The organism is Bradyrhizobium centrolobii (genome assembly GCF_001641635.1).
Taxonomy (GTDB): Bacteria; Pseudomonadota; Alphaproteobacteria; order Rhizobiales; family Xanthobacteraceae; genus Bradyrhizobium; species Bradyrhizobium centrolobii.
Map to the genome: position 1 here is coordinate 1 of NZ_LUUB01000099.1, position 57531 is coordinate 57531.

A 57531-nucleotide genomic window follows, 5' to 3' on the forward strand; every position below is an offset into this window, starting at 1 on the left:
AGATGCGAGCAAATCCGTGGGACCCATCGGCCGAACGAGGTCGCGTGGTTGATTGGAACTCGCGTCGCGGAAACCATCTTGGCCAGCGGCCCAACACGCCGCACCAACAGGCCGGACACATGGACGCAAGCGATCCGATCAAACCTCACAAAGCTCTTGTGCCACGGGGGCCGTCCACATATGGGTCCCGGATCTGCGCTCCGCTACGGGACAGCGCTACGCGCTGCCCGACGCTTCGCTTGTCCGGGACGACGAGCTGAGTGTGTGGTGCGCTCGAAACCTACTCCATCACCGCATGTTCCGGCCCCGCCGTCTGTTTGCGCAGGGTGGCCTTGGTCGAGCCGATCATCAGGGCGAGCGGGATGGTGCAGAGGATGAAGATCATCACGATCTGGTAGTCGTGTGCGAACGCGATGATCTGCGCCTGGATGCTGACGATACGGTCGGCCATGGCGCGGCCGGCGTCGCTTGAGAGATCGATCATGCGGCTGACGTCCGGCATCTGGAGCGCATGGTTGAACGGGTTGATGTGCTCGGACAGGATCGCATAGGTCCGCCGCGTGCCTTGCGTCAGCTCGGCGATCACGATCGAGATGCCCACGGAGCTCGCGACGTTGCGGAGCAGTGTCAGCATCGAGGTGCCGTCGGTGCGCAGATTGTTCGGCAGCGACAGGAACGACACGGTCGAGAGCGGCACGAAGACGAGGCCGAAGCCAAAACCCTGGATGATGCTGACGGCGACGATCTCCGGCGCCTGGGTCTGGTCGGTCCAGCCGGTCATCCAGAACAACGAGCCGGCGGTCAGCGTCAGGCCCGAGATGATCAGCGTGCGCGCTTCGAAGAAACGCATCAGGCGGCCGACCAGCATCATCGCGAAGAACGTGCCGAAGCCACGGCTCGCGAGCAGGCCGCCGGCGGTGATGATGGGATAGCCGATGACGTTCTGCAGGTAGGGCGAGGCCAGCGCCATGGTCGAGTACAGCACGAGCCCCATCACCGTCATGAAGATGCAGCCGGTGAGGAAGTTGCGGTCCTTGAACAGCGCGAACTGGATGAACGGCCGCGAGGTCGTGAAGGAATGGGCGAAGAAATAGTAGAAGGCGATGGCCGAGATGGTGAACTCGGTCACGATCTCGACCGACTCGAACCAGTCGAGCTGCTCGCCGCGGTCGAGCGCGAGCTGGAGCGCGCCAATCGCGATCGCCAGCGCGCCGAAACCGAACCAGTCGAATTTGAGGCTGAGGTCCTTCTTGGTCTCGTCCATGAAGATGATCAGCCCGAGCACGGTGATCGCACCGAACGGCAGGTTGACGAAGAACACCCAGTGCCAGGAATAGGTCTCGGTCAGCCACGCACCGAGCGAGGGGCCCATGATCGGGCCCATCATCACGCCCATGCCCCAGATCGACATCGCCTTGGCACGTTCCTGAAGCGTGTAATAGTCGAGCATCACGGCTTGCGACAGCGGCACCAGTGCCGCGCCGAACACGCCCTGCAGCAGGCGGAACAGCACCATCTGGTTGATGTCCTGCGCGAGGCCGCACAGCACCGAGGCGAAGGTGAAGCCGGCCGAGCAGATGATGAAGATGCGCTTGCGGCCGTACCGGTTGGCGATCCAGCCGACCGGCGCCGTCATGATCGCGGCGGCGACGATGTAGGAGGTCAGCACCCAGTTGATCTGGTCTTGCGAGGCCGACAGCGTGCCCTGCATGTAGGGCAGGGCGACGTTGGCGATGGTGGTATCCAGCGCCTGCATGATGGTCGCGGTCATGGCGCAGATCGTCACCATGTTCCGGCGCAGGCCAGGGACCATCAGATTGGTCGCGGGACCGGACATCGGATCAGTCCTTGTCCTGGTTCGCGTTGGCCGACAATCCAAGCAGACCGGCAAGCGAGCGCTGGTGGCCGGTGTCGACGGTGGCATAGACACTCATGCCGGCCTTCAGCTTCTTTACGTATTTGTCGTCCTCGTCGAAATAGATCCTGATCGGCACGCGCTGCACGACCTTGACGAAGTTGCCGGTGGCATTCTGCGGCGGCAGGATCGCGAACTGCGCGCCGGTGCCCGGCGAGAGCGAGCCGATCTTGCCCTTGAAGACGTGGTTCGGGAACGCGTCGACCTCGAGCGTGACGGGCTGGCCGACCGCGACGTAGGTGAGGTCGCTTTCCTTTGGATTGGCATCGACCCAGGGATGGGCCACGTCGATGATCGAGAACACCGGCGTGCCGGCGGCAACGAAGCGACCGAGCTGGATCTGCTCGACCTGGGTCGCGACGCCGCCCATCGGCGCGCGCACCACGGCGTGGTCGAGATTGCGCTCGGCGTTGTCGAGCTTCGCCTTGGCCTGCGCGTAAGGCGGGAACTTTTCCAGCGGCAGGTCGGGATCGCCGAGCAGCTGCGTCTTGGCCGTCGAGATCTGCTGCCTGACATATTGCGCGATGGAACCCGACGTGACCAGCGCGTTCGCCGCGTTGTCGAGGTCGAGCTGCGAGCCGTAGCTGTTCTTCACCAGAGCCTGCTTGCGCTCGACGTCGCGCTGCTTCAGGTCGACGCCCTGCTGGGCGAGATTGAGCATGTCGCCGTAGATCTTGATGTTGGCGCGGAGATTGTCATAGGTCGTCTGCGCCTGCGCGAGCTGCGCCTTGGCCTCGTCCACCGCGAGGCGGAACGGCACGGGATCGATCTCGAACAACTCGTCACCCTGCTTGACGAGCTGCCCTTCCTTGACGACGACCTTCTCGATCTTGCCGGAGATGTCGGGCGTCACCAGCACCTTCTGGGCGCCGACATAGGCATCATCGGTACCGACATAGCGGCCGCCATTGAGATAGAAGGCAATGCCGCCGATGGCGGCGACGATCGGCAGCACGACCATGAGCAGGAAGCGGCGGTAGCGCCGCAGTCCTGCGATGAGGCGGCGGCGCGGCGCGGTGCCGGCTTTCTTGGTGGGCTTGCCGCTGTCGATTTTCTGCTCGGGCTGGAATTTCAGGACCTGATCAGCCATAGCGCTGCTCCTTACGCGCCTGTTCCGCACCGCTGTTCTGGGTCGCGTTACGCACGTTTTCTTTGATTGTTTGGAGTTGGGTGAGAAAACGGTGGGCGTCCGCCGGATTGATGCCGTCGAGTGCGTTGGCGGTGATTTCGGACCGCAGGCCGCTCATCCGGCCGAGCAATTGTCGCCCGGCCTTCTTGAGGTACAGGCGCTTGACGCGGCGGTCCGAGGCATCGCTGCGGCGCTCGATCCAGTCGTTGTCACAGAGCTTGTCGATCAGGCGCGTCAGCGTGATCGGCTGCATCTCGAGAAGCTCGGCGAGCTCCGACTGCTTCATGCCCTCGCTGCGCTCGACCTTGGCCAGCACCGCCCATTGCGCGCGGGTGATGCCGAAGCGCGACGCCTCCTTGTCGGCATAGACGCGCAGCAGGCGGTAGAGCTCACCAAGCGTAAACAGGAAGTTCTGGTCCACGGACCCGCGGCTCATAAGCTTGTCTCCAATAAGCTTGGATATAATAAGCAAGCTTATGATTACTTCATGGCGGTTTAATGGAAGGGCTGTCCCGCCGGAAAAGCATGGCTGGCAGCCATTTAAGCGGTCGCGCTTTGGGTTCCCCGGCCGAAATGCTAAAATGTTAGCGGTATGACCCTCGCGAAGCCGGCCTTTCCCGCGCCTGATCACGATCACGGCCGCTGCACAGCGGACGCGCTGGCGCATGCCGAGGAGGTCTGCGAGCAGCGCGCGCAGAAATTCACGCCGATTCGCCGCCAGGTGCTGGGGGCGTTGCTCTCCAGCCATCGTCCGCTCGGCGCCTACGAGGTGATCGACGAGCTCGCCAAGTCGATGCCGCGGCCGGCGCCGATCACCGTATACCGCGCTCTCGATTTCTTGATGGCCAACGGCCTCGTGCACCGCATCGAAAGCCGCAACGCCTATCTCGCCTGCGCCGCCCATGACCATGATGCGACCTCCGCGGTCGCGTTCCTGATCTGCGAGCGCTGCGGCCTCGTCGGCGAGATCCCGTCGGCGTCCTTCGCCCAAGACCTCAACGCCGCCGCGCGCGCCTCAGGCTTTGCACCGAAACTGTCCGTGGTCGAGATCACGGGCACCTGCACCCATTGTCAGAAAGCTTCTTAAAAAGATGCGATCGGCTCGAGCCAAAGCAGCGGTGCCTACCTCTCCCGAGGGGAGAGGTGAAGGGCCCACAGTCTGATCAATCAAGCAACAACGGCGCTAAGCCGGCCTTCGGGAAGACATGTCCTCACCACAAGCCATACCGTCCGCCGGCCGCCCTCTCGGTGCCGGCGCCATCGCCCTGATGCTCATGCTGTGCCTGACCTGGGGATTCAACCAGATCGCGGTGAAGCTGGTGCTCCCAGATGTGCCGCCGATGCTCCAGGCGATGTTCCGCTCGATCGGCGCACTGCCGGTGCTGTTCATCATCGGTACCCTTCGCGGCGTCAAATTCTTCGAGCGCGACGGCACGTGGAAGCCCGGCCTGATCGCCGGGCTGATGTTCGGCCTCGAGTTCGTACTGATCTTCCAGGGCCTGCGATTTACATCGGCGTCCCGCGCGGTGGTGTTCCTCTACACAGCGCCGTTCTTCGTCGCGCTCGGCTCCTACCAGATGCTCGGCGAGCGGCTTGGCGGATCGCAATGGCTGGGGCTTGCCGTGAGCTTTGCCGGGGTCGCGCTGGCGATCGGCGTGCCGCAGCCGGATGTCGATGCCAAGGTGCTGCTGGGCGACCTCATGATCGTTGGCGGTGCATCGCTGTGGGCGGCCACCACGCTGGTCGCCAAGGGCACGCGGCTACGCCTCGCCGCGCCAGAGAAGGCGCTGGGCTATCAGGTCGCGACCTCGATCCCGATCCTGGGCGGGGCCGCTTGGCTGTTCGGCGAATCCATCACCCACACGCCCGCGCCGCTCTCCCTGGCCTTATTGGCCTTCCAGGCGATCTGGGTGGTAGGAACCACGTTCACGCTTTGGTTCGCGTTGGTGAAGGCCTATTCGGCCAGCAAATTGTCGGCTTTTACCTTCATCACCCCTTTGTTTGGCGTGGTGGGTAGCTATTTCATCATGCACGACAGCCTGAGCCTGGCTTTCGGGGCGGCCGCCCTCCTTGTAATTGCTGGGCTTTTTCTGGTTAACCGTCCCAGCCAAACGGCTGCGGCGCCGCGTGATGCATTGCTGAACGTCACCAAAACCTGATATTTGGACCCCATGAACAAGCTCGAAAACACCATCGATTCCGACATCGCGGGCCCCGCGCCCCGGCACCAGACCACCCAGGTCAAGGTCGGCAACGTCGCCGTCGGCGGCGGCGCGCCGATCGTCGTGCAGTCGATGACCAACACCGACACCGCCGACATCGACGGCACCATCGCCCAGGTCGCAGCGCTCGCGCGCGCCGGCTCCGAAATGGTCCGCATCACGGTGGACCGCGAAGAGGCGGCCGCCGCCGTTCCGCATATCCGCGACGGCCTGCGCAAGCGTGGCGTCACCACGCCTTTGATCGGCGACTTCCACTATATCGGCCACAAGCTGCTCGCCGAGCATCCGGCCTGCGCCGAGGCGCTCGACAAGTACCGCATCAATCCCGGCAATGTCGGCTTCAAGGACAAGCGCGACACGCAGTTCGCCGACATCATCGAGATCGCCAACAAGAACAACAAGCCGGTGCGCATCGGCGCCAATTGGGGCTCGCTCGACCAGGAACTCCTCACCAAACTGATGGACGAGAACGCGGCGTCCGCCAATCCGCGCGACGTGCGCGCGGTGACGCGCGAGGCCATGGTGCAGTCCGCGCTGCTTTCGGCCGCGCGCGCCGAAGAGTTCGGCATGTCCAAGGACCGCATTATCCTCTCGGCCAAGGTCTCGCAGGTCCAGGACCTGATCGCGGTCTATCAGGATCTCGCATCGCGTTCCGACTACGCCATCCATCTCGGTCTCACCGAGGCCGGCATGGGCTCGAAGGGCATCGTCGCCTCGTCCGCCGCGCTCGGCATCCTCTTGCAGCAGGGCATTGGCGACACCATCCGCATCTCGCTGACGCCGGAGCCCGGCGGCGACCGCACCCGCGAGGTGCAGGTCGGCCAGGAATTGCTGCAGACCATGGGCTTCCGTACCTTCGTGCCGCTGGTTGCGGCCTGCCCGGGCTGCGGCCGCACCACCTCCACCACGTTCCAGGAGCTGGCGCGCTCGATCCAGGATTTCATCCGCGACGAGATGCCGACCTGGAAGACGAAATATCCGGGCGTGGAAGAGCTCAACGTTGCGGTGATGGGCTGCATCGTCAACGGCCCCGGCGAGTCCAAGCACGCCAATATCGGCATCTCGCTGCCCGGCACCGGCGAAGCGCCGGCGGCGCCGGTCTTCGTTGATGGCAAGAAGTTCCGCACGCTGCGCGGGCCCACGATCGCGGCCGACTTCAAGGCGCTGGTGATCGACTACATCGACCAGCGCTACGGCCAGAGCGCGCAGGTGCCGGTGACTGCGGCGGAGTGATCTTGCTCCGCTCGTGCCCCACGGGCCGCCGTCGTCCCGGCGAAGGCCGGGACCCATAATCACAGGACATGGTTATGGTGCGAGACTGCGGTTGCCAGTCTTCGCCAAACCCAATCGTGTGGTTGGGTCCTGGATCGGCGCTCCGCTTCGCTGCGCTTGTCCGGGACGACGCCTGAGTTTGCGGTGCGCATGTAGGCCGGATGGAGCGCAGCGTAATCCGGGGCCTCTCGTACGCCGACAAACCGTTCCCGGATTGCGCTTCGCTCCATCCGGGCTACGATAATCCCCAATCAAAACGATCGGGAGACACGCCATGAGCTCACTCGCCGGCAAGCAGGGTCCGCGCTATCGCCACATGGCCGAAGATGGCGCGCCATACGAAACCATCGCGGTCGAAAAGCTCACCCCGATCATCGGCGCGGAAATCACCGGTGTCGACATCGGCAAGCTCGTCTCGGACGATGCGCGCTCCAACCGCCAGATGGACGAGATCCATCGTGCGCTCGCCGAGAACCTCGTCATCTTCTTTCGCGATCAGCACATCGCACCGAAAGAGCATCTCGCCTTTGGCCGCAAGTTCGGAGAGCTGCATTTCCATCCCGCCGCGCCCCACGAGGACGAAGATCCTGCGCTGATGAAGATCTACGCCGACAAGAACTCGCCGCGCGCCAACGGCGAGGGCTGGCATTCCGACGTGTCCTGCGATCTCGAGCCGCCGATGGGCTCGATCCTCTACATCAAGCAATGCCCGCCGCGCGGCGGCGACACGCTGTTCGCCAACATGTATGCGGCCTATGAGGCGCTGTCGGACCGCATGAAGACTTATCTCGACGGTCTCACCGCGCTGCACGACGGCGAGCCGATCTACCGCGGGCTCTACGCCAATTACGGCGTCGCCGACCGTCCCTCCTATCCGCATGCCGAACACCCCGTGGTGCGCACGCATCCGGTGACCGGGAAGAAAGCTCTCTACGTCAACCGCGGCTTCACCCGCCACATCAACGGCATCCCCCGCGACGAGAGCGACGCGATGCTCGCCTATCTCTACCAGCACGCCGAAAACCCGCTGTTCCAGTGCCGCTTCCGCTGGACCGAGAACGCCATCGCCTTCTGGGACAACCGCTGCACCCAGCACCGCGCGATGTGGGATTACTGGCCGCACACGCGGTCAGGGACGCGCGTGACCGTGAAGGGGGAGCGGCCGGTTTAGAGGTGCATAGCGCGGATTAGCGAAGCGTAATCCGCCATGGGACCGCGGCGAGAAAAGCGGCTACGTTTTGCTAACCCGCCCTACGAAGCCGTTCGCGCGTTGACGTCCTTCCGTTCCCGCGCCAATCTTCCCAAAAACAACGTCGGGAGGATCCGCCATGCTCCGCGCCGAGGACAACAAATTCCTGACCGAGTCCGGTCCTGGAACGGGCATGGGCGAGCTGTTGCGCCGGTTCTGGATCCCCGTCCTGCTGTCCGAAGAGCTCCCCGAGCCCGACGGGGAGCCGAAGAAGATCATCGTGCTCGGCGAGGAACTGCTCGCCTTCCGCGATACGCGCGGCGTCGTCGGCGTCATCGGCCAGTATTGCCCGCATCGCGGCGCCAATCTCTGGCTCGGACGCAACGAGGAATGCGGCATCCGCTGCGTCTATCACGGCTGGAAGTTCGACACGGATGGCCGCTGCGTCGACATGCCGACGTCCTATCCCGATCTCAACGCCAAAAATCTCATCCGCATCAAATCCTATCCGGTGCGGGAATGGGGCGAGATGATCTGGGCCTATATGGGTCCGGCCGATGTGATGCCGGAGCTGCCCGATCTCGAAATGGCGCTGCTGCCGGCCTCGCATCGCTACGTCAGCAAGAAGTGGCAGGACTGCAACTGGGTGCAGGCGCTGGAGGGCTCGATCGACACCGCGCATTTCACCTTCGCGCATCTCTCCTTCGACAAGGAGGAGAACGAGATCCTCGACAGCAAGAAACACTTTGTGAATCCGCTTGTGCGCATGAATACCGATCACATGCGCTGGATCGCGGAGGATCCGCGCCCCGTGATCAAGATCAATCCGCACGACGCGGGCCTGACGATCGCCGGCGGCCGGCTCACCGGCGGCGACAACATCTACTGGCGCATCGCGCAGTTCCTGATGCCATTCCACGCCTATGCCCCGAGCGCGATGCCGGGCGAAAACATCTTTGGCCAGACCTTCCTGCCGGTGACCGATACCAACTGCTGGATCTACACCTATGCCTGGAATCCGGAGCGGCCGCTGACGCAAGGAGAGCGCGATGCCTACGATCGCGGCAACGGCGTGATCGCGGAGGTCGACGACAACTACGTGCCGCTGCGTCACAAGGGCAACGACTACCTGATCGACCGCAAGCTGCAGAAGACCAAAAGCTACACCGGCATCAAGGGTGTCTCCGAGCAGGACGCCGCTGTGCAGGACAGCCAGGGCCCGATCGCCGACCGCACCCGTGAGCATCTCGGCCCGACCGATCTCGGCATCATGCATTTCCGCAAGACCGTGATGGATCTGGCGCGTGCGCTCCAGCAGGGCGAGCCCCCACCGCAGGCCGCGCGTCAGGATCGCTACGCGGTGCGCTCCGGCGCCTGTGTCACCAGCAAGACCAAGGACCTGCCCGCGGTGATGCTGGAACGTTTTGGCGACGCTACGGGCTTCGTCGGTCGGCCCCGGATCGCGGCAGCGGAGTAGGGCTTGTCGTCGCGGGGTATCCTCACAGCCATCGTCGTCTCGCTGGTCGTGCTTATGGTCCCGCAGATCGATCGCGGCCACGCCGCGCCGGCCCGGAAAGTTGCGAAAGTCAGGCAAAAGATGCCTGTGGCGGTCGAATGCGAGCCGCGCAGATTCCGGATCATCCTTGATGTCGGGCATACGCCGGAGGCGTTCGGCGCGATGAGCGCGCGCAACGATCCGGAATTCGGCTTCAATTTGCACCTGGCAAAGCTGATCGGCGAGCGATTGAAGTCGGAAGGCTTCGCCGCGACCCGGGTCCTTGTCACGGACGGCAAGGCAAGGCCGAGCCTGTTCAAGCGCGCCGCCGCAGCCAATGATGCGCATGCCGATCTCGTCCTGTCGATCCACCACGACTCGGTGCCGGACAAGCTGCTCGAGGAGTGGGAGTTCGAAGGCGCCAGGGGCTGGTTCAGCGACCGCTTCAGCGGCTACTCGCTGTTCGTGTCGAAGCGCAATCCGAGGTTCGGCGCGAGCCTGGCGTTCGCCCGGCTCCTGGGCAAGGAGCTGAGGGGCCGCGGCCTGCAATACGCCAGCCAATACACCCTGCCGCTGATGGGGCGCTACCGCCGCCAGTTGCTCGATAAGGATGTCGGTGTCTATCGCTATGACGCCCTCATCGTGCTCGCCCAGACCCGAAGTGCCGCGGTGCTGCTCGAAGCCGGCTCCATCATCAACCGCGACGAGGAGATGGCGATGAACTCTCCGGAGCGGCAGGAGTTGATAGTGACGGCCGTGGCGGCGGCGATTGGGGAGTTTTGCGGGAAGCGGTAGTTTGCTCCGACGTTTCAACAATCGTCATTGCGAGCGCAGCGAAGCAATCCAGAATTTTTCCGCGGCGGAAGTCTGGATTGCTTCGCTGCGCTCGCAATGACGAGGCAACAGTGTCGTCTATTTTATCGCTGTCGTCCTGGCAAAAGCCAGGACCCATTACCCCGGGCTCGAGTCGTGGCGCGAAGTTGACAACTACGAGTCTTCGCCAAACCAAATTCTGGGGTTGTAGGTCCCGGATCTGCGCTCCGCTTCGCTGCGCTTGTCCGGGACGACGAAGAGAGGTTGTGGCGCGACAGCGGCCCAACATATTTGGTGTCGTCCCGGCGAAGGCCGGGACCCATAACTTCAGGAAGCAGTTGTGGCGCGAGTTGGTAGCCACGAGACTCTACCAAACCTAACCCTGCAACGCTCTGGTGTACCTATAGCGGCGCCCCCCGATACTCCCTGTTCGCCAGGCTGGCCTCTTCCAGATCGAGGTCGCGCTCGATCCGGCGCCGCGTCTCGTCGGTGATCTGGCCGTCGCGCAAGAGGTCGTGAATGAACTTGCGCTCGGCAACGATCAGCTCGCGCGTCAGTGCGGTGCCGGCGGCGGAGACGTCATGATGGGTGGGGTCGAGCGAGTCCGGAAGCTGGTTGACGCGGATATCGTGGCGCGCGCGCAGGAGACGCACCACCTCCTCGGATACGTCCTTCTCCTCGGTCAGCGCGTCCAGCGATCGCAAGGCGGCATCGAGCGCCTGACGCCGCGCGGCAATCTCGGCTTCGTGCTCGGCGAAGTGCTCGCTGCGGCCGGCATCGGCGATGCCGAGCCATCGCACCACCGGCGGCAGGCCGAGGCCGATTCCGACCAGCGTGATGAAGATGACGCCGAAGGCGACGAACAGGATCAGGTCGCGGAACGGAAAGGCCTCGCCGCCCGGCAGCGTGAACGGCAGCGCCAGCGCAGCCGCGAGCGACACCGCGCCGCGCACGCCGGTGAAGGCGAGCGTGAACGCCCATTGCCAGGGCGGCGACGGATCGCGCTCGCGCAGCGACTTGCTGAGTATCCGCGGCAGATAGATCGCGGGATAGAGCCAGGCAAAGCGCGCGATGACGATGATCACCACGACCACGGCGGTCGCGATCATGATGTCGTCGAGCGGGAACGCCTTCGACTTCTCGTAGAGCGCGCGCATCTGGAAGCCGGTGAGCAGGAACAGCAAGCCCTCGATCATGTAGATCACGAGGTCCCAGAAGAAGATGCCTTGCAGGCGCGTCGCGGACGAGATCAGCAGCGGCCCGTTCCAGCTCACATAGAGGCCGCAGGCGACGGTGGCGATCACGCCGGAGCCGCCGACATGCTCGGGCAGCCAGTAGGAGACATAGGGCGTGATCAGCGACAGCGTGAGCTCGACCTGCGGATCCCTGGACCATTTGCGGAAGCGCAAGGAGAGCCAGCCGACGCCGATGCCGAAGGCGATCTCGCCGGCGACGATGAGGGAGAACTCACCGGCGGCCAACGGCAACGAAAAATGTCCAACCATGATGGCGGCAAGCGCGAAGCGGTAGAGGATCAGCGCGGTGGCGTCGTTGGCGAGCCCTTCACCCTCGAGCACGACCAGGATCCGGCGCGGCATGTTGAGCCGGCGCGCGATCGCGAGCGGCGCCACCACGTCGGGCGGCGCGACGATGGCCCCTAACAGGAAGCCGATGGTCCAGGGCAGGCCGATCAGGTAGTGCGTGGCGGTCGCCACCATCGCCGCGGTGAAGATCACCGCGCCCACGGCGAGTAGCACGATCGGGCGCAGATTGTTCCTGAACTCGCGCCAGCTCATCGCGACGCTCGCCGAGTAGATCAACGGCGGCAGCACCATCAGCAGCACCAGTTCCGGCGGCAGCTCGACCGGCGGCATGCCCGGCACGAAGGCAAGGCCGACGCCGGACAGCATCAGGAGAATGGCGGGCGCGACATTGAAGCGGCGCGCGGCGAGCGCCGTGCCCGCCAGCACGGCAAGCAGGATGAGAAAGGTCTGAAATTTCGCTTCGATCATGGCCTGTCTTCGCCCGGAAGCGGCCGCGAGGTCAATGCGGCGGGATCAGGCCAGCCGCTCGGCCACCATGCGCCCGATCCGTGCAAACACCGCCTCGATCTGTGCGGCGGTCGGCGTGCCGCCCTGGGTATAGGCGGCGATCAGGATCGGCCTGTCGGGGCTCGGCCAGGCCACCGCGATGTCGCCCGATGCGTCCTTGCCGTTGTTCCCGGTCTTATCGCCGATCTTCCAGCTTGCGGGCAGCCCGCCGCGCAGCCGGTTGGCGCCGGTCTTGCAGTTCAGCATCCAGTCGGTGAGCTGACCGCGCGATGCCGGCGACAGGCTTTCGCCCAGCACCAGCCGACGCAGATTGCCTGCCATTGCGACGGGCGTCGTGGTGTCATGGGGATCGCCGGGCGGCGAGCGGTTGAGCTCGGGTTCGTTGTGGTCGAGCCGCGAGGTGGTATCGCCGAGCGAGCGCCAGAATGCGGTCAGCGCGGCGGGGCCGCCGATCCGCGCCAGCAACAGATTTGCGCAGGTGTTGTCGCTGAGCTCGACGATCGCCCTGCACATGTCGACCACCGACATCGCGCCGGCTGCGAGGTTCTGCTTGGCGACCGGTGCGTACTCCAAGAGGTCGGCCTGGCCGTAAGGAATTTTCGCCGCAAGCTGCTCCTCGCCGCGATCGACCCGCGCCAGCACGCAAGCGGCGAGCGAGGCCTTGAACGTCGAGCACATGACAAAGCGCTCGTCGGCGCGCCAGGCGAGCTTGGCGCCGGTCGCGAGGTTCTCGGCATAGACGCCGATCCGTCCGCCGCTCTCGCGTTCATAGCTGGCGAGCTCGGGCGGGGCGTCCGCTGCAAGCACGGGGCTGGCGGCCATCCAGCACAGCGAGGCCAGCACGGAACGACGATCGAGAGGCATGGGAAAATCCTTTGAGGCGAGACCGGGCGTGCCTGCGGGAATTCCTCGACGAATCTATGGCGGAGCCTTCAGGCAGACGATTATGGATCGCCTAGGCTCCGATCCGGCGCAAGGCCTCGGCCACTGTCACGATCGGCATGCCGCGTGTCCTCGCCGCTTTCAGCGCGTGGCGCAGCAGCATCGGGGAGCAGCCATAGGGGCTCGGCTGGTCGACGACATCATGGCTGTAGAAGATCAACCAGCCGCCGCTGTCGACCGCCTCGTCGAAATAGCGGTCGATGCCGCCTGTATCGATCTCGCAATCGACCAAAGGCGAGGCGCGCAGAAACTGGAGATCGATCACGTCGCGGTTGACGCCGGGAAGAATGCCGCGCGCGGAGCGGAAGCTCTTTGCAAGCTGCGGCTTGCGCCAGATCGAGGCGAGTCCATAGGGGTAGGCGAAATTCTCGAGCCTGATCGAGGGATCGACGCCCATGAAATAGCTGCGGTTCTGCTCGATCTCGAGCGCCATCGCGGCCTGGTCGAGATCGATCGCACGCAGATGCGAGTAAGTGTGGCAGCCGATCTCATGTCCGGCCTGGTGCAACCGCACAATGGCGTCGTTCGACAGCGTGCGCCAATGGTCCGACGGCTGGTCGATCAGGCTGCCGGCGAGGTAGTACGTGCCACGCCCGCCATGATCCTCCAGCAGCGATGCGCCGAGATCCGCGGCGCTGTCGGGCGCATCATCGAAGGTGAAGCTGACCATCGGGGCATGCGCGGTCAATCTGTGCGGCGCGGCACGAAAATGCCGGGCCAGCCGATTGCTCACGCGTCCGTTGACTGCCGACCACACGACTGCATTCCCTGTTTGCCCGGATCTCGTCGACTGAACCATCCGCCGATCGCCCGAGGCAAGCTTAACACTTGATTAATCCTAACATGGCAGCCGCGGTCTTCGCCTAGCGCGCAGGCAGCGCAGCTTCCGCATCCATGGCGAGATCGTTCAGCCAATTCCGGAACAGCACCGCGGCGGCGCTTCCGGCCGCGATATCGGAGCGTAAAATCAGTGCGGGGAGTTCGCCCGCCAGTGCCGGATGCCGCTGCTGCCTCGCTTTCTTCTCGAATCGCGCGAGTCTCTCCTCGGTTGCTGCGTCAAAATAGCTCACGGGCACGGCCGGATAGTTTTCGCGCTCGCGCGCGAGATAGCGACCGATGTCGCGCAGATATTCGCGCTGGAGCGACAGGGCGTCATACTCGGGATGACCCTGGAAGAACACGAAGCGACTGGCATATTGCCGGACGAAGATGTCAACGCCGGCTTCCGCCGAGCGCGTCAGTACCTGATAGCCGGCCTCGGTGAGATCGCTCTCGGCGACCTCGTTGAGACGCGAATGCGAAACCTTGAGCGGCGCGGGCGCCGCACGCGTCAGCAAATCGCTCCCGACTGCTTCGCAGTCGAAGATGCCGTGACGCTTGGCCGGCAGGCGCCGTCGCTCGATGCGATCGAGGTGCAGCACCGCGGCGTGCGCAGCGAGGCACGACCAGATCGTCGAACGTGTATTGACCTTCGCCCAGTCGATCAGCTCGGTGAGATCGCGCCAGTACGGCTCCTGGTCGAGCTCGGGTGCGACGGGTTCGGCGCCGGTCACGATCAGCCCGTCGAATTTCTGGTGCTTGAGATCTGCGAGGTCGGAATACTCGCTGTCGACATGCCACTTCGCCTCGGGCGAGCGCTTCACCGACGGCAGTGAAAAACAGTGGAAGCGGATGCGGCGCGGGTCGGCTGCGGCCTGGAGCAGCTTCATGAACTGCCGCTCGGTCGCCTTCAGCGCCGGATCGGGCATGTTGTTGATCAGACCGATGGTGAGCTCGGCGCCGCCGCGGTCGTGCGCGAAATCGTCCTGCGCGGGCACCAGCGCCGGGCTCGGCACACCCTGATCCCGCTCGATCAAGATGCTCATCGGCGTGGTCGCCTACTCCGCGGCCTGAAGGCGCGTCGACGGGCAGGCCTTCTCCAGCGCCTGGTCGATGTCTTCGATGATGTCAGCGGAATGCTCGATGCCGATCGAAAGACGGATCGTCTCCGGCAGCACGCCGGCGACACGCTGCTGCTCGGCCGACATTTGCCGGTGCGTGGTCGAGGCCGGATGGCAGGCAAGCGACTTGGCGTCGCCGATATTGACGAGGCGCGTGACCAGCTTCAGCGCATCGTAGAAGGTCTTGCCGGCTTCCATGCCGCCCTTGATGCCGAAGGTGAACAGCGAGGAGGCGTTGCCGTTCAGATACTTTTGCACCAGCGGATAATAGGGGCTATCGGGGAAGCCGGTGTAGTTGACCCAGGCGACGCGCGGGTCGGCATGCAAAAACTCCGCGACCTTGCGCGCGTTCTCAACATGGCGCTCCATGCGCAGCGCCACCGTCTCGATGCCCTGGAGCAACAGGAACGCGTTGAACGGCGACAGCACCGAGCCCATGGTGCGCTGATAGACGCTGCGCGCGCGCTCGATATAGGCGGTCTTGCCGAAGCGCTCGGCGTAGACGAGTCCGTGGTAGGACGCGTCCGGCGTGTTGTACGCGGGGAAGCGTTCTGCGTGCTTGGCCCAGGGAAAATTTCCGGAATCGACGATCGCACCGCCGAGCGTGGTGCCGTGGCCGCCGAGAAACTTGGTCAGCGAATGCACGGCGATGTCTGCGCCGTAGTCGAACGGCCTGAGCAGGATTGGGGTTGCCACCGTGTTGTCGACGATCAGCGGCACGCCATGCGCATGAGCGATCTTGGCCAGCGCCTCGATGTCGCAGACATTGCCGGCGGGATTGCCGATGGTCTCGGCGAACACCGCGCGGGTGTTCTCGTCGATCAGCTTTGCGATCGCGTCTAGCTTGTCGCTCTCGGCGAAGCGGCCCTGGATGCCCTGGCGCGGCAAAATATGGGAGAGCAGCGTGTGCGTGGTGCCGTAGAGCTGCGGCACGGAAACAATGTTGCCGCCGTGATCGGCGACGTTGACGAAGGCGAAATGCAGGGCGGCCTGGCCGGTCGCAACCGCCAGCGCACCGACGCCGCCTTCGAGCTGGCTGATGCGCTTCTCCAGCACGGCGCTGGTCGGATTGGCGATGCGGCTGTAGCGAAAGCCCTCGGCTTCGAGATTGAAGAGCGCGGCGCCGTGATCGGCGCTGTCGAAGGCGTAGGCGGCGGTCTGGTAGATCGGCACGGCGACCGCGTGTGTGGCGGCCTCGGGCTCGTAGCCGGCGTGAATAGCGATCGTCTCGTTGCGCATCGTCCACCTCCGCGTGGGGCGGGCCGCACTTATTTGGCCTGAATGAGGGATGTGCGTTGTCCGCCGTCCTCGTGTTAGAGGCGGGTGGTAAAGCGGGCAATAATTCGCCTAGAGATCGACGAGGTAACCCTAACGGTTGCTGGTGAATTGGCTAAAATGTGAATCGAATTTGGTTAGTGAGATTGTCCGCTCCTCTGCGCAGCGGTGCGCACTGCCATCCCTTCTCCCCTTGTGGGAGAAGGTGGCGCGAAGCGCCGGATGAGGGGTTTCTATCCATACGGCGAGGCGTGGACTCGCGGAGAGAGACCCCTCACCCGACTTCGCTCTGCGAAGCCACCCTCTCCCACAAGGGGAGAGGGTAAGAAGCGTCACCCACCGACTGCCCGCCGTACCTGCTCGCCGATCTGCGATAGCACGAGCTGCGCCTGCGGCAGGATCGCGCCCATGGCGTGGAAATTGTGAACCATGCCGTCGTGGCAGACGTGCTCGACCGTGACGCCCGCGGCGAGCAGCTTGCGCGCATAGGCATTGCCCTCGTCGCGCATCGGGTCGAACTCTGCGGTGTGGATGATCGCCGTCGGCCGGCCCGCGAGCCGCGTCGCGCGCAGCGGCGAGATGCGGGGATCGGCAGTGTTGATGCCGTCGGGCAGGTAATCGGCGAGATCGGCTTCGATCGTGACGCGATCGATCAGATGTCCCTCGGCAAAGGCCTCGCGCGAGGGTGAGGTCTCCTCGAAATCCAGCACCGGGCAGATCAGGCATTGCGCGACGATCGAGAGGCCGGCGTTTTGCAGCGCCTCCTGGCACACGATGGCCGCGAGCGTGGCGCCGGCGGAATCGCCGCCGACCACGAGCCGTTCGGCGTCGATGCCGAGCGCCGGCGCTTCCCGCGCGACCCATTCGGTGGCGGCGATCGCGTCATCGACAGCGGCAGGGAATTTGTGCTCGGGCGCCAACCGGTAGTCGACCGAGACCAGCCGGCAGCCGGTCACATGCGCGAGCGCGGCCGTGATGCGGTCATGCGTCAAAATGCTGCCGGCGACCAGGCCGCCGCCATGGAAGAACACAAAACCTGGCGCGCGCTCGCCGGCGCTCGCGGGCGTGTAGAGGCGATAGCGGAGATCACCGCCGGGCCCGGGCAACGTGCCGTCCGATGTCGTCACGTCCGGCGCCTCTGCGCGCGCAAACTGCATCAGCTTCGCTAGCGACTGACGCCGCGCCTCGACGCTCGGCCGGCTCCGCGCCGGCGGCGCGGCCGCGGCCATCATGGTCAACAAACGCTTTGCGAGCGGATCGAGCGGCATGAGACACCGGTTAACGACAATTGAGGTCCATATATTACTTCAAAATGATATGGCCGCGTACGCCGTCTTCCTTCTCCCCTTGTGGGAGAAGGTGGCGCGCAAAGCGCGCCGGATGAGGGGTCTGTCTCCGCGGATAGAGACCCCTCACCCGGCTTCGCGTAGCGCGAAGCCACCCTCTCCCACAAGGGGAGAGGGTGGACGAGAGTTCCCCGCAGGAAATCATTTAGGAATTGGGGACGATAGTGGCGCCGGATTGCGGCATCACGCCAAGGGGAGGCCGGTCATGGCCGAGATCAGGAAGTCCATCGAATATTCGCCGAGCTGGACCTTCTTCGAGGGCCAATGGCACGACGGCAACGTGCCGATCATGGGGCCGCGCACGCATGGGGCCTGGCTCGGCTCGGTCGTGTTCGACGGTGCGCGCGCCTTCGAAGGTGTCGCGCCGGACCTCGACCGCCACGTCGCCCGCGCCAATCAATCCGCGATCAATTTCGGCCTGAAGCCGGTGGTCGATACCGACACCTGGCTCGCGCTCGCGCGCGACGGGCTGAAGCGCTTCGTGCCGAATGCCGAGCTCTACATCCGCCCGATGTACTGGGCGCAGAACGGAAGCGGCGGCGGGGTCCTGTTCGACCCCGAGACCACCAACTGGTGCCTGTGCATTTACGAGGCGCCGATGCCAAAACCCGTCGGCAACGCCATCACGCTGTCGCCGTTCCGCAGGCCCACCGCCGAATGTGCCCCGGTCGAGGCCAAGGCCGCCTGCCTCTATCCGAACAATTCGCGCGCGCTGGCGGAAGCCGCCTCGCGCGGCTTCCAGAATGCGCTGATGCTGGACATGCTCGGCAACGTCGCGGAGTTCGGCAACTCCAACGTGTTCATGGCCAAGGACGGCGTGGTCTACACGCCGGTGCCGAACGGCACCTTCCTGAACGGCATCACGCGCCAACGCGTCATCGGCCTGCTGCGCGCCGATGGCGTCACCGTGGTCGAGAGGACGCTGCGCTATTCCGACTTCGCCGCCGCCGACGAGATCTTCTCGACCGGCAATTTCGCCAAGGTCGCCCCCGTCATCCGCATCGACGACCGCGAGCTGAAGCCGGGACCGTTCTACACCAAGGCGCGCAAGCTCTACTGGGACTTCGCGCATGCGGTGAAGCTGGTGGCGTAGGTGCCGCATACTCAGTCATTGCGAGCGTAGCGAAGCAATCCAGAATCTTTCCGCGGAGGCGGTCTGGATTGCTTCGCTGCGCTCGCAATGACGAGCTTGGGGCATGCCCGTACCGCTCGCTCAATTGTCATCGCCCGACTCGATCGGGCGATCCAGTATTCCAGAGACGTTCGTCGTCCATTGAGAAGCCGCTGCGTACTCGATGCCCCGCCTTCGCGGGGCATGACATCCGTCTTTAACGGCGCCTCCGGAACCGGCTGAACTGGAACGCCTGCGTCGAATTCCACGGCGTATGGTGGGTCTCGCTGCGCGTCTCGACCAGCTCGAACTCCGGCCCGAGTTCCGCCGAAAGACTCGCGCTGTCGTGCCGCTGCACGGGCAGGCCGCTGCATTTCTCCGGACCGTCGGGCGCGAAGGTGCCGATGATGACCTAACCGCCGGGCGCGAGCGCCGCGCGCAGGCGTTCGGCATAGGCCGCCCTGTCGCGCGAATCGGTCAGGAAGTGAAACGCGGCGCGGTCGTGCCAGACATCATATGTTTTCGCCGGCTGCCACGTTGTCACGTCGGCCACGATCCAGTCGACCGCCGCGGCAGCCGGGCCGATCCGGCGCTTCGCCGCGTCAAGTGCGTTGGCCGAGAGATCCAGCACAGCCAGGCTGCGATATCCCTCGCGCAAGAGGCTGTCGACCAGCCGCGACGCGCCCCCGCCGATATCGATGATGGCGGCTCCATGATCCGGATTGGCCGTTCGGATCATCTCGAGCGAGATCACCGGGCTGTCCTGGAACCAGCTCACCTCGGTCTCGCCCTTGGTGGCATAGACGTTGTCCCAATGCGTGCTTCGGTCAGACATGGCGTGCGCTCCGGTCGGCGGGAGAGCTTACCACGTTGTCCGCGCGATAGCCTGTGAAAGGCGCGAGCTGATCGCAACGCTCATCGGACATCGCCCGGCTTGCCGCCTTCGCTGAAGCTTTGGCGGCCGAGCACCCTTGTTGGCCCGGCGTAGCCTTGGCGGAGCCGGGACCGGGCGATTCCGTATTCCAGAGGCTGCGATGGGATACGGATGGGCCGCGGCGTACTGGATGCGCCGGTCAAGCCGGGGCATGACAGCAGACGGCGAGGTGCGAGTTGCCCGCCATCTGCGCGTCGTGCGGACCCTCACGGCCCGTACAGCACGAGCTCCGTATCCGTGAGATCGGCGAGGCGCGGCCGGTGCGGGCCCTTGAAATATTTCCGGCCGCGTCGCTCGGTATAGATGCCGACGAGGCCCGGGATCGGTTCGTTGGAATCGACGATTACGGAGATCTTGCCGAGCCGCAGCAACAGCCGGCCGATGCGGCCCGCGCAGGCTGCGTATTCTGCGGTGCTGCGGCAGTAGATCAATTTCATCGCCGGCGGCGCGATGAAGCCACGACGGACGCGCGCCGATTGCAGGATGAAGGGGAAAGCGCCCTGCGGCGTGCGGCAGACGAGGCTGAGGCAGTTGTAGCGCGCATGCCGCGTCAACAATTCGGTCTCGGCCTCGGAAAGCCCCTCGATCTGCTTGGTGTGCTGCGAAATGACCTCGATCTTGCTCCACCGCGGCGGGCGCGTGAGCGCCGGAACCGAGAAGAACATGCCGCAGCAATAGGCGCGAAAACCCTGCGTCTCGATGATCGGCCAGGTCCACGGTGCCGGGCTGATGTTGAGGTAGGTCACGTCCTTGTGCCGCTGCGCGATCTTGGTGAGCAGCGGCGCATAGTTGCGGAACGCCGGCTCGACATACCAGCTCGACAGGTTGCACTGGATGGCGGTCTCCTCGCCATGCTTCCGTGTCGTGTAAATCAGGAGCAGCACGCCGACCGGCGCGCCGTCATTGTCCAGCATGTAGCCGAAGCGCGGATAGCCTTCCGGCACGGGCCGGAAGGCCTGCCGGCGCAGGCCCTGGATCCAATAGTTGCGCGAACGCCCGACGAAGCCGCGCGTCAGCAGGTCCGCGACCGCATCGACGTCGGCCTCGGTGATCTCGCGGCATCGGACCTTGGTGTGGATCACGCTCGTCTTGCCCGTGGAAATGATCGGCCTCGTGACTTAGCGCCAGCCCTCGCCATGGGCATCGGCCGGAACGTGCGGCTGCATGCCCAGGATGTCCCGCACCTTGGCGGGCCAGGCGGAGAGATCGGTGCCGTGGGTGTGGAACATGGCGACCGCGAGCCGGTCCATGCCGAAGGCGACGCAGCCGGTGTGGGCCGGTTCGCCATTGGCGTCCCGGATGCCCCAGGTCGTGCCGAAATGCTCGCGGTGATAGTTGAAGCTCATGCAGGCGGTCGGCTGCTCTTCCGAGCGCAGCGGAATCAGCAGCTCGAATTTGAGCTGCTGCTGCTTCTGGCTCACCGCCTTCATCTGGCCGACGCGGCCGAAGAAGGGGTCGCTGGCATAGTCGACGCGGAAGGTCAGTCCGAGGTCGCGGGCGATCGCCTGCGCGCGCACCATCCAGCGCTCGCGGAAATCGGCGACGTCGTCGGGGGTGCCGATGCAGACATATTCGCGCATCCGGAACGATTGCAGCCGGTCGAGATGACGCGACGGTTCGCGGCGGAAGCAGTCGGCGGCGACGTCGAAGCGCAGGCCTCCCTTCGGCAACTGGCCGCGGCTCGCCGCGATCGGATAGACGGGATAGCAGGCGGCCGGCGACAGCACGAGGTCGGCCGGGGAAAGCGAGGTGGTCCAGTCGCCGCCGGCATCGAAGCGGCTCACTGCGGCGTTGATCTCGCGTTCGCTACCGTGCAGGCCGCAGACGCAGCCGAGCAGGTTCGGGAAGCTCTTGAGGTAGCCGGACTTCTCGAGCTGGGCGCGGCTCATTACCGGCGGGAAGCGCATCACCTCGGTGCCGGCCTCGCGATGGTTCGTGATCAGTGCGGCGAGCCGCTCGACGATGCCCTCATAGAGCGCGGTGCGGGCGTAGACGCCGTCCGAGCCCATGCGGTGGAACAGGGTGTCGGCGAGATGATCGAGCGGATCGGCGACCTCGGGCGCGGTCTCGGGCGAGTTGGGGAGAACAGCAATGTTCATGGCTTCGAGGTCCTGCTATCTGCAATTGTTCTTGTTGGTCGCGAAGGCGTGTCAGTCGCGGAGGCTCGTGGGGACGCCGCTCATCAGGGTCGATGTCGCGGCGTTGGCGAGGATGCGATCGTTGTTGATCATGATCGGCGAGGACAGCACGTCGCGCAGGTGGCGGCCCATGGTGAACTCGCCGTCGTTGCGGTAGCCCGACAGTCCGGTCGTGCGCATCGCGTGCATCACGGTCTCGACCGCGAGCTCGGAAGCCTGGACCTTCAGGAGCGTGATCGAAGATTGGAAATCGAGCGAGCTCAGCGCGCGCTCGTCATGCTCGTTGCGGGCGAAGGCGTCGACATTGGCGGCGATCAGCGCGCGCAGCTTGGCGAGCGACATCTTCGCAGCGGTGAAGTGCGCAGCCGCCGGCGGCATCTGCCCGCCGGCGCCGCGTGCCGCCTTGCGGACGAACGCCTGCGCGCGCGTCACGGCCGCGGCGGCGATGCCGGCCCAGGCCGACGACCAGCACAGATGCGCGAACGGCGTCATGGTCTGGGCGTGGATCTTGTCATATGACTCGGGGAAGACGCGGTCGGCGGGGCAGTCGACCTTCAGCTCGAAGCCGGTCGAGCAGGTGCCACGCATGCCGAGCGTTTCCCAGCCGAGCGTCCGCTTCAGTGAATAATCGTCCTTGGCCAGCGCCAGCAGCACCTGGTCGGAGGCGGCAGCGTCGGTGGCACGGCGAGCGATGGTGACGAGGCCGTCGGCCTCGGCGCCGTAGGAGATCACGGTCGCGTCACGCACGAGCGAGACGGTGTCGCCGGCCTGGTCGACGGCGGCCGCGCTGGCGCGGATGTTGCCGCCGTTCTGGCCTTCGGTGGTGGAGGAAGCGAGCAGCCATTGGTCGCGGGCGACCCGGCGCATCATGGTTTCCATCCAGGGGATGCCGTGGCCGTGCCGGGTGACGCAGGCGACCTTGGTCTGGTGCATCGCGTAGATCATCGCGGTCGAGGCGCAGGCGCGCCCGAGCATGTAGCAGATGTCGGTGACGTCGTAGATCGAGGCGCCGAAGCCGCCGAACTCGATGGGGATCATGACGCCGAGCAGTTTCTGCTCGCGCGCGACCTCGAAAGCCTTGTGGGGGAAGCGGGCGTCGCGATCGACGTCGTCGGCGTCGGCGGCGGCCGCCGCGGCGGTCTTGGCCGCGCGCTCTACCAGCGAGGGGCCCTGTTCCAGAAAGCTCGCCTGCGCATCGCTGGCAGGTTCAAGGGCCGCTTCACGCACGTTCATGCTCGTCCGCCTCTCCGTTTGTCGTTCCAGATCGCCTGGCATCCTTGGCGATGCGCATCGCGATCATCCGACCATCTTTGCTTATGATGTGAGGCTACGGATTTAATTCAAATTCGTCGATGAAATAGAGGGTAAACGAACTGCTATTCCGAACGAACAGTTAAGGTCCGGTTGTTCGCATCGCCCGAGTTTCCACTATCGCGTTAGTGATCTGGAAGAGGCCTGATTTTAGACAATCTGAGTCATCGTTTACTAAGAAACGCGAAGTAATGGTCACGCCCGTTGCCGGATCGGCCGTCCCACCGTAGCTGGCAGTCCGGTCCGACCTTGATAGACAGATGGAATTTGCCGATGCAGGCCTTCGATACCGACGTGCGCAATCGCATCATCAAGCTGGTGAAGGGCATCCTTGAGCAGAATTCGCTTCCCGCTGACGTGACGCCGTCCGCGAAGCTCGTCGACGTCGGCCTGACCTCGATGGACATGGTCAACCTGATGCTAGGCGTGGAAGCCGAGTTCGACTTCACCATCCCGCAGTCGGAGATCACTCCGGAGAATTTCCTGTCCGTCGAGACGCTGGAGCGAATGGTCACGACCCAGCTGCAGCCGGCGACGGCGGCTTAGCCAGACGCACGACTGCCTCCCCGGGGAGGTGTTGGGGAGAAGCTGCTGCAATACGCTCGATCGTCGTCCTGGCGAAAGCCAGGACCCATACCGCGGAATCTATCGATCGCGGATGGTCGTGGTCCCGGACCACGAATCTTCGCCAAACTCCTCCCTGGGGTAATGGGTCCCGGCTTTCGCCAGGACGACATCGATTGCGTGGCGAGCGCCTTGTGCTCCTCACTGTACCGGCATCCGCCCCCCACCCCCGTTCCAAAACCGCCGCAAAACTGGCATAGCTTCTCCACGGGATCGCGAGAGTGCGAACGGGTGGAGCAGGCATGACGCAGGCGGTATTAGGCATCATCGGCGGCTCCGGCATCTACGACCTGCCGGGCCTCGAGGGCGCACACGAAGAGGTGATCAGGAGTCCCTGGGGTGAGCCCTCGGCTCCCCTGCGGCGCGGCACCATCGCAGGCCTGCCGATCGTGTTCCTGCCGCGCCATGACAAAGGCCACCGGCTGTCGCCCTCCGACATCAACTACCGCGCCAATATCGACGTGCTGAAGCGGGCCGGCGTCACCGATCTGGTGTCGCTCTCGGCCTGCGGCTCGTTCAAGGAGGAACTGCCGCCCGGCACTTTCGTTCTCGTCGATCAGTTCGTGGATCGCACCCACAACCGCGAGAGCTCGTTCTTCGGCAGGGGCTGCGTGGCGCATGTGTCGATGGCCCATCCGGTCTCGCCGCGGCTGCGCATTCATCTGGCTACCGCTGCCGAGGCCGAGGGTATCGCGATCGCGCGCGGCGGCACCTACGTCTGCATGGAAGGGCCGCAATTCTCGACCCTTGCGGAAAGCATGACCTACAAGACGCTGGGCTATTCCGTGATCGGCATGACCAACATGCCCGAGGCGAAGCTCGCCCGCGAGGCGGAGATCTGCTACGCCACGGTCGCGATGGTGACCGATTTCGATTGCTGGCATCCCGATCACGATGCCGTCACCGTCCAGGACATCATCCGCGTGCTGAACTCGAACGCCGACAAGGCGAAGGCGCTGGTGGCGCGGCTGGCCAAGGAGTTCCCGCGCGAGCATGAGCCGTGCCCAGTCGGCTCGGATCGCGCGCTCGACACCGCGCTGATCACGGCGCCCGAAGCGCGCGATCCGGAACTGCTGAAGAAGCTCGATGCGGTGGCGGGGCGCGTGCTGCGCGCCTGAAGCGAAAGGCGGAATGTCATGAAAGTCGACGGCAAGCATTTTCGCAGCATCTGGCGCGAGCGCGACGGCTGGTCGGTCGGCGCGATCGACCAGCGCAGGCTGCCGCATGAATTCGTCGTCGCGCGGCTGACGTCATGTGAAGATGCGGCCACAGCTATCCGCGACATGCTGGTGCGCGGCGCGCCCTTGATCGGCGCGACCGCGGCCTATGGCATGGCGCTCGCAATGCGCGAGGACAGCTCCGATGCCGGCCTGAAGCGCGCCTACGAGGCCCTGATCGTGGCGCGGCCGACCGCGATCAATCTGAAATGGGCGCTGGACGAGATGCGCGAGACACTCGCGCCGATCGATCCGCTGGAGCGGGCGGAAGCTGCCTATGCTCGCGCCGACGAGATCGTCGAGCAGGACGTCGAGATCAACCGCGGCATCGCCGGCAACGGCTTGGCGGTGATCGAGGCGATCGCGGCGAAGAAGAAGCCGGGCGAGGTCGTCAACGTGCTGACCCATTGCAATGCGGGCTGGCTGGCGACCGTCGACTGGGGCACGGCGACCGCGCCGATCTATCTCGCGCATGAACGCGGCATCAAGATCCATGTCTGGGTCGACGAGACCCGCCCGCGCAACCAGGGCGCCTCGCTCACCGCCTGGGAGCTCGGCCATCACGGCGTGCCGCACACCGTGATCCCTGACAACACCGGCGGCCACCTGATGCAGCACGGCATGGTCGACCTCGCCATCGTCGGCACCGACCGCGTCGCCGCCAATGGCGACGTCTGCAACAAGATCGGCACTTATCTCAAGGCGCTCGCCGCCCACGACAACGGCGTGCCGTTTTACGTCGCGCTGCCGTCGCCGACGATCGACTTCGCCGTCAATGACGGCATCGGGGACATTCCGATCGAGCAGCGCAGCGGAACGGAAGTCACCGACATGACCGGCCGCACCGCCGACGGCAGGCTGGAGACGGTCCGCATCGTGCCGGAGGGCTCGCCGGTCGCGAATTATGCTTTCGACGTGACGCCCGCACGGCTCGTCACCGGCCTCATCACCGAGCGCGGCGTGCTGAAACCCGATCGCGCCTCGCTCGCCGCCGCATTCCCGGAGCGGATCACGACCGCGGCGGAGCAGGTTGGTTAAGCGTTATCCCGCCGCACTCGTCATTGCGAGGAGCGCAGCGACGAAGCAATCCAGAATCCCGCCGCGGCGACAGTCTGGATTGCTTCGCTTCGCTCGCAATGACGAGCTTGCTGAAGCAACTTGTGACCATCTAGTTCCCTCGGCCCTGAGGAGCCGCGAAGCGGCGTCTCGAAGGGCGAGGGGGACGAGCGGGGCCTTCATTCTTCGAGACGCGCGTGCAGCGCGCCTCAGGATGAGGGACTGGTAGTGTTGCTCGTGTCTTGACTAACGGAGGCTAAGCCCCGTCGCCGCCTCGAGCTCGGCGATGGCCTGCGCGCCGCTGCCGACCTTGATCGTGGTCATGCCCATCTCGCGCGCGGGCTTGAGGTTGACGCCGAGATCGTCGAGATAGACGCAATCCTTCGGATCGACCTTCAGCGTCTCGACCATCATCTGGTAGATGCGCGGATCGGGCTTGCGCAGCCCGATCCTGGCGGACTCGATGACGTGGTCGAACAGCGCCATCACCTCGGCTACATAGAGCGTGCGCCCCGTGAGGCTGCCGATGGCGTTCGCCGGCAAATTGTTGGTGATGCAGCCGGTCTTGAATTTCGCCTTGATGCGCTTCAAGGCCTCGACCATCTCGGGGCGCAGATCGCCCTGAAGCAGCGGCAGCACATCACGTCCGCGGACCTCGGCGCCGAGCGCAAGCGATTCGGCTGCGAACAAATGATCGAAAGTGTCGATGTCGACTTCGGCGCGCTCGAACCTAGCCCAGGCATTTTCCAGATGATTGGCGGCATTGGTACGCCGGATGATGTCGGGGGGCAGTCCTCGCTCGGTCTCGAAACGAGTGAACGCCTCGAACGGCGAGCTCGTCAACACGCCGCCAAAATCAAAGATGACCGCCTCGATCGCCAATGTCCCGCCCTCGTCGATTTCGTGCCAAGATAGGCTGACAAGACGGCTAGCACGCGGTATCGGCAAGGGCCAGTCCGAAGCCATGTCCGGTTTTCACCGATTCGACCGCCAAATGCCTTCCTATCAAGACGTGTTCCCATGACAAAGATCGCGACGCTCATTGCAGCTGCGCTGCTGCTCACTGCACCCGCCCATGCCATTGTCGGCGGCGGCACGCCGCAAGCTGAGGGCGTCGCGCGTGCGGTCGTCACCATCGTCGGCTCGCGCGGAAATTTCTGCACCGGCAGCATGATCGCACCGAAGCTGGTGCTGACGGTGGCGCACTGCGTGCAGCCCGGGGCGGACTACAAGATCGTCGACTACGGGACCGATGGCAAACCGCAACTCATGAATGTCCGCACCGTCGCGATCCATCCGAACTTCAACATGCAGGCGATGCAGGCGCATCGCGCCACCGCGGACGTTGCGCTGCTGCAACTGGATATTCCACTCAAGGGAAAATCGACGGTGGCGGTCGGTGCGCCGAACGTTCCAATCCAGGTCGGCAGCCGCTTCACCATTGCCGGTATCGGCGTCACCACGCGCGGCGACGGCAAGAGCGGCGGTGTTACGCGGGTGGCCGGTCTCATCGCCACGGGCCAGCCCGGCACGCTCCAGATACGGCTGGTCGATCCTGTAACCAACGGTGTTCGCGACGGAATCGGCGCTTGCACCGGTGATTCCGGTGGCCCGGTGTTCGAGGACAAGCCGAACGGGCCGATGATCGTCGGCGTCATCAGCTGGTCGACCGGGCCGAACGGCGCCGCCGGCTGCGGCGGATTGACGGGCGTGACGCCGCTCACGCTCTATCGCGACTGGATCTTGCAGACCGCGCGGAGCTGGGGTGCGACGCTGTGATTTGATCGCGACTTGATCTATGTCATTTTGAAGCGGAAGCGCGATGGGCGACCATGCCTATCGCGGAGGAAACGCGCCGTCCGGTCAAGGACGGCCTCAAAGACAAGACAAGGCACAGAAGCAACAATGAATGTCGCTGTTCGCAGTCACGCCACCACCAGACAGGCCTCAGAACATTTCGACGTGCTGATCGTCGGCGCCGGCATCTCCGGCATCGGCAGCGCCTATCACCTCACAAAACAGCTTCCCGGCACGAGCTTCGTCATTCTGGAGACGCAGGCGACGTTCGGCGGCACCTGGATCACGCATCGCTATCCCGGCATCCGCTCCGACAGCGACCTCCACACCTTCGGCTATCGCTTCAAGCCCTGGGTCGGCCCGCCGATCGCGACCGCCGAAGAGATCCTCGCCTACATGAACGAGGTGATCGAGGACAATGATCTCGCAAGGCACATCCGCTACGGGCACAAGATCAATTCGGCGAGCTGGTCGAGCGAGCAAAATCTCTGGACCATCGAGGCGGTGACGACCGACACCGGTGAGCCAAAGACCTTCACCGCGAACTTCCTCTGGATGTGCCAGGGCTACTACCGCCATTCCGAGGGCTATACGCCGGAATGGAAAGGCATGGACCGCTACAAGGGTCGTATCGTCCATCCGCAGACCTGGCCGGATGATCTCGATCTCTCGGGCAAGAAGGTGGTCGTGATCGGATCGGGCGCGACCGCCGCGACGCTGGTGCCGAACATCGCGGACGCCTGCGCGCATGTCACTATGCTTCAGCGCTCGCCGACCTATTTCCGGCTCGGCCGCAACGCCATCGAGATCGCGGAGGAACTGCGCAGGCTCCAGGTGGACGAAGAGTGGATCCACGAGATTGTCCGCCGCAAAATATTGTTCGAGCAGGATGCGTTCACAAAGCTCTGCGTGGCCAAGCCAGAGCAGGTCAAGAAGGAACTGATCGGCCAGATCAGCGCGGTCCTCGGTCCGGACTACGACGTCGAGACGCACTTCACGCCGAGTTACCGGCCGTGGCGGCAGCGCATCGCCTTCGTGCCCGATGCCGATCTGTTCAAGGGTATCGCCGGCGGCAAGGCGTCCGTCGTCACCGACGAGATCGAGTGCTTCGTCGAGAATGGCATCCAGCTTAAGTCGGGCAAGCTGCTCGAGGCCGACGTCATCGTCACCGCGACCGGCTTCAACCTCGCGGCGCTCGGCGACATCGCCTTCGAGATCGATGGCCGGCCGCTCGCCTTCGGCGACACCGTTACCTATCGCGGCATGATGTTCACGGGCGTGCCGAACATGGTCTGGGTGTTCGGCTATTTCCGCGCGAGCTGGACGCTGCGCGTCGATCTCGTCGCCGACTTCGTCTGCCGGCTCCTTGGCCATATGAAGGACAAGGGCGCGAAGAAGGTCGAGGTCAAGCTGCGCCCCGAGGACCACAACATGCCGATCCTGCCCTGGATCGATCCGGAAAACTTCAATCCCGGTTACCTGATGCGTAACATGGACCTGTTGCCCAAGCGCGGCGACAAGCCGGAGTGGCAGCACAGCCAGGACTACTGGACCGAGAAGGACGAGATCCCGAAGACGAATCTGGACGACAAGGCGTTTGTTTACGGGTGACGGGGCGGCAAATGCCCGCGGCACACTCAACTGTCGTCCCGGCGTAGGCCGGGACCCATAACCCCAGGGAGCAGTTTGGCGAAGACTCGTCGTTCGGTACTGCTACCGCCCAAAATCGAGAGATCACGCGGTATGGGTCCCGGCCTTCGCCGGGACGACACCGTTGATCGGTGCAACGGCATCGCGACTCATGCGCAACCGTGTGAGGCAAAATCAGAGCGGCTACGAATTCCTCCGCGTCGCATTCGCCGCAATCGCGGCCGCAGCGGTCCGATTCTCCACGCCGAGCTTGGCGTAGATCTGCTCGAGATGCTTGTCGACCGTGCGCGGGCTAAGTCCTAAAATCTGCGCGATGTCCCGGTTGGTCTTGCCCTTGGAGAGCCAGGCCAGCACCTCGCCCTCGCGGGTGGTGAGGCCGAGCTCGCTGGTGAATTCGGGCGGCGGCGATGCGCCGGCTTCCTTGGAGAGCCGCAGCAGGAATTCGTTCGGCGCGAGCTCGCCCATATAATAGAACCGCAGCTGCGGATTTTCGGGGAGAGACGCCGCTTGCGATTTCTGGCCGCTCTTCCCCTTCGCCTGCTCCAGCCATTGCAGCAGCGAGGCCGGCAGTCCGATCTCGTCGCCGGCCTGTGTACCGTGGTGGTCCGACAACAGCTTTTGCGCCTGCGGCGTCGCCCAGAGGATGTGGCCCTGGCGGTTGACCGCAAACAGGAAACGGCCGGAGACGTCGAGCGCGGCACGCGCGCTCTGGGTCAGCCGCGCATTGCCGAGATGGACGCGAATCCGCGCCAGCATCTCCTCGATCACGATCGGCTTGGTCACATAGTCAACGCCGCCGGCGTCCAGCCCGCGTACGATGTGCTCGGTCTCGGCCAGGCCCGTCATGAAGATCACGGGAACATTGGCAAGGCCCGCATCGCGCTTCAAGCGGCGGCAGGTCTCGAACCCGTCTATGCCGGGCATCACGGCATCTAACAGCACGATGTCCGGCGTGATCTGGTCGACGATACGCATCGCGGCTGCGCCGTCGAGCGCCACCATCACCGTCATGCCGGCGCCATCGAGCGCGTCGGTGAGCAGCCGCAGCGTCTCCGGGGAGTCGTCGACAACGAGCGCGATGTCGCGCTTTTTCGACTCAGTGCTCATACGTATGCAACGTCTTCAATGTGGCCATGTATTGATCGAGATCGAAGCGGTCGACCAGCGACCGCATCTGCGCGACGAAATCGGCGTGCTCGGGATGCTCGCTGCCGATCTCGTCCAGCTTCAACTGGATGCCTTTGACATAACCGATCTGGCCGAGCCCGATCAGCGCCTCGATGTGTCGCACCGGCGGCCGCGATCCGCTCTCTGGTCGCCACAGCGGTACAGTGATCTCGTCCGAGCCGTACTGCCATTCGAACTTGAGAAGCTGCCGGATCGTCTCGAGCAGCCGCGGGATGTCGATCGGCTTCATCAGATAGCCGTCATGGAAGGGCTGCGCCAGCGGCGCGCCGTGGGCTTCGAGCGCGCTCGCCGACACCATCAGGATGCGCGCCTGGTGATGGCCGTTCGCGCGCAGCGTCTCGGCCACGGTCCAGCCGTCCATGCCCGGCATGGAGATGTCGAGCAGGAACAGATCGGGCCGGCAATGCTGCGCCAGCGCCAGGCAGCCCGGGCCATCGGTGGCGCTCAGCAGGATGAAGCCGAGGGGTGTCAGCACCTCGCGCAGGAGGTCGCGATGCACGGGGTCGTCGTCTGTGATGAGGATGGTCTTGCGCGCACCGTGATAGCCGGAGACCGGTGCCTCCACCGGTGCGGTACGCCGGGGGTTGATGACCTCCGACAGCAGGATCTTGACCTTGAACGTGCTGCCGACGCCGACCTTGCTCGTGACCTTGATGTCGCCGCCCATCACGCCCGCGAGCAGCCGGCTGATGGTGAGCCCGAGTCCCGTGCCGCTCTGCGGCTGCGAAACGCCGAGCGCGCCGCGCTCGAACGGCGCGAAGATGCGTTCGAGGTCGTCGGCCTGGATGCCGGGGCCGGTGTCGGTCACCTCGAATTCAGCGACCGGGCTGCGGTAGTGCACGACGAATTGCACGCTGCCGGTCTGGGTAAACTTGATCGCGTTGGAGATCAGGTTGATCAGCACCTGGCGCAGCCGCTTCTCGTCCGCATAGACAACGACCGGCAGTGTCGCCGGTCGCCTGAACACGAAGTCGATGCCCTTGGCGGCCGCCTGGAGGCGGAACATGCCGACGAGCTGGTCGAGGAATTCGCTCAGCCGCACCTCGTCGCGCGACAGATACAGTCGCCCCGCCTCGATCTTGGAAATATCCAGAATGCCGTCGATCAGGCCCGAGAGGTGGTCGGCGCTGCGGCGGACGACGCGGACCTGGTCGCGCGGCTTGGTCTGCAGCGTCGCATCCTGCTCGAGGAGCTGCGCATAGCCGCTGATCGCGTTCAGCGGCGAGCGCAGCTCGTGGCTCAGGCCCACGACATAGCGGCTCTTGGCGAGGTTGGCGGATTCGGCCACTTCCTTGGCGCGCTGAAGCTCGGCGTCGGTGCGCTTGTGCGCGTCGATCTCCTGGATCAGCAGCGCCGTCTGCCGCCGCGTCTCCGCCTCCGCCGCGCGGCGGCTCTGCTGCGCCAGCACGAACAGCCAGGCCACCACCCCGATGATGATGCTGAGCGAGAAGAACACCTTCCACAGCACGTTGGAGACCAGCATGTTCTCGCCATGCACGCTCGCCGAGGTCTGGAGATAGATCAGCCCCAGCACCAGCGCGACGAGGCCGGCCGAGATCACGAACACGCCGATATAGTGGCCGAGCTGCGAATTGATCCGCTCAAAGATGGGCCGCGGCAGGATCTTGCCGAGCGTCTCGGAGAACTGTGCCTGGGCGCGCGCGTGCGGCTTGCAGAGGTCGTGGCAGCGGGCATCGAGCGAGCAGCACAGCGAGCAGATCGGCCCGGCATAGGCCGGGCAGGAGGCCATGTCCTCCGGCTCGAACGAATGCTCGCAGATACAGCACGAGATCGCCTCGACGTTCTGCCAGCTCCGCTTCGGCTTGCGCGCGATGTAGTATTTGCCATCGGTGGCCCAGGCGATCAGCGGTGCGGTGACGAAGGCAACCGCGAGCGCCACGAAGGCCGACAGCGCCTTCGCGGTCGGCCCGAACAATCCGTAGAACGCGCTGATCGAAACGATGGTCGCGATCGTCATCGCCCCGACACCGACCGGATTGACGTCGTAGAGATGCGCGCGCTTGAACTCGATTTGCGGCGGGCGCAAGCCCAGCGGCTTGTTGATGACGAGATCGGCGACCAGCGCGCCGACCCAGGCGATTGCGACGTTTGAATAGAGTGCCAGCGTCTGCTCCAGCGCCCTGTAGACGCCGATCTCCATCAAGAGCAGCGCCACCGTCACGTTGAACACCAGCCAGACCACGCGGCCGGGATGGCTGTGGGTCAGCCGCGAGAAGAAGTTCGACCAGGCGATCGAGCCCGCATAGGCGTTGGTGACGTTGATCTTGACCTGCGACAGGATGACGAAGGTGCCGGTCAGCGCCAGCGCGAGATCCGGCTGCGACAGCACGTAGCGGAACGCCTCGAGATACATGTTGGCGGGCTCGGCGGCCTGTTCGTTGGCGACGCCGTGGCTCAGCGCGAAATAGGCCAGGAACGAGCCGACCAACAGCTTGAGCGCGCCGAAGATGATCCAGCCCGGTCCGGCGCTGAGCAGGGCGATCCACCATGAGGTCCGCGAGGTGCGGCGGTCGCGCGGCAGGAAGCGCAGGAAGTCGACCTGCTCGCCGATCTGCGCCACCAGCGAGAACACCACGGAGGACGCGGTCCCGAACAGCAGCAGATCGAGATGGCCGCCGGGATCGCCATGCTCGCCGGCGAATTTCCGCCACTCGGTGAATGAATGCGGATTGGCCCAGGCGATCGCCAGGAAGGGGAGGACGTGCAGGATGATCCAGAGCGGCTGCGTCCACAGCTGGAAGCGGCTGATCAGGGTGATGCCGTAGGTCACCAGCGGGATGATGACGATGGCGCTGATGAGATAGCCGAGCGGGCGCGGAATGCCGAAGCACATCTCCAGCGCGGCCGCCAGAATGACCGCTTCGAACGCGAAGAAGATGAAGGTGAAGGAGGCATAGATCAGCGAGGTGATGGTCGAGCCGATATAGCCGAAGCCGGCGCCGCGGGTCAGCAGGTCGATGTCGATGCCGCATCTGGCGGCATGGTAGGCGATCGGGAGCCCGCACAGGAAGATGATGACGCTGACGACCAGGATGGCCGCGGTCGCGTTGCTGGCGCCGTAGTTCAGCGTGATCGTGCCGCCGATCGCTTCAAGGGCGAGAAAGGAGATCGCGCCGAGCGCGGTGTTGGCGACGCGGGCGGCGGACCAGCGGCGCGCGCTCTTCGCAGTGAAGCGCAGCGCATAGTCTTCCAGCGTCTGGTTGGCGACCCACTGGTTGTACTGGCGCCTGACGCGGTCTATTCGCTGCCGCCCTGCCACTTATAACCCCACTCCCGATACTGCCCCGGAGCCCTCGCAAATCTCGTACCAAAAGCCTACGTCGGTATTTTGCGGTGCAATATACGCGATCTTGCGTATGCTTGCGCTGCACAAATTCGAGCCATCCTCACGGGACCAATCGCGTGTCCTCGAACAAAAGTGGGGTGCTCATGTCAGACGAAGCAAGCAAGGGCCTGATTTCGCCGCTCCGGCGCAAACTGTTGATGGGAATGGCGGCCCTGCCGGCCATCACGATGCTGCCGCGGCCGTCGCTGGCGGATGTCCCGGCAACCTCGGTGGTCAACACCACGGGTCTTGCGGTCACTGACACCGGGGTGACGGTCGGCATCCTGCATTCGGCTACCGGCACCATGGCGATTTCCGAGACCGGCTCGATCGAAGCTGAAAAGCTGGCCATCGAGCAGATCAACGCCGCCGGCGGCGTGCTCGGGCGCAAGATCAAGTTCATCCAGGAAGACGGCGCCAGCGACTGGCCGACCTTTGCCGAAAAGGCCAAGAAGCTGCTGGTCAACGACAAGGTCGCGGCGATCATGGGCTGCTGGACGTCGGCCTCGCGCAAGGCGGTGCTGCCGGTCGTCGAGCAGTATAACGGAATGCTCTACTACCCGACCTTCTACGAAGGCCTCGAGCAGTCCAAGAACGTGATCTATACCGGCCAGGAGGCGACGCAGCAGATCCTCGCCGGCCTGAACTGGATCGCCAAGGAGAAGGGTGCGAAGACATTCTTCTTCATCGGCTCCGACTACATCTGGCCGCGTACCTCGAACAAGATCGGGCGCAAGCACGTCGAAAACGTGCTGAAGGGCAAGGTGGTCGGCGAAGAGTACTACGCGCTCGGCAGCACCCAGTTCAACTCGGTCATCAACAAGATCAAGCTGACCAAGCCAGACGTGATCTTCACCGACGTCGTCGGCGGCTCGAACGTTGCGTTCTACAAGCAGCTCAAGGCGGCCGGTATCGACCTCGCCAAGCAGCCGCTGCTGACGATCTCGGTGACCGAAGACGAAATCGACGGCATCGGCGGCGAGAACATCGCGGGCGCCTATGCCTGCATGAAATATTTCCAGTCGCTCGACAATCCTAACAACAAGGCCTTCGTGCCGGCGTTCAAGAAGATGTGGGGCGAGAAGACGGTGATCGGAGACGTCACCCAGGCTGCCTATCTCGGCCCGTGGCTGTGGAAGTTGACGGTGGAGAAGGCCGGCTCCTTCGACGTCGACAAGATTGCTGCGGCTTCGCCTGGCGTCGAGTTCAAGGGCGCTCCGGAAGGCTATGTGCGCATCCACGAAAATCATCACCTCTGGTCGAAGACCCGGGTGGGACGCGCCAAGCTCGATGGTCAGTTCGAGCTGATCTACGAGACCGCCGATCTCGTCGAGCCGGATCCGTTCCCCAAGGGCTACCAGTAAGACAACAGTTACCGGCAAGTCGCGGCATCCGTCGCGTTTCCCTCAAGACTAGGCCGCTCCCTGGCGTGGATCGCAAGTCCACGCCCAAGACCCCCGCGTCGCGAATCTGCGCGCGACGCGGGACCTTATCCCCGACGGAGGACATCGATGTTCGGCGACTATTCGATTGGTGACCTTGGCTCCATCTTCGTCATGCAGGGTTTTGCGGGACTGATCCTGTTCTCGGTCTACGTCCTGATGGCGCTGGGCCTTGCGATCATCTTCGGCCAGATGGGCGTGATCAACATGGCCCATGGCGAGTTCATGATCCTCGGCGCCTACGTCACCTGGATGACCTCGAATTTATTCCAGACCTACCTGCCGAGCCTGTTCGGCGGCTACTTCTTCCTCGCGATGATCCTGGCCTTTGTCGCGTCCGGCGCGCTGGGAATGCTGGTGGAATGGGCGCTGATACGGCATCTCTACAAGCGCCCGCTCGACACGCTGCTTGCGACCTGGGGCCTCAGCCTGATGCTCCAGCAGGCCTATCGTTCCGTGTTCGGTGCGCGGGAGGTCGGCGTCGAGCTGCCGCAATGGATGCTCGGCTCGCTGCACGTCACCGACAGCATCGAAGTGCCGATCAACGGCGTGTTCGTGATGTGCCTCACCGTCCTGATCACCATCGGCGTCGCCTATGTCATGTTCAAATCGCGGTGGGGCCGCCAGGTGCGTGCCGTCGTGCAGAACCGCATCATGGCCGGCGCCGTCGGCATCAACACCGAAAAGGTCGATCGCTACACTTTCGGCCTTGGCTGCGGCATCGCCGGCGTCGCCGGGAGCGCCTTCACGATGATCGGCTCCACCGGGCCGACGTCCGGGCAGCTCTACATCGTCGATACGTTCCTCGTGGTCGTGTTCGGCGGCGCGGCGAGCCTGCTCGGCACCATCGCCTCGGCCTTCTCGATCTCGCAGACGCAATCCACCCTCGAGTTCTTCATGTCGGGCTCGATGGCCAAGGTGCTGACGCTGCTCGCCGTTGTCGGAATCCTGATGCTGCGGCCGCAAGGGCTGTTCGCCCTCAAGGTCCGCAAGTGAGAAACAGAGGTTGATGCAATGACCGACAATCGCTTCTTCAACCGATCGGAGTTCATCGGAATTCTGGTACTCGCGGTCTTCCTGGTGGTGGTCCTTCCGCTCACGCTCGATGTCTTCAGGCTCAACCTGGTCGCAAAATACCTGACCTATGCCTTCGTCGCGCTCGGGCTGGTGATCTGCTGGGGCTATGGCGGCATTCTCAGCCTCGGCCAGGGCGTGTTCTTCGGGCTCGGCGGCTATTGCATGGCGATGTTTCTCAAGCTTGAGGCATCGAGCGTGGAGAACACCAAGATCCAGTCGACTCCCGGCATTCCCGATTTCATGGACTGGAATCAGATCACCGCGCTGCCGTTCTTCTGGAAGCCCTTCAACAGTCTCACCTTCACGGTCGCGGCCATTGTTCTCGTGCCCGGCATCTTCGCCTGGATCATCGGCACCGCGATGTTCAAGCGCCGGGTCGGCGGCACTTATTTCGCCATCATCACCCAGGCGGTCGCGGCCATCCTGACCATCCTGATCGTCGGGCAGCAGGGCTACACCGGCGGCATCAACGGCATGACCGACCTGCGCACGCTGAAGGGGTGGGACATCCGGCCCGATCACGCCAAGGTCGTGCTGTACTTCTTCGAGGTCGGATGCCTGTTCGTCTGCATCATGATCGCGCAATTCGTCCGGCACGCCAAGCTCGGACGCATCCTGGTCGCAATGCGGGAGAAAGAGGACCGGGTCCGGTTCTCCGGCTATAGCGTCGCGAACTTCAAGATATTCGCCTTCTGCATCGCCGCCGTGTTTGCCGCGATCGGCGGCGCCATGTTCGCGCTCAATGTCGGCTTCATGTCGCCGTCCTTCGTCGGCATCGTGCCCTCGATCGAAATGGTGATCTACACCGCCGTCGGCGGCCGGCTTTCCATCCTCGGCGCGATCTACGGCACGCTGCTGGTCAACTTCGCCAAGACCAGCCTGTCGGAAACCTTTCCCGAATTGTGGCTGTTCGGATTGGGCGGCTTGTTCATCGCCGTGGTCCTTGCCTTCCCGAACGGTCTCGCCGGGATCTGGGGCGATTATGTGCAGCCGCGCATCGATCGCCTGGTCTCGTCGCGCAAATCGCAACCCGCCGGCTGGACCGACAGCTCGGTCGCCGACGGCGCCCCGGCGGAGTGAGGAGGATCGTCATGCTCGTAGGTCACCAGCCCAAGGAATTCCTGCTCGCTGTCGAGGCCCTGACCGTGTCGTTCGACGGATTCAAGGCGGTCAACGATCTGTCCTTTTACGTCGACGAGAACGAAATCCGCGTCATCATCGGTCCGAACGGCGCCGGCAAGACCACCGTGCTCGACCTGATCTGCGGCAAGACCAAAGCAACGTCGGGCTCGATTCAGTTCCGCGGCAAGGAGCTGACGAGGATGAAGGAAAACGAGATCGTCAAGACCGGGGTCGGCCGCAAGTTCCAGAACCCGTCGATCTATGACGATCTCACCGTGTTCGAGAACCTGGAAATCTCCTACCCGCGCGGCCGGTCGGTGTTCGGTGCGCTGACCTTCACCCGCGACGCCGCCGTGCGCGACCGCGTGCATGAAGTCGCCGAGATGATCTTCCTGAAGGACCGGCTGAACGTGAATGCCGATCTGCTCAGCCACGGCCAGAAGCAGTGGCTCGAGATCGGCATGCTGCTGATCCAGGACCCGGACCTGCTGATGTTAGATGAGCCCGTTGCCGGCATGAGCGTCTCCGAGCGCGCCAAGACCGCCGAGCTGCTCAATCGTATCATCAAGAACCGCTCGGTGCTGGTGATCGAGCACGACATGAAGTTCGTCGAGGACATCGCGCACAAGATCACCGTGCTGCACCAGGGCCAGATCCTCTCGGAGGGGACCATGGAGAAGGTGAAGAACGATCCCAAGGTCATCGAAGTCTATCTGGGCCACTGAGACATGACGAAAGATGTTGCCGCCGCGAAGGTCCACCTCTCCCAGAGGGAGAGGTCGAATTGCGAAGCAATTCGGGTGAGGGGTTCCGCTCCCTCGATGAACCTGATCCGCCTCACCCGCGCCTTCGGCGCGACCTCTTCCCGATGGGGAGAGGTGAAGAGAAGCGTCCACTCGTAGGAGCTTACATGCTGGCAATTTCCGATCTTCACGTCGCCTACGGCCAGAGCGAGGTGCTGCACGGGCTCAACGTCAAGGTCGCGCCCAACGAGATCGTTGCGATCATGGGCCGCAACGGCATGGGCAAGACCACGCTGATGAAATCGCTGATGGGTATCCTGCCGGCGAAGAGCGGTTCGGTGACCATGGACGGCGCCGAGCTCGGCAGCCTGAAAAGCTATGAGCGCGTGGCCAAGGGCCTCGCCTATGTGCCGCAGGGCCGCATGATCTTCTCCGCCATGACCGTGAAAGAGAACATCGAGACCGGCCTCGTCGTCTCCGGCGAGTCCGCGGTGCCCGGCGACATCTATGAGCTGTTTCCGGTGCTCTTGGAAATGAAGGGCCGCCGCGGCGGCAATCTCTCCGGCGGCCAGCAGCAGCAGCTCGCGATCGCGCGCGCGCTCGCGACCAAGCCGAAGGTTCTGCTGCTGGATGAGCCGACCGAAGGCATCCAGCCCTCGATCATCAAGGACATGGCGCGCACGCTGAAGCGCATCCGCGACGAGCGCGGCTTGTCGATCGTTGTGTCCGAACAGGTCCTGAGCTTCGCGCTCGATATCGCCGACCGCGTGCTGGTGATCGAGAACGGTGAGATCGTCCGCGACGATCCGCGCGACAGCGTCGATGCTGCGCAGGTCTCCAAATATCTGTCCGTCTAACCAACCGTGTAAAAGGGGAGCATCTCGATGCCAGAGACACTGATCAAGGTCGATCTCACCAAGTCGGCCTATGAAAATGACATGGTGCACAACCGCTGGCACCCCGACATCCCGATCGTGGCCTGGGTCAATCCCGGCGACGACTTCATCATCGAGACCTATGACTGGACCGGCGGCTTCATCAAGAACAACGATTCTGCCGACGATGTACGCGACATCGATCTGTCGATCGTGCACTTCCTCTCCGGCCCGATCGGCGTCAAGGGCGCCGAGCCCGGTGACCTCCTCGTCGTCGATCTCCTCGACGTCGGTCCGCTCAAGGAGAGCCTGTGGGGCTTCAACGGCTTCTTCTCGAAGCGGAATGGCGGCGGCTTCCTCACCGACCACTTCCCGTTGGCGCAGAAGTCGATCTGGGACATCAAGGGCCTCTACACCTCGTCGCGCCACGTGCCCGGCGTCAGCTTCGCCGGTTTGATCCATCCCGGCCTGATCGGCTGTCTGCCCGACCCGAAGATGCTGGACATGTGGAACAAGCGCGAGGCCGAGCTGATCTCGACCAACCCGACCCGCGTGCCCGGCCTTGCCAATCCGCCGTTCGCGCCCACCGCGCATGGCGGCCGCGCCAAGGGTGACGTCAAGGCCAAGATCGGCGCGGAAGGTGCGCGCACCGTGCCGCCGCGCGAGCATGGCGGCAATTGCGACATCAAGGATCTGTCGCGCGGCTCGAAAATCTACTTCCCGGTCTATGTGCCGGGCGGCGGCCTCTCGATGGGCGATCTGCACTTCAGCCAGGGCGACGGCGAGATCACCTTCTGCGGCGCGATCGAGATGGCCGGCTGGCTGCATCTGAAGGTCGATGTCATCAAGGACGGCGTAGCGAAGTACGGCATCAAGAATCCGATCTTCAAGCCGTCGCCGATCACGCCGAACTACAAGGACTATCTGATCTTCGAGGGCATCTCGGTCGACGAGGCCGGCAAGCAGCACTATCTCGACGTTCACATCGCCTATCGCCAGGCCTGCCTCAACGCGATCGAGTATCTGAAGAAGTTCGGCTACTCCGGTGCCCAGGCCTATTCGATCCTCGGCACCGCGCCGTGCCAGGGCCACATCTCCGGCGTGGTCGACGTACCCAACGCCTGCGCCACGCTGTGGCTGCCGACGGAGATCTTCGATTTCGACGTGATGCCGTCGGCGGCAGGACCCATCAAGCACATCACGGGCGATATCCAGATGCCGATCTCGCCGGACAAGTAATCCTTGCGCGAGAAGGATGCGGGACGGCGCCTCTTTGCCGCCCCGCATCCGCCGCCGGATGTGTTGAACAGGCAATAGCGTAGGGATGATGCGATGCCGGTCTATGAATATCTCTGTGACGACTGCGGTCCATTCAAGGATCTGCGCCCGATGGCGGAATGCGACGACCCGCAGGCCTGTCCGCAGTGCGAAAGCATGGCGCCGCGGGTGATCCTGACCGCGCCGAACTTCTTCTGCATGCCGGCGGAGAAGCGCAAGGCGCATGCCGTCAACGAGCGCAGCACGCACGCGCCGCAAACGCTCGCACAATACAAGGCCTCGCACGGCCCCGGCTGCGGCTGCTGCTCCACGGGCAACAACGCATCAGGCAAGAAGAAGCCGGCGCGGCTGATGACCAAGACAAAGAGCGGAGCCAAGGGTTTTCCCACCGCGCGCCCGTGGATGATCAGTCACTAATGCACGCAGCCGGGCTGTCGGCGGTAACCTCAAACAAGATACAGGAGCGTTCGAATGCTTCACGGTGACATTTCCAGCAGCAACGACACCGTCGGCGTCGCGGTGGTCAACTACAAGATGCCCCGCCTGCACACCAAGGCCGAGGTGCTCGATAACGCCCGCAAGATCGCCGACATGGTGGTGGGCATGAAGGCCGGCCTGCCCGGCATGGATCTGGTGATATTCCCCGAATACTCCACCCACGGCATCATGTACGACTCCAAGGAGATGTATGAGACGGCTTCCGTGGTGCCGGGCGAAGAAACCGCGATCTTCGCCGCAGCCTGCCGCAAGGCCAAGGTTTGGGGCGTGTTCTCGCTCACCGGCGAGCGCCACGAGGAGCATCCGCACAAGGCGCCCTACAACACCTTGATCCTGATGAACGACAAGGGCGAGATCGTCCAGAAGTACCGCAAGATCATGCCGTGGGTGCCGATCGAAGGCTGGTATCCCGGCAATTGCACCTATGTGTCCGACGGTCCAAAAGGCCTGAAGGTCAGCCTGATTATCTGCGACGACGGCAACTTCCCGGAAATCTGGCGCGACTGCGCCATGAAGGGGGCCGAGCTGATCGTGCGCTGCCAGGGCTACATGTATCCGGCCAAGGAACAGCAGGTTCTGATTTCCAAGGCCATGGCGTGGGCCAACAACGTCTATGTCGCGGTCGCCAATGCCGCCGGCTTCGACGGCGTCTATTCGTACTTCGGTCACTCCGCGATCATCGGCTTCGATGGCCGCACCCTCGGCGAGACCGGCGAGGAGGAATACGGCATCCAATATGCGCAGCTCTCGAAAAATCTGATCCGCGATGCGCGCCGCAATGGTCAGTCGCAGAACCATCTCTATAAGCTCGTTCACCGCGGCTATACAGGCATGATCAATTCCGGCGAAAGCCCACGCGGCGTCGCGGCCTGCCCCTATGATTTCTACAAGAACTGGATCGCCGATCCGGAGGGTACGCGAGACATGGTCGAGGCGATGACCCGCTCGACCGCGGGGACCGAGGAATGCCCGATCGAGGGCATCCCGAATGAGGCGGCCGCAAGCAATTACTGAGCGTTACGGCCAGTGAAGGCTGATGCGCGTACCAGCCTTCACTGACGAATGCGCCGATAGATGGAGGGAGGATAAGGAGAACCTTCACTGCTTCTGTTGCGGCGGCCTGCGTGGCGGGCGCGGGGCAGGCGTGCCCTGCGGATCGAACTTGCCGCTCATCTTGTTGGCGGTCTCGCTGATGTCGAGCAGCGTCTTGCGCCCGTCCTCGATGAAGCTTGCCGACTTCTTCTTCATGGTATCGGCGAGCTCGCGCAGCCCCTTCACCTTTTCGAACAGCTCGTCGGCCTTGCCGTCGACGAAGCCGGGGACCACGCCCTCGATCTTCGTGACGGCATTGTCGAAGCCCGCAAAGGCGCTGTCGACCTTGGCCATGACAGCGTCGATCTCGTCGCCCTTGCCCTTGAGATCGGCGGTGTAGTCTTCGAACGTGCGCAGGCCGTCCTTGATCGCCGCGGAGTTGCTGACGATCATGCGGTCGACATTGTGCAGGGTCTCGACGATGGATTCGGCATCGCTGAGATCGGCGGTCAGCACCGGAATGCCGTCTGAATCCAGCGGCACCGGCGGCGCGGAGGGAGCGCCGCCGATCAGCGAGATCGCGGCAATGCCGGTGAGGCCCTGGAACTCGATGCCGGCCACGGTGTCCTGGCGGATCGGCGCGCCGTTGTCGAGCATCACGAGGGCCACGATACGGCGGGGGCTGTCCAGCTCGATCGAGAGGATATGACCCGCGGGCACGCCGTCGAAATTGACCGGACCGCCGCGGCGCAGGCCGCTCGCGGAGCCGCCTTCGAACACGACGCGCAACTGGCTGCGGCTTTGGATGGTGCGCCACTTCTGCACGCCGAGCAGGCTGCCGAACGCCACGGCGATCACCGCCAGCGTCGCCGTTCCGATCACCAGATTGCTCGCGCGTGCCATGCAGCCCGATTCTACGGCCAAAGCGGGTGAGTTGGAAGGATTTCGAATGGCGCCCTGGTCGCAATGTTAGGTAGGGCGGGTTAGCGAAGCGTAACCNTGTCTCCTTCCGCAGGCGTAAACTGGCGGGTTACGCTGCGCTAATCCGCCCTACGCGACTTCAATGCCCGGCGGCGCGCTTTGCCGCGGCGTTGTTCAGGACGATGAGCGCATCGACCGCGACACCGGTCCTGGCGTTGATCAGGAACGGATTGATATCGATCGACGCGATCCGGTCGCCGGCATCCGCGATCAGGTTGGAAAGGCCGACTAGCGCCTTCACGGCTGAGGCCTCATCTAACTTCGGCTTGCCGCGATAGCCGCGCATCTTGATGCCGGCCTTGGTGCGGCCGATCAGGAGCTTTGCCTCGGCGGCGTCCAGTGGTGCGCCGGCGAGTGCCACGTCCTTCATCAGCTCGATGTCGATGCCGCCGGTGCCGAACAGCACGACCGGCCCCATCTCCGCGTCCAAGGACGCACCGACCACGAGCTCGAGATCGGCCTTGACCTGCTGTGCGATCAGGATGCCATCGAGCTTGGGCTTGCCCTTCAGCTTCTTCACCCGCGCGGTGATGTCGGCGAACGCCTTCTTCACCTCGGCTGCGCTGTTGAGGTTCAGAACCACGCCGCCAATATCGGACTTGTGCAGGATCTCGGCGCTGACGACCTTGGCCACGACCGGAAAGCCGATCTGCCTGGCGATCTTCACGGCCTCCGCCGCCGTCTGCGCGATCGCTTCCTTCGAGATCGGGATGCCATAGGCCTTCAGGAGCTTCTTGGAAGCGACCTCGTCGAGCGCGGCACCGGTCGCCGATTTCAGCGTCTTCTCCAGCACGGCGCGCGCGGCGGGCTTCGCGCTCGAGAGGATGTCAGGCACTTCCTTGCGCAGCCTGGCATAGTCGAGCAGCGATTTGATCGCGGCCACGGCGCGGTCCATGCCCTGCATGACCGTGAGATGCGGCAGCGATTTGCGCAAACCCTTGGTGAATTCGGTGAAGCCGATCGACATCGCGCTGACATAGATCACGGGCTTGGCGGCCCGGCTCGCCATCTCGTTGACGATGCGCAGGTTGCGCTCGCGCACCTCATGCGGTGCCTTCGGCAGCTCGGAATCGATGATGACGATATCGATGTCGGGATCGTCGATCATCAGCTTGATCGACTTCATGTAGACGGAGGGATCGACCACTGCGGCAAAGCCGGCGTCGAGCGGGTTGCCCACGATCGAGCCCGGCCCGAGCATCTTTGCCAGCTCGCCGCTGACATGCGGGCTCAACGGCGCAAAGTTCAGGCCTGCGGCATAGAAGGCGTCGATCAGCATCCCGCGCTTGCCGCCGGACAGCGTGACCGCGGCAAGACGGTCACTCTTGGGCACCGCGGCGTGGACAAAGCATTCGGTGGTCTCGATCAGCTCGTCGAGGCCGCCGACACGGATCGCGCCCTCGCGGGTCGCAATCGCGTCGAACGTCTCGATCGAGCCTGCGAGCGCGCCGGTATGCGCCATCGCCGCCGCGCGGCCGCCCTCGGAGGCGCCGAGCTTGAGCGCGATCACCGGCTTGCTTGCGGCACGCGCCGCCTTGCAGGCATCGCGGAACGCCTTGGTGTTGCGGACGCCTTCGAGATAGACGACGATCACCTTGATGCTGGGATCTTCGGCGAAATAGCGCATCAGGTCCGGCGTCTCGAGCCCGGCCTCGTTGCCGGTCGTCACCATGTAGCCGACCCCGACGCCGCGATCTTCCAAGGCCTGGCGGATCGCCATGACGATCGCGCCGGACTGCCCGGCGATCGCCACCGCGCCCTGTTCCATGGTGACGATGCGGTCGTCGATATTGGTGAAGAGCTTTTCGCCGGCGCTCAAGTTGCCGAGGCAGTTCGGGCCGGTGACGGCAAGGCCGGTCTCGCGCACGGCCGCTTGCAATTCGGCCGCGAGCTTCTGGCTCTCCTCATCCTGCAACTCGCTGAAGCCCGAGGTGACGATGGTGGCGGAACGCGCACCGGCCGCGGCGGCGTCGCGGATCACCTGCACCGCGAAGCGCGCGGGCACCAGCACCAGCACGTGATCGGGCTTTTCGGGAAGGCTCGCGAAATCCTTGTAGCAGGGAACGCCCCAGATGGTTTCGCGCTTGGCGTTGACGGGATAGAGCCCGCCCTCGAAGCCGTATTTGACGAGATTGTTCCAGATGCGCTCGGCATAATTGCCGGGCTTGTCGGTCGCGCCCACCAGCACGATGTTGTGCGGGTGCAGCATGGCATGAATGCCCTTGACGATGTCGCTGGCGTCGGGTGGCGGAGACCATGGGCGCGGCGGAACGGACGCGGCAGACACATGAGCTTCCATGGCGCAATCCTCACTTCTTGTTTTTGTTGCAGCGCGTCGTTCTGTTCTATGGCGAGCTCTGGCGAGGCAATGGTGATAGGCACAATGCCGCCAGACGGAATGGGCGGGACTTCACGTGAGAACGCTAGCATCACCGGACTTTTGGCGAAAGTGCGAACGATCCGGCGGCGCAGCAGTGAGCGTCAACGCCGTGCTCCAGCAATCGCTCTTCTCACGCGACGCGTTCTCGAACTTGCAGTGCCAAGTTGTTCGATGCGTTACCAGACCTCGCGCGGCCGTGGCGGTGAGGCAAGGCCGGCGAGCAGCACGGCCAGGATCCCCGTGAGGAAGATGCCATCGAATGTCCCGGCGCCGCCGATCGACGCAACGGGCGCGCCGAGGCCGCCGACCTTGTCGAGATTGAGCAGGTCAGCCCCGATCAAGGTCCCCATCGAGCCGCCGATATAGGCAAGTGGCGCCGCATAGTCGCGCGACAGCAGGAACGCCAAAATCGCCGTGGCGACGACGGGCGCGAAGACGGGAACGGCAATGCCGACACCCGGCACCGGCGTCGCGGTCATGTGCATGATCGTCGCGATGGCGATGGTCGCGATCGTCGCCTTCAGCCAGAGCTGATATCTCAGCACCAGATAGGTCGACATCAACGTCGGGATGACCGCGCCGCCGACATTGACCGCGAGCACGGTGCCCGGCCATTGCGTCACCAGCGGCACCACATAGCGCATGCCGAAGAAATCGACGATCTCGCCCGAGCGCACCACCTTGGCCGGCAGCACCGTGATTGGAATGTTGAAATAGCTGCCAACGAGCGAGCCGAACAGCAGGAGCAGCGCAACGCCTGGGCCGACCCCGAGCCGCATATAGGCGTAACGCAGGATGCGGAGCTGAATCAGGATAATCAGCCCGGCGAACAGCAGCACCAGGATGGAGAACAATCCCGGTGTGATCGGAAGGTACTGAACTTCGCCATGCATGGTCGGATCCGATCGCAGACGATTTTGACCGGCAGCATCCCACGGGACGGCAGGGATGACAAACCTATCCGTCGGCGCCGATCAAGGTGGCATGCAGGATGTAACGATCCGGTCCGGATGTGACAGCGTCGAACGGCCAACAGGTGGTTAGCACCAGTTCAAAATCCTGTGTTGCGGGATCGATGCCCGAATTGTCGAAACGAACGACATCCGAGGAGTCCGCGCGATAGCGAAAGTGTTTGCCGTCGCTGCGCGTAATTTCGATCACGTCGCCGATGGCGACATTCCGCAGGAAGCGGAAATGCGTGTCGCGATGCGCGGCATAGACGGCAACGCCGCGCTGACCGGCATCGACCGTTTGCTCGACATGGCCGGGTCCGAAGGCGAGTGCCTGCCCGCTTGAGCCTGCCAGCACGATGGCGCTGGTGCCGATCCGCTTCACCTCGATCCGCGCGACCGGCCAGGTGTCGGCCCACGACCACGGCTTGACCGGTTGGCCGGTCGCAACGCTCGTGTCGAACGCGCGTTCCAGCAGCACCTGCGCAAGCCACGCCTTGGCGTGGATGTAAGCGCCGTCGCCGAATAGCAAGACGCCGATGATGGCAAGAACGAGCGGCGAGATCAGGCGGGGCATGAATCTCTCTCAGTATCCGTCATTCCGGGGCGCCCGAAGGGCGAACCCGGAATGACGGTGAAGAAAAAAGGCGCGCGCGGCCGTTGGGTGGGAACGGGCAGCCGCGCGCGCTGAAGAAGAGGAGTCGGGGGCCCCTCTCTCAAGCGGCGTCAGTGAGCAAGGGCTGACGCCGGTTGAACACGAACAGGACGAGGCCGAGCAGGATCAGGATCAGGCCTGCGATGATCTTGAGCTCGGCCGAGGTTGCGGTCTTGGGCAGGCGGATCGTGTCGGGCGCGGCAGGCGTCGGCCGCCTCGCAGCCGGCTGACCGTTCGCATCGGCACGTCGTTCGCGCAGTTGCGTCGGGACCTGCGGCCGCTCGCCAAAGACCTTTTGGAAATCCCAGCCGGCCGGCAGGTTGATCGGCAGCTCGCTGAGCTTGAGCGGCTCGCCCATGGGGCGGCTCGGCGTCTTGTCGACCGCGACGAGACTGGTCAGTCGCGTGACGATCTGATGATCGAGCGCCAGCGCCAGGATCGCCTTGTCGGCGTCCTCCGGCGACATTTCCCGCATGGTACGCGCAACCTCGGCGTCGCCGATCTTGCGCTTGGCCCACAGCTTCGACAGGCCCTTGCCCTCGGCGGCGTTGCGCAGCGGCAGCGTCACCGACCATGGACGGTCGCCGACACGGCCCTTGATCTCCAGCGAGCCAGCGAGCTTGTCGAGCTTCGCCGCCAGCACCAGCGGCTCGTCACGATAGACGTCAGGAATGATCGCCGGCGTGATGTCGGCCTTGGCGTCGGAGAATTTTGCGGTGAGGCCGGTCACGGCCGGATTTTCCAGCTTGGCGAACAGACCGCGCATGCGCTCCTCGACCTGCTCGACAGAGCCGATTTGTGTGAAGGCGCCGCGGCCGAGCTCGGCGGCGCGTGTCATCAGATAGGTGTTGGGCGCGGACCCGATGCCGACCATGAAGATGCGTGAGCGGCCGCGCATCGCCGTGATCGTTTCGAACAATTGCTGCTCGTTGCCGATCGCGCCGTCAGTGAGGAACACGACCTGGCGAACCATGTTGGTCTCGCCGAGCTTGTCGGTCAGCGCCGCCCGCATCGCCGGCACCATCTCCGTGCCGCCGCGCGCCTGCAACGCGCTCACGAACGAGGTCGCCTCACCGACATGCGCCGCGTCGGCCGGGACCGAAGTCGGAAACAGCACGTCCATGGTGTCGTCGAAACGAATGACGTTGAAACGATCGGTCGGCTGGAGACGAGAGAGCGCGTAGGTGAGGCTCGCCTTGGCCTGAATGATCGACGTGCCGCCCATCGAGCCCGAATTGTCGATCACGAACACCACTTCGCGCGTCAACGGCTTCTGCGCGGCCTGGTCGATCGTGGGTGGCGTAACGAAGGCGAGCAGGTAGTCAGCGTCGCCGACATGCTCGCGGAACAGCCCGACCGACGGAGCTTTTTCGGCGGCCGGCTTCCAGGTCAGCTCGAAATCGCGGTCCGCGGGCACGGCGCCATCGGCGAGCGTGACGACATGCGTCGCGTTGTCCGGGCTCTCGATCTTGACGTTATGGTAGTGGCTCTTCACTTCGCCCAGCGCAAAGCCGGCCTTCAGGCGCACCGTGATGCTGGTCGGGTTGACCGGCGGGTTCTTGGCCGGGTCCAGCACGGCCGGCGAGATGCGGTCGCGGTCCGGCACCGGATCGGACGTGGTCGTGCCCCAGCCGGAACCGTCGGGCCGGAAGTCGACGCTCTGCGTGATCGGCGCCGGATTGTAGCGCGGCCCGACCACCAGCGGCACGCGCAACGAATATTCGTTGCCGGATTGATGCACCGGCTCCTGATATTCGATCTGCACCAGCACGGTCTCGCCGGGACCGATATTGGCGACCGAGTTGGTGAAGATGTTGGGCCGCTCCTGCTCGGTGAGCGCGGCCTTCTGGCCGGCCCGGCGCGCCTGCTCGTAGATCACGCGCGCCTGCTGCCGCTCCTTGATGTCGCCGACGATGATGCGGTCGCCGACCACCATCTTCAGCGTATCGACGGCGCCGTTGGTGGCGAGCGGATAGACGTAGGTCGCCTCCACCCAGTCCTCGGTCGGATTGCGGAAGACCTGCGTGACGCGGGCACGCAAGCTCGGGCCCGACACCGTGATGTCGACATCGATGCCGAGGCGGATCGCTTCGGTATAGGCGCCGTCGTCCTTCAGGAGCAGGGTGCCGGAGCGGGCGTCGCCGGGCTGGAGCAGGCTCGCCTGCTCCGTCGTCGCCGACCAGCCCGGCTCGAAGCTCACGAGCAGCGCGATGAAGCCGACCAGGATCACGGCAATGCCCTGCACGAGAAGAAACAGTCCGAGTTTGATCAGCCTGCCCAGCATGGGATGTTCAAGGCTGTCGTCCGCGTCGTAGGTATCCATTTGACCTGCTCCCGAAGGATGTTTGCTGGCTCCCACCTTCCACCGGGAGAGGCCGAACTCGCGAGCAGAATGATCGGCAATGTTCCGCCATGGCCGGTCCGGCCACGCCGCAGCGGAGGCGGCCCTGTGCGGTTTTGTGCTGATTTGTCCGCCCTGCTAGGATGGCCCTGATGGAGCAGGGCTAACGATGCAGATGCAGGATAAAATCTCCGACAAGCAGCTTTCGGACGAGCAAAGTCGCGAGGTCGCGGAGACGATTCGCGAGGAGCTCGCAAAACGCCGGATCTCCCGGCAGGCGCTGGCCGAGCAGGCCAAGCTCAGCCTGTCGACGCTGGAGAAAGCGCTTGGCGGTCGCCGCCCGTTCACGCTGGCGACGACCGTGCGGCTGGAGCAGGCGCTGGGTGTGTCCTTGCGCAAGAACACCGTCGTGGTCGCGCCTCCGGCCGGCAACGATGTCGCGCCCGACAGCCTCGGCTCCTATTCGCATCGCGCCGTGACCTGGCTGGAGGACGTCTACATCACGCTGCGGCCGTCGTTCGGCGCCAAGGACGCGATCTTTGCCTACCGCACCGAGATTTTTTGGGAGGCGAAAGTCTCCTCGCTCGTCTTCCGCGAGGGCGAACGCACCGATGCCGCCTACGAGCACACCGGCGAGGTCGCGGTCCCCCACCAGTCCGGCTTCATCTATCTCGTCATCATCAAGCACGGCCAGCATCGCGTGATCACGGTGTCGCGGCCGACGGTTGCGGGCGAGATGTACGGCATCATCTCGACGCTGCGCGCCGGCCCCGGTTCGCAACTGACGCCGATTGCTGCCCCGATCGCGTATGTGCCCGCACGCAACATCGGTGATCCGGCGGTCGGCCGGATCGCGCCCGACCACGCGAACTACAAGCTGTATCGGGATCACCTACGGCGCACGGTCGACGAACCCTTCGCGCTGTTCCTGCCCGGCTAGAGCAGAATGGTTTTAGGTTGAATCGATTGAGCCTCGGGCTCGCTCAACCTCTCCCGCTTGCGGGGGAGGCATAGGCCGCCTTCGGCGGCCGTCCTCTAAGGGACGCCGAGGCGAAGCCTCGGCTATGGCGAAGCGCCGGGTGGGGGCTGTTTCCACATAGGGACTCTCGATTGCGGCGAGACCCCTAACCCCAGCCCTCCCCCGCAAGCGGGAGAGGGAGGACACCTTCTTCATGGCACCGCTAACCGCCGGTCTCGGCGCTGATGACGTCGCCGATCAGATCCCACTTGCCGCCCTTGAACTGAATCATCTTGAGCTGTTCGATCGGGGCGAAGTCGTTGGGCGAGGTGTTGATCTTGATGCCGGGAATCAGAACCTCGGGCGCAAAGTCCTTCAAGCTCGCGGCCTGCTTCATCACGTTGTCCCGGGTCAATTCGTCCCCGCACTGCTTCAGCACCTGCACCATGGTCTGCGCGGCGGCGTAGCCGTAGACGAGGTTGATGTCGGAGACGTTGGAGCCCGGCATGTATTTATCGATGAACGCCATGAACTTCTTCATGCCTTCATCGTCCTTCCATTGCGGGTCGGATGCATCTTTCAGATAGGTCGCCGACAGCACGCCTTCGGAGGCTTGCAGGCCCGCGGGCTGCATCACCGCGCCGATCGAGATCGAGACGTCGGTCATCACCTGCATCGGCTTCCATTCGAGCTCCGCGATCTTCTTGATCGCCTGTGCCGCGAATTTCGGCGTCGCGATGTTGACGAAGACGTTGGCGCCGGTGCCCTTCAGCTTGACGATGTGGGAATCGATCGAGGGCTCGGTGGTCTCGTAGCTCTCTTCCGCGACGATCAGCGAGGACGCCTTGTCGCCGAAGATCTCCTTGATGCCGGCGACGTAGTCCTTGCCGAAATCGTCATTGGCATAGAAGATCGCGACCTTCGCATCGGGCTTCGCCTGCAAGATGTACTTGGCGAAGACGCGCGCCTCGACCCGGTAGCTCGGCTGGAAACCCATGGTCCATGGGAAGCCTTTCGGATCGTTCCACTTGCTGGCGCCGGTGGCGAGAAACAGCTGCGGCACCTTCTTGGCGTTGTGATATTTCTGCACGGCAGTTTGGGTCGGCGTGCCCAGTGCGTTGAACACCAGAAAAACCTCGTCGCTCTCGATCAGCTTGCGGATCTGCTCCACCGTCTTGGGCGGCGAATAGGCGTCGTCATAGGAGATCCAGTTGATCTTCCGGCCGTTGATGCCGCCCTGGTCGTTGACCATCTTGAAATAGGCCTCTTCGGTCTTGCCGATGATGCCGTAGGCGGAAGCGGGGCCGGAATAGGCCTCGACGTTGCCGATCCTGATCTCGGTGTCGCTGGCGCCGGTGTCGTATTTCTTCTGGGCGTAGGCGCTCTGGGCGCTGAGCAACGTCAAGGCCGTTGCGGCGGCAAGCAGGGAGAGTTTCTTGTTGTTCATGAAAATTCCTTGAGTTTCTTCTGGAGTGGAGACAGGCACGTCAGAAAAGCAAAAGCGCCCGCGAAGGGGCGCTTTCGTCAGGCGGTGGCGACCTTGACCTTGTCGGTTTCGGAGGCCACGGAGAATTCGTTGCGCAAGGTCGGCTTGTGGATCTTGCCCGTGGCGTTGCGCGGCAGCGCGGCCACGAAGTGTACCTGGCGCGGGCATTTGAAGCGCGCGAGGTTTGCCGAGCAGTGCGCGAGGACGTCGGCTTCGGTGAGCCTCTCGCCCGGCTTGACCGCGACGATGGCGAGGCCGACCTCGCCCCATTGCGCGTCGGGAATGCCGATCACGGCGGCTTCGGCGATCGCTGCGAGCTGGTGCAGGACGTTCTCGACTTCGGCCGGATAGACGTTCTCGCCGCCGGAAATGTACATGTCCTTCCAGCGGTCGACGATGTAGTAGAAGCCCTCCTCGTCGACGCGGGTGGCATCGCCGGTGTGCAGCCAGCCGTCGGTGAAGGAGGATCTGTTGGCCTCCGGCCTGTTCCAGTAGCCCGGCGTGATGTTCGGTCCCCTGACCCAGAGCTCGCCGAGTTCGCCGACATCGGCGTCGCTGCCGTCGGGGCGCACGATGCGTACCTCCGTGTGCAGCACTGGTTTGCCGGCGGAGCCCGCCTTCCGCGCCGCATCCTCGCGATCGAGCACCAGCACGGCCGGCGAGGTCTCGGTCATGCCATAGCCCTGCTGCAGCGCGACGCCGCGCGCCTCCCAGACCTTCAAGAGCGGCACCGGCATCGGCGCGCCGCCGACACCGCCGACGATCAGCCGGCCGAGATCGGTGGTCGCGAAAGCCGGATGCTGCGCCATGAACTGGTAGATCGCGGGCACGCCGAAGAAGACGTTGATGCCCTGCGCGGGATCGTTGATCAGGCCGAGCGCGACGCCGGGATCGAACGCGCGCATGATCATCACCGTGCCGCCGGCATGCAGCACCGGGTTGGTGTAGCAGTTGAGCCCGCCGGTGTGGAACAGCGGCAGCACGGTGAGCAGCACCGAGGACGGCCCAATGCAGGCGGGACCGCCGAGATTGACGCAATTCCAAAAGGTCATGCCGTGGGTGATGGTCGCGCCCTTCGGATGACCCGTGGTGCCGGACGTGTACATGATGGTCGAAACGTCATCGAGCGTGACCTCCTCGATTGCCTCGAGCGGTCTTGCGGCGGCGATGCCGGCCTCATAGGAGCCGCCCGCGCCAAGCAGCAGGCTTGACGCAACGCCGCAGAGCTTCGCCACCGCAAGCGCGGCATCGGCGAGATCGTCGTCGTGGATCATCACCTTCGGCGCGCAGTCGCCGACGATGAACTGGAGCTCGGGGACGGTGAGGCGGGTGTTGAGCGGCACGAAGATGGCGCCGAGCCGCCCGCAGGCGAACTGGACTTCGAGCGTGTCCGTCGTGTTCAGCGCCAGCACCGCGACACGGTCGCCGCGCGAGACCTTCAGCGTGTCACGCAGGAATGAGGCGAGACGCGATATACGCGCGTCGAGCTGCGAATAGGTGATGCGGCGCTCGCTCGCGAGGTCGATGACCGCGATCTTGCCCGGCGTGCGGCGGGCATGATGGGCAATCCAGTCGTAGTAACGAACGGCCAATAGTCCCTCCCTCGGCGGTCTTGTGCCGCCTGTATTTTCGTTGCCGTGCAACATGCCCGGCATGGCCCTGGGAGGCCAGCCGGAGTTTTGTGCATGACGTCTTTTTTTGCCTCTGAGTTGGTCCGCGAGGGGGGAAAACTGTCTTGCGTTGAGTTGCTAGGTGATAGCCTGATCGGTGTGGCTCTCTCGGGCCAGCCACTCCGCGCAAGTGAGCCTCCGATGTTCCGGCCATGGTGGATGCGAAGAATCGCCGTCAGCGAGGCGAAAGCGCAATGAAGAGCCCGTTCTATACCGCCGAGCATGATGCCTTCCGCGACGTGATGCGTCGCTTCGTCGAGAAGGAGATCGAGCCGTACGCCCATGAATGGGACGAGGCCGGCGAATTCCCGCGCGCGCTCTATCGCAGGGCGGCCGAGATCGGGCTGCTGGGGCTCGGATTCCCCGAGGAATATGGCGGTATCCCCGCCGACCAGTTCATGAAGATCGTGGCCAGCCAGGAGCTGGCGCGTGCCGGCGCCGGCGGCGTCAGCGCCAGCCTGATGAGCCACTCCATCGGCTCGCCGCCGATCGCGCGTGCAGCGAAGCCGGAGATCAAGGCAAGAGTGCTGCCGCAAGTGCTCGCCGGCGAGAAGATTTCCGCGCTCGCGATCACCGAGCCGAGCGGCGGCTCCGATGTCGCGAACCTGCGCACCAAGGCACGGCGCGACGGTGATCACTACGTCGTGAGCGGCGAGAAGACCTTTATCACCTCGGGCGTACGCGCCGACTATCTGACCGTTGCAGTGCGCACCGGCGGCGAGGGCGCCGGCGGCGTCAGCCTGCTCCTGATCGATGGGACTACGCCCGGGTTGTCACGCACAAAGCTCAAGAAGATGGGCTGGTGGGCCTCCGACACCGCGGCGCTGCATTTCGACGACTGCCGTGTACCGGCCGAGAATTTGATCGGCGAGGAGGGCCAGGGCTTCAAGATCATCATGCAGAACTTCAACAGCGAGCGCATGGGCATGGCGGCGAGCTGCACCGCCTTCGCGCGGGTCTGCGTCGATGAGGCGATTGCCTATGCCAAGGAGCGCAAGACGTTCGGCAAGCCGCTCGCCCAGCACCAGGTGATCCGCCACAAGATCGTCGACATGGCGCAGAAGGTCGCGGCGTCCCAGGCGATGCTGGAGATGCTGGCCTGGCGGCTCGAGCAGGGCGAGAGCCCGGTCGCGGAAATCTGCATGATGAAGAATCAGGCGACGCAGACCATGGCGTTCTGCGCCTCGGAAGCCGTGCAGATCTTCGGCGGTGCCGGCTTCATGCGCGGCATCAAGGCTGAACGCATCTACCGCGAGGTCAAGGTCAACGCCATCGGCGGTGGCACCGAGGAGATCATGAAGGATCTCGCGAGCAGGCAGATGGGGTTGTGATTTTCTGTCATTCCGGGGCGCGCGCAGCGCGAGCCCGGAATCCATCGGGCGGCAGAGACTGTAGAGGAATGGATTCCGGGCTCATCGCTTCGCGATGCCCCGGAATGACAGGATGATTGGAGCTCGAGAGAGACGATGCTGTTCACCGCCGACCACGACGATATCCGCCGCCCCTTGCAGAAATTCATCGCCAACGAGATCAACCCTCATGTCGATGAATGGGAGAAGGCCGACATCTTTCCGGCGCACGAGCTGTTCAAGAAGATGGGCAGCCTCGGCTTCCTCGGGCTGAACAAGCCGGTCGAGTTCGGCGGCTCCGGCCTCGACTACTCCTACGCGCTGATGATGGCGGAGGAGTTAGGGGCCATCACCTGCGGCGGCGTGCCGATGGCGATCGGGGTGCAGACCGACATGGCGACGCCGGCGCTGGCGCGGTTCGGCTCCGACGAAGTGCGGCAGGAATTTCTCAGCCCCTCGATCGTGGGCGACTATGTCGCCTGCATCGGCGTCTCCGAGCCCGGTGCGGGCTCGGATGTCGCCTCGATCAGGACCAATGCGCGCTCCGATGGCGACGACTACGTCATCAACGGCGGCAAGATGTGGATCACCAACGGCACCCAGGCCGACTGGATCTGCCTGCTCGCCAACACCAGCGATGGACCCGTTCACCGCAACAAGTCGCTGATCTGCGTGCCAATGAGGAGCGAGGGCGTCACGGTGGCGCGCAAGCTCGACAAGATGGGCATGCGCTCATCCGACACCGCCCAGATATTCTTCGACAATGTCCGCGTGCCCAAGCGCAACCGGATCGGCGAGGAGGGCAGGGGCTTCACCTACCAGATGATCCAGTTCCAGGAGGAGCGGCTCTGGGGCGCGGCGGCCTGCCTCAAGGCGCATGAGTACATCATCGATCAGACCATCGAATACACCCGCAACCGCAAGGCCTTCGGTCAGAGCATCCTCGACAACCAGGTCGTGCACTTCAAGCTCGCGGAGATGCAGACCGAGGTCGAGCTGTTGCGCGCGCTGATCTATCGCGCCGGCGAGGCGCTGGTGGCCGGCGAGGACGTGACCAGGCTTGCGACCATGGCCAAGCTGAAGGCCGGCCGGCTCGGGCGCGAGCTCACCGACGCGTGCTTGCAATATTGGGGCGGAATGGGCTTTACCAACGAGACGCCGGTCAGCCGCGCCTATCGCGACAGCCGCCTGACCTCGATCGGCGGTGGCGCCGACGAGGTCATGCTGATGGTCCTGTGCAAGATGATGGGCACGCTGCCCGGCAGCACTAAAGCGCAATGAGGTTGGGATGAATCGTCATCGCGCTTTAGTTTATTGTTTGAGCATGATCTCCGCGCAAACGCGTTCCGCGTTTGTCGCGAGGGAAAACCGCTGCACACTTTGCGCTAACGCGGCCCTTCGGGTCCGGATCATGCTGTAGGGGAAATGCCTGATGATCATGCTCTATCACTGCGACGCCGCCCGCTCGTTCCGTCCGCTCTGGATGCTGGAGGAGATGGGACTGCCCTATGAGCTGAAGATGCTGCCATTCCCGCCGCGGGTCTTCGCCAAGGATTATCTCGGCATCAATCCGCTCGGCACGATACCGTTCATGATCGACGGCGAAACGCGGATGACCGAGTCCTCCGGCATCTGCCACTATCTCGGCGTCACATACGGGCCTACGCTGCTGATGGTCGGGCCGGAAGATCCCGCCTATGGCGCCTTCCTGAACTGGATGTATTTCAGCGACGCCACGTTAACCTTCCCGCAGACGCTGGTGCTCCGATACACCCAGCTCGAGCCCGAAGAGCGTCGCAATCCGCAGGTCGCCGGCGATTACGCAAAGTGGTTCCTGGGGCGGCTGCGTGCCGTTGAGGCAGCAACCGCGAATGCCGAAACCCTGTGCGCCGGCCGCTTCACCGCCGCCGATATCGTGATCGGCTACGCGCTGCGGCTCGCCAACAACATCGGTCTCGCCGAGGATTTCGGGCCAAATGTCGCGGCCTATTGGGCGCGTCTGCAGCAACGGGACGGGTTCAAGCGCGCGGTCGCGGCGGAGCAGAAGGCCGGAGTTGAGCAAAACGTTGCGCAGCGGGTGAAGGCGTAACCAAGTCGTCGTCCTGGCGAAAACCAGGACCCATTACCCCAGGGAGGAGTTGCGGCGCGAGGCTGGCGACCACGAGTCTTCGCCAAACTGCTCCTTGGGGTAATGGGTCCTGGATCTGCGCTTCGCTTGTCCAGGACGACGATGTTGCCAGAGTTCCAGACACGGCTCCTGACCGTCCCGGAATGACATCGATTCGCGCCTCATGACAGCGCTATCCCGTCGTGACAGCGCCCAAATTTCCGCTAAGGTGACCTCCGTCCGCAGCGGCCAGAGAGCCGCGCGAGGAGGACCGCCAATGGAAGACAAGGGTCGCGAATCCGACCATCTGATGCTGATCACGCCCGAGCGGGTATTCTATGCCGGCCTGCTCGGCCGCCCGCGCAAGCGGACGCCCGGTTGCTGCCATGTCTATGTGGCGGTCAAGGGTAACCTGCATCTGACGATCGACGACGCCCTTGCCACCGGCGAGCTGTTCGTCACCCTGCCGAACCAGCGGCATTCCATTGCCAGCGACTATCGCACCGCGATCAGCGTGACGCTCGAGCCGGAAAGCATGCCGGACGGCGTGATCGAGGCGCTGGCCGAGCGTCTCACCGGGCCGGACAGGGCGGCCTACGCCCGCAAGATCCTCGCGGCCTATGCGC

Annotated in this window: 47 protein-coding genes and 1 pseudogene (1 of these 48 only partly in view); 25 read left to right on the forward strand and 23 right to left on the reverse strand. The window is 64.2% G+C overall.

Annotated features, from left to right (window positions below; all coding sequences use genetic code 11):
* Positions 1-280 precede the first annotated feature (280 nt).
* From AYJ54_RS36200 to AYJ54_RS36210, 3 genes are read right to left on the reverse strand one after another with little or no spacing between them, the layout of a single operon-like run.
* Positions 281-1837 carry an MDR family MFS transporter gene (locus AYJ54_RS36200; protein WP_063706793.1) on the reverse strand — a complete coding sequence of 519 codons (1557 nt, stop codon included), beginning with the start codon at positions 1835-1837 and terminating at the stop codon, positions 281-283.
* 4 nt (positions 1838-1841) lie between these two features.
* Positions 1842-3005, reverse strand: coding sequence for an HlyD family secretion protein (locus AYJ54_RS36205; RefSeq protein ID WP_063706795.1), 1164 nt, complete (start codon positions 3003-3005; stop codon positions 1842-1844).
* Positions 2998-3480, reverse strand: a complete 483-nt coding sequence (locus tag AYJ54_RS36210) for a MarR family winged helix-turn-helix transcriptional regulator (protein ID WP_063706797.1) — start codon at positions 3478-3480, stop codon at positions 2998-3000. Before AYJ54_RS36210 ends, AYJ54_RS36205 begins: the two co-directional genes overlap by 8 nt.
* Before the next feature lie 156 nt (positions 3481-3636).
* On the opposite strand from AYJ54_RS36210, the gene AYJ54_RS36215 reads away from it, so the two are divergent.
* The 6 genes from AYJ54_RS36215 to AYJ54_RS36240 all read left to right on the forward strand — a co-directional run bounded on the left by AYJ54_RS36215 (position 3637) and on the right by AYJ54_RS36240 (position 10017).
* Complete coding sequence (locus AYJ54_RS36215; protein WP_063706799.1) at positions 3637-4131, forward strand: Fur family transcriptional regulator; 495 nt, start codon at positions 3637-3639, stop codon at positions 4129-4131.
* Between the two features lie 118 nt (positions 4132-4249).
* Positions 4250-5203, forward strand: a complete 954-nt coding sequence (locus AYJ54_RS36220) for a DMT family transporter (RefSeq protein WP_063706800.1) — start codon at positions 4250-4252, stop codon at positions 5201-5203.
* 12 nt (positions 5204-5215) lie between these two features.
* Positions 5216-6499: a flavodoxin-dependent (E)-4-hydroxy-3-methylbut-2-enyl-diphosphate synthase gene (gene ispG, locus AYJ54_RS36225; RefSeq protein ID WP_063706802.1), complete on the forward strand. Its 1284-nt coding sequence runs from the start codon at positions 5216-5218 to the stop codon at positions 6497-6499.
* A gap of 313 nt (positions 6500-6812) precedes the next feature.
* Positions 6813-7709 (forward strand): TauD/TfdA dioxygenase family protein, encoded by an 897-nt coding sequence (locus tag AYJ54_RS36230; protein ID WP_063706803.1) that lies wholly within the window; start codon positions 6813-6815, stop codon positions 7707-7709.
* A 157-nt stretch (positions 7710-7866) separates the two neighbouring features.
* Positions 7867-9204, forward strand: a complete 1338-nt coding sequence (locus AYJ54_RS36235) for a Rieske 2Fe-2S domain-containing protein (RefSeq protein WP_063706805.1) — start codon at positions 7867-7869, stop codon at positions 9202-9204.
* 54 nt (positions 9205-9258) lie between these two features.
* Positions 9259-10017, forward strand: coding sequence for an N-acetylmuramoyl-L-alanine amidase (locus AYJ54_RS36240; protein ID WP_082906020.1), 759 nt, complete (start codon positions 9259-9261; stop codon positions 10015-10017).
* Between the two features lie 419 nt (positions 10018-10436).
* Here AYJ54_RS36240 and AYJ54_RS36245 read toward each other — a convergent pair whose 3' ends face one another.
* The 6 genes from AYJ54_RS36245 to AYJ54_RS36270 all read right to left on the reverse strand — a co-directional run bounded on the left by AYJ54_RS36245 (position 10437) and on the right by AYJ54_RS36270 (position 17511).
* Positions 10437-12047 (reverse strand): Na+/H+ antiporter, encoded by a 1611-nt coding sequence (locus tag AYJ54_RS36245; RefSeq protein WP_136624175.1) that lies wholly within the window; start codon positions 12045-12047, stop codon positions 10437-10439.
* 45 nt (positions 12048-12092) lie between these two features.
* On the reverse strand, positions 12093-12950 hold the full coding sequence (gene bla, locus AYJ54_RS36250; RefSeq protein WP_063706840.1) for a class A beta-lactamase: 858 nt from the start codon (positions 12948-12950) through the stop codon (positions 12093-12095).
* 91 nt (positions 12951-13041) lie between these two features.
* A complete protein-coding gene (locus AYJ54_RS36255; protein ID WP_063706842.1) occupies positions 13042-13785 on the reverse strand; it encodes a polysaccharide deacetylase family protein in 744 nt (247 codons plus the stop codon).
* Between the two features lie 106 nt (positions 13786-13891).
* Complete coding sequence (gene metA, locus AYJ54_RS36260; protein ID WP_063706843.1) at positions 13892-14893, reverse strand: homoserine O-succinyltransferase MetA; 1002 nt, start codon at positions 14891-14893, stop codon at positions 13892-13894.
* A 12-nt stretch (positions 14894-14905) separates the two neighbouring features.
* The gene (locus AYJ54_RS36265; protein ID WP_063706845.1) at positions 14906-16207 is read right to left on the reverse strand and encodes an O-acetylhomoserine aminocarboxypropyltransferase/cysteine synthase family protein; all 1302 of its coding nucleotides are present in this window, start codon (positions 16205-16207) and stop codon (positions 14906-14908) included.
* Between the two features lie 368 nt (positions 16208-16575).
* Positions 16576-17511, reverse strand: coding sequence for an alpha/beta hydrolase (locus tag AYJ54_RS36270; protein WP_063706847.1), 936 nt, complete (start codon positions 17509-17511; stop codon positions 16576-16578).
* Between the two features lie 283 nt (positions 17512-17794).
* Here AYJ54_RS36270 and AYJ54_RS36275 point away from each other — a divergent pair, with 283 nt between their 5' ends.
* On the forward strand, positions 17795-18682 hold the full coding sequence (locus AYJ54_RS36275; protein WP_063706849.1) for a branched-chain amino acid aminotransferase: 888 nt from the start codon (positions 17795-17797) through the stop codon (positions 18680-18682).
* Between the two features lie 235 nt (positions 18683-18917).
* Here AYJ54_RS36275 and AYJ54_RS36280 read toward each other — a convergent pair.
* From AYJ54_RS36280 to AYJ54_RS36295, 4 genes and pseudogenes are all read right to left on the reverse strand, one after another.
* Positions 18918-19535, reverse strand: a pseudogene (locus AYJ54_RS36280) (class I SAM-dependent methyltransferase).
* Between the two features lie 305 nt (positions 19536-19840).
* The gene (locus AYJ54_RS36285; protein WP_063706851.1) at positions 19841-20716 is read right to left on the reverse strand and encodes a hypothetical protein; all 876 of its coding nucleotides are present in this window, start codon (positions 20714-20716) and stop codon (positions 19841-19843) included.
* Between the two features lie 36 nt (positions 20717-20752).
* On the reverse strand, positions 20753-21733 hold the full coding sequence (locus tag AYJ54_RS36290) for an amino acid--[acyl-carrier-protein] ligase (protein WP_063706853.1): 981 nt from the start codon (positions 21731-21733) through the stop codon (positions 20753-20755).
* A 51-nt stretch (positions 21734-21784) separates the two neighbouring features.
* On the reverse strand, positions 21785-23005 hold the full coding sequence (locus AYJ54_RS36295; protein ID WP_063706855.1) for an acyl-CoA dehydrogenase family protein: 1221 nt from the start codon (positions 23003-23005) through the stop codon (positions 21785-21787).
* Positions 23006-23356: 351 nt separating this feature from the next.
* Between AYJ54_RS36295 and AYJ54_RS36300 the strand changes: the two genes are divergently transcribed.
* The 3 genes from AYJ54_RS36300 to mtnA all read left to right on the forward strand — a co-directional run bounded on the left by AYJ54_RS36300 (position 23357) and on the right by mtnA (position 25962).
* Positions 23357-23629, forward strand: coding sequence for a phosphopantetheine-binding protein (locus AYJ54_RS36300; protein WP_063706858.1), 273 nt, complete (start codon positions 23357-23359; stop codon positions 23627-23629).
* Positions 23630-23949: 320 nt separating this feature from the next.
* Positions 23950-24825, forward strand: a complete 876-nt coding sequence (locus tag AYJ54_RS36305) for an S-methyl-5'-thioadenosine phosphorylase (RefSeq protein ID WP_063706860.1) — start codon at positions 23950-23952, stop codon at positions 24823-24825.
* An 18-nt stretch (positions 24826-24843) separates the two neighbouring features.
* Positions 24844-25962, forward strand: coding sequence for an S-methyl-5-thioribose-1-phosphate isomerase (gene mtnA, locus AYJ54_RS36310; RefSeq protein ID WP_063706862.1), 1119 nt, complete (start codon positions 24844-24846; stop codon positions 25960-25962).
* A gap of 264 nt (positions 25963-26226) precedes the next feature.
* Here mtnA and AYJ54_RS36315 read toward each other — a convergent pair whose 3' ends face one another.
* Positions 26227-26862, reverse strand: coding sequence for an HAD-IA family hydrolase (locus AYJ54_RS36315; protein ID WP_063706864.1), 636 nt, complete (start codon positions 26860-26862; stop codon positions 26227-26229).
* A gap of 138 nt (positions 26863-27000) precedes the next feature.
* Here AYJ54_RS36315 and AYJ54_RS36320 point away from each other — a divergent pair, with 138 nt between their 5' ends.
* Positions 27001-27759, forward strand: coding sequence for a S1 family peptidase (locus tag AYJ54_RS36320; RefSeq protein ID WP_063706866.1), 759 nt, complete (start codon positions 27001-27003; stop codon positions 27757-27759).
* A 126-nt stretch (positions 27760-27885) separates the two neighbouring features.
* Entirely contained in the window at positions 27886-29388 is a 1503-nt protein-coding gene (locus tag AYJ54_RS36325) for a flavin-containing monooxygenase (RefSeq protein ID WP_063706868.1), read from the forward strand.
* Between the two features lie 222 nt (positions 29389-29610).
* On the opposite strand, the gene AYJ54_RS36330 is transcribed toward AYJ54_RS36325, so the two are convergent.
* Together AYJ54_RS36330 and AYJ54_RS36335 are read right to left on the reverse strand one after the other, a co-directional pair.
* The gene (locus tag AYJ54_RS36330) at positions 29611-30534 is read right to left on the reverse strand and encodes a response regulator transcription factor (RefSeq protein ID WP_063706870.1); all 924 of its coding nucleotides are present in this window, start codon (positions 30532-30534) and stop codon (positions 29611-29613) included.
* Positions 30524-33895: a hybrid sensor histidine kinase/response regulator gene (locus AYJ54_RS36335; protein ID WP_063706872.1), complete on the reverse strand. Its 3372-nt coding sequence runs from the start codon at positions 33893-33895 to the stop codon at positions 30524-30526. Before AYJ54_RS36335 ends, AYJ54_RS36330 begins: the two co-directional genes overlap by 11 nt.
* Before the next feature lie 170 nt (positions 33896-34065).
* Here AYJ54_RS36335 and urtA point away from each other — a divergent pair, with 170 nt between their 5' ends.
* From urtA to AYJ54_RS36375, 8 genes are all read left to right on the forward strand, one after another.
* Positions 34066-35325 carry an urea ABC transporter substrate-binding protein gene (gene urtA / locus AYJ54_RS36340; protein WP_063706874.1) on the forward strand — a complete coding sequence of 420 codons (1260 nt, stop codon included), beginning with the start codon at positions 34066-34068 and terminating at the stop codon, positions 35323-35325.
* Positions 35326-35472: 147 nt separating this feature from the next.
* On the forward strand, positions 35473-36399 hold the full coding sequence (gene urtB, locus AYJ54_RS36345) for an urea ABC transporter permease subunit UrtB (protein WP_063706876.1): 927 nt from the start codon (positions 35473-35475) through the stop codon (positions 36397-36399).
* An 18-nt stretch (positions 36400-36417) separates the two neighbouring features.
* Positions 36418-37560 carry an urea ABC transporter permease subunit UrtC gene (urtC, locus tag AYJ54_RS36350; protein WP_063706878.1) on the forward strand — a complete coding sequence of 381 codons (1143 nt, stop codon included), beginning with the start codon at positions 36418-36420 and terminating at the stop codon, positions 37558-37560.
* Between the two features lie 11 nt (positions 37561-37571).
* A complete protein-coding gene (gene urtD / locus AYJ54_RS36355) occupies positions 37572-38327 on the forward strand; it encodes an urea ABC transporter ATP-binding protein UrtD (protein WP_063706879.1) in 756 nt (251 codons plus the stop codon).
* Between the two features lie 185 nt (positions 38328-38512).
* A complete protein-coding gene (gene urtE, locus AYJ54_RS36360; protein ID WP_063706881.1) occupies positions 38513-39202 on the forward strand; it encodes an urea ABC transporter ATP-binding subunit UrtE in 690 nt (229 codons plus the stop codon).
* 27 nt (positions 39203-39229) lie between these two features.
* Positions 39230-40459 (forward strand): formamidase, encoded by a 1230-nt coding sequence (gene fmdA, locus AYJ54_RS36365; protein WP_063706883.1) that lies wholly within the window; start codon positions 39230-39232, stop codon positions 40457-40459.
* Positions 40460-40552: 93 nt separating this feature from the next.
* Complete coding sequence (locus AYJ54_RS36370) at positions 40553-40915, forward strand: FmdB family zinc ribbon protein (protein WP_063706885.1); 363 nt, start codon at positions 40553-40555, stop codon at positions 40913-40915.
* Between the two features lie 54 nt (positions 40916-40969).
* Positions 40970-42010, forward strand: coding sequence for an aliphatic amidase (locus AYJ54_RS36375; RefSeq protein WP_063706887.1), 1041 nt, complete (start codon positions 40970-40972; stop codon positions 42008-42010).
* A gap of 84 nt (positions 42011-42094) precedes the next feature.
* Here AYJ54_RS36375 and AYJ54_RS36380 read toward each other — a convergent pair whose 3' ends face one another.
* The 5 genes from AYJ54_RS36380 to AYJ54_RS36400 form a co-directional block, all read right to left on the reverse strand.
* Positions 42095-42931, reverse strand: a complete 837-nt coding sequence (locus AYJ54_RS36380) for an MlaD family protein (protein ID WP_063706889.1) — start codon at positions 42929-42931, stop codon at positions 42095-42097.
* Positions 42932-43088: 157 nt separating this feature from the next.
* A complete protein-coding gene (locus tag AYJ54_RS36385; protein ID WP_063706891.1) occupies positions 43089-45308 on the reverse strand; it encodes an acetate--CoA ligase family protein in 2220 nt (739 codons plus the stop codon).
* A 257-nt stretch (positions 45309-45565) separates the two neighbouring features.
* Positions 45566-46282 carry a DUF1614 domain-containing protein gene (locus AYJ54_RS36390; protein WP_063706893.1) on the reverse strand — a complete coding sequence of 239 codons (717 nt, stop codon included), beginning with the start codon at positions 46280-46282 and terminating at the stop codon, positions 45566-45568.
* Positions 46283-46346: 64 nt separating this feature from the next.
* Positions 46347-46916: a class GN sortase gene (locus AYJ54_RS36395; protein WP_063706894.1), complete on the reverse strand. Its 570-nt coding sequence runs from the start codon at positions 46914-46916 to the stop codon at positions 46347-46349.
* A gap of 139 nt (positions 46917-47055) precedes the next feature.
* On the reverse strand, positions 47056-49317 hold the full coding sequence (locus tag AYJ54_RS36400) for a marine proteobacterial sortase target protein (protein WP_063706896.1): 2262 nt from the start codon (positions 49315-49317) through the stop codon (positions 47056-47058).
* A 187-nt stretch (positions 49318-49504) separates the two neighbouring features.
* Here AYJ54_RS36400 and AYJ54_RS36405 point away from each other — a divergent pair, with 187 nt between their 5' ends.
* Entirely contained in the window at positions 49505-50275 is a 771-nt protein-coding gene (locus AYJ54_RS36405) for a helix-turn-helix domain-containing protein (protein WP_063706898.1), read from the forward strand.
* A 241-nt stretch (positions 50276-50516) separates the two neighbouring features.
* Here the strand turns inward: AYJ54_RS36405 and AYJ54_RS36410 are convergent, their stop codons facing one another.
* Both AYJ54_RS36410 and AYJ54_RS36415 read right to left on the reverse strand, forming a co-directional pair.
* Positions 50517-51740 (reverse strand): ABC transporter substrate-binding protein, encoded by a 1224-nt coding sequence (locus AYJ54_RS36410; protein WP_063706900.1) that lies wholly within the window; start codon positions 51738-51740, stop codon positions 50517-50519.
* Positions 51741-51817: 77 nt separating this feature from the next.
* The gene (locus AYJ54_RS36415) at positions 51818-53371 is read right to left on the reverse strand and encodes an acyl-CoA synthetase (RefSeq protein ID WP_063706946.1); all 1554 of its coding nucleotides are present in this window, start codon (positions 53369-53371) and stop codon (positions 51818-51820) included.
* A gap of 272 nt (positions 53372-53643) precedes the next feature.
* On the opposite strand from AYJ54_RS36415, the gene AYJ54_RS36420 reads away from it, so the two are divergent.
* The 4 genes from AYJ54_RS36420 to AYJ54_RS36435 all read left to right on the forward strand — a co-directional run.
* The gene (locus tag AYJ54_RS36420) at positions 53644-54780 is read left to right on the forward strand and encodes an acyl-CoA dehydrogenase family protein (RefSeq protein ID WP_063706948.1); all 1137 of its coding nucleotides are present in this window, start codon (positions 53644-53646) and stop codon (positions 54778-54780) included.
* Between the two features lie 135 nt (positions 54781-54915).
* Entirely contained in the window at positions 54916-56079 is a 1164-nt protein-coding gene (locus tag AYJ54_RS36425; protein ID WP_063706902.1) for an acyl-CoA dehydrogenase family protein, read from the forward strand.
* 151 nt (positions 56080-56230) lie between these two features.
* Positions 56231-56887 (forward strand): glutathione S-transferase family protein, encoded by a 657-nt coding sequence (locus tag AYJ54_RS36430; RefSeq protein WP_063706904.1) that lies wholly within the window; start codon positions 56231-56233, stop codon positions 56885-56887.
* Between the two features lie 295 nt (positions 56888-57182).
* Positions 57183-57531: the 5' portion of a helix-turn-helix domain-containing protein gene (locus tag AYJ54_RS36435; protein ID WP_063706906.1), read on the forward strand. The gene runs 452 nt beyond the window's last position; only the first 349 of its 801 coding nucleotides appear in the window; the start codon lies at positions 57183-57185; its stop codon lies beyond the right edge, outside the window.

What these genes read in the sequence shown, in the direction of transcription:
- AYJ54_RS36200 (WP_063706793.1), bottom strand. Translation starts at nt 1,837, where the DNA reads ATGTCCGGTCCCGCGACCAATCTGATGGTCCCTGGCCTGCGCCGGAAC.
- AYJ54_RS36205 (WP_063706795.1), bottom strand. Translation starts at nt 3,005, where the DNA reads ATGGCTGATCAGGTCCTGAAATTCCAGCCCGAGCAGAAAATCGACAGC.
- AYJ54_RS36210 (WP_063706797.1), bottom strand. Translation starts at nt 3,480, where the DNA reads ATGAGCCGCGGGTCCGTGGACCAGAACTTCCTGTTTACGCTTGGTGAG.
- AYJ54_RS36215 (WP_063706799.1), top strand. Translation starts at nt 3,637, where the DNA reads ATGACCCTCGCGAAGCCGGCCTTTCCCGCGCCTGATCACGATCACGGC.
- AYJ54_RS36220 (WP_063706800.1), top strand. Translation starts at nt 4,250, where the DNA reads ATGTCCTCACCACAAGCCATACCGTCCGCCGGCCGCCCTCTCGGTGCC.
- ispG (WP_063706802.1), top strand. Translation starts at nt 5,216, where the DNA reads ATGAACAAGCTCGAAAACACCATCGATTCCGACATCGCGGGCCCCGCG.
- AYJ54_RS36230 (WP_063706803.1), top strand. Translation starts at nt 6,813, where the DNA reads ATGAGCTCACTCGCCGGCAAGCAGGGTCCGCGCTATCGCCACATGGCC.
- AYJ54_RS36235 (WP_063706805.1), top strand. Translation starts at nt 7,867, where the DNA reads ATGCTCCGCGCCGAGGACAACAAATTCCTGACCGAGTCCGGTCCTGGA.
- AYJ54_RS36240 (WP_082906020.1), top strand. Translation starts at nt 9,259, where the DNA reads ATGGTCCCGCAGATCGATCGCGGCCACGCCGCGCCGGCCCGGAAAGTT.
- AYJ54_RS36245 (WP_136624175.1), bottom strand. Translation starts at nt 12,047, where the DNA reads ATGATCGAAGCGAAATTTCAGACCTTTCTCATCCTGCTTGCCGTGCTG.
- bla (WP_063706840.1), bottom strand. Translation starts at nt 12,950, where the DNA reads ATGCCTCTCGATCGTCGTTCCGTGCTGGCCTCGCTGTGCTGGATGGCC.
- metA (WP_063706843.1), bottom strand. Translation starts at nt 14,893, where the DNA reads ATGAGCATCTTGATCGAGCGGGATCAGGGTGTGCCGAGCCCGGCGCTG.
- AYJ54_RS36265 (WP_063706845.1), bottom strand. Translation starts at nt 16,207, where the DNA reads ATGCGCAACGAGACGATCGCTATTCACGCCGGCTACGAGCCCGAGGCC.
- AYJ54_RS36270 (WP_063706847.1), bottom strand. Translation starts at nt 17,511, where the DNA reads ATGCCGCTCGATCCGCTCGCAAAGCGTTTGTTGACCATGATGGCCGCG.
- AYJ54_RS36275 (WP_063706849.1), top strand. Translation starts at nt 17,795, where the DNA reads ATGGCCGAGATCAGGAAGTCCATCGAATATTCGCCGAGCTGGACCTTC.
- AYJ54_RS36290 (WP_063706853.1), bottom strand. Translation starts at nt 21,733, where the DNA reads ATGAACATTGCTGTTCTCCCCAACTCGCCCGAGACCGCGCCCGAGGTC.
- AYJ54_RS36295 (WP_063706855.1), bottom strand. Translation starts at nt 23,005, where the DNA reads ATGAACGTGCGTGAAGCGGCCCTTGAACCTGCCAGCGATGCGCAGGCG.
- AYJ54_RS36300 (WP_063706858.1), top strand. Translation starts at nt 23,357, where the DNA reads ATGCAGGCCTTCGATACCGACGTGCGCAATCGCATCATCAAGCTGGTG.
- AYJ54_RS36305 (WP_063706860.1), top strand. Translation starts at nt 23,950, where the DNA reads ATGACGCAGGCGGTATTAGGCATCATCGGCGGCTCCGGCATCTACGAC.
- mtnA (WP_063706862.1), top strand. Translation starts at nt 24,844, where the DNA reads ATGAAAGTCGACGGCAAGCATTTTCGCAGCATCTGGCGCGAGCGCGAC.
- AYJ54_RS36320 (WP_063706866.1), top strand. Translation starts at nt 27,001, where the DNA reads ATGACAAAGATCGCGACGCTCATTGCAGCTGCGCTGCTGCTCACTGCA.
- AYJ54_RS36325 (WP_063706868.1), top strand. Translation starts at nt 27,886, where the DNA reads ATGAATGTCGCTGTTCGCAGTCACGCCACCACCAGACAGGCCTCAGAA.
- AYJ54_RS36330 (WP_063706870.1), bottom strand. Translation starts at nt 30,534, where the DNA reads ATGAGCACTGAGTCGAAAAAGCGCGACATCGCGCTCGTTGTCGACGAC.
- urtA (WP_063706874.1), top strand. Translation starts at nt 34,066, where the DNA reads ATGTCAGACGAAGCAAGCAAGGGCCTGATTTCGCCGCTCCGGCGCAAA.
- urtB (WP_063706876.1), top strand. Translation starts at nt 35,473, where the DNA reads ATGTTCGGCGACTATTCGATTGGTGACCTTGGCTCCATCTTCGTCATG.
- urtC (WP_063706878.1), top strand. Translation starts at nt 36,418, where the DNA reads ATGACCGACAATCGCTTCTTCAACCGATCGGAGTTCATCGGAATTCTG.
- urtD (WP_063706879.1), top strand. Translation starts at nt 37,572, where the DNA reads ATGCTCGTAGGTCACCAGCCCAAGGAATTCCTGCTCGCTGTCGAGGCC.
- urtE (WP_063706881.1), top strand. Translation starts at nt 38,513, where the DNA reads ATGCTGGCAATTTCCGATCTTCACGTCGCCTACGGCCAGAGCGAGGTG.
- fmdA (WP_063706883.1), top strand. Translation starts at nt 39,230, where the DNA reads ATGCCAGAGACACTGATCAAGGTCGATCTCACCAAGTCGGCCTATGAA.
- AYJ54_RS36370 (WP_063706885.1), top strand. Translation starts at nt 40,553, where the DNA reads ATGCCGGTCTATGAATATCTCTGTGACGACTGCGGTCCATTCAAGGAT.
- AYJ54_RS36375 (WP_063706887.1), top strand. Translation starts at nt 40,970, where the DNA reads ATGCTTCACGGTGACATTTCCAGCAGCAACGACACCGTCGGCGTCGCG.
- AYJ54_RS36380 (WP_063706889.1), bottom strand. Translation starts at nt 42,931, where the DNA reads ATGGCACGCGCGAGCAATCTGGTGATCGGAACGGCGACGCTGGCGGTG.
- AYJ54_RS36385 (WP_063706891.1), bottom strand. Translation starts at nt 45,308, where the DNA reads ATGGAAGCTCATGTGTCTGCCGCGTCCGTTCCGCCGCGCCCATGGTCT.
- AYJ54_RS36390 (WP_063706893.1), bottom strand. Translation starts at nt 46,282, where the DNA reads ATGCATGGCGAAGTTCAGTACCTTCCGATCACACCGGGATTGTTCTCC.
- AYJ54_RS36395 (WP_063706894.1), bottom strand. Translation starts at nt 46,916, where the DNA reads ATGCCCCGCCTGATCTCGCCGCTCGTTCTTGCCATCATCGGCGTCTTG.
- AYJ54_RS36400 (WP_063706896.1), bottom strand. Translation starts at nt 49,317, where the DNA reads ATGGATACCTACGACGCGGACGACAGCCTTGAACATCCCATGCTGGGC.
- AYJ54_RS36405 (WP_063706898.1), top strand. Translation starts at nt 49,505, where the DNA reads ATGCAGATGCAGGATAAAATCTCCGACAAGCAGCTTTCGGACGAGCAA.
- AYJ54_RS36410 (WP_063706900.1), bottom strand. Translation starts at nt 51,740, where the DNA reads ATGAACAACAAGAAACTCTCCCTGCTTGCCGCCGCAACGGCCTTGACG.
- AYJ54_RS36420 (WP_063706948.1), top strand. Translation starts at nt 53,644, where the DNA reads ATGAAGAGCCCGTTCTATACCGCCGAGCATGATGCCTTCCGCGACGTG.
- AYJ54_RS36425 (WP_063706902.1), top strand. Translation starts at nt 54,916, where the DNA reads ATGCTGTTCACCGCCGACCACGACGATATCCGCCGCCCCTTGCAGAAA.
- AYJ54_RS36430 (WP_063706904.1), top strand. Translation starts at nt 56,231, where the DNA reads ATGATCATGCTCTATCACTGCGACGCCGCCCGCTCGTTCCGTCCGCTC.